Origin of the sequence: Nocardioides alcanivorans (assembly GCF_021555175.1) — a bacterium.
Classification (GTDB): domain Bacteria; phylum Actinomycetota; class Actinomycetes; order Propionibacteriales; family Nocardioidaceae; genus Nocardioides; species Nocardioides alcanivorans.
In genome coordinates, this window is the sequence record NZ_JAKGRW010000006.1 from 281,344 (window position 1) to 324,615 (window position 43,272).

General features: G+C 69.0%; 42 protein-coding genes, 5 pseudogenes and 1 riboswitch (1 of these 48 only partly in view). Of the genes and pseudogenes, 39 read left to right on the forward strand and 8 right to left on the reverse strand.

Annotated elements, in window-relative coordinates; all coding sequences use genetic code 11:
- A pseudogene (locus L1066_RS04275) lies at positions 1–1,182 on the forward strand (IS3 family transposase); it begins 73 nt to the left of the window's first position.
- Positions 1,183–1,201: 19 nt separating this feature from the next.
- On the opposite strand, the gene L1066_RS04280 reads toward L1066_RS04275, so the two are convergent.
- Together L1066_RS04280 and L1066_RS04285 are read right to left on the reverse strand one after the other, a co-directional pair.
- Complete coding sequence (locus tag L1066_RS04280; RefSeq protein WP_235735125.1) at positions 1,202–1,588, reverse strand: hypothetical protein; 387 nt, start codon at positions 1,586–1,588, stop codon at positions 1,202–1,204.
- Between the two features lie 408 nt (positions 1,589–1,996).
- A complete protein-coding gene (locus L1066_RS04285) occupies positions 1,997–2,188 on the reverse strand; it encodes a hypothetical protein (RefSeq protein ID WP_235735126.1) in 192 nt (63 codons plus the stop codon).
- A 667-nt stretch (positions 2,189–2,855) separates the two neighbouring features.
- On the opposite strand from L1066_RS04285, the gene pyrR reads away from it, so the two are divergent.
- The 3 genes and pseudogenes from pyrR (at position 2,856) to L1066_RS04300 (ending at position 5,630) form a co-directional block, all read left to right on the forward strand.
- On the forward strand, positions 2,856–3,437 hold the full coding sequence (pyrR, locus tag L1066_RS04290; RefSeq protein ID WP_235735127.1) for a bifunctional pyr operon transcriptional regulator/uracil phosphoribosyltransferase PyrR: 582 nt from the start codon (positions 2,856–2,858) through the stop codon (positions 3,435–3,437).
- Positions 3,434–4,362 (forward strand): annotated as a pseudogene (locus L1066_RS04295) (aspartate carbamoyltransferase catalytic subunit). Before pyrR ends, L1066_RS04295 begins: the two are co-directional and overlap by 4 nt.
- Complete coding sequence (locus L1066_RS04300; RefSeq protein WP_235735128.1) at positions 4,362–5,630, forward strand: dihydroorotase; 1,269 nt, start codon at positions 4,362–4,364, stop codon at positions 5,628–5,630. The pseudogene L1066_RS04295 and the gene L1066_RS04300 overlap by 1 nt, the downstream one beginning before the upstream one ends.
- Here L1066_RS04300 and L1066_RS27500 read toward each other — a convergent pair.
- Positions 5,621–6,271, reverse strand: a complete 651-nt coding sequence (locus L1066_RS27500; RefSeq protein ID WP_235735129.1) for a DUF3060 domain-containing protein — start codon at positions 6,269–6,271, stop codon at positions 5,621–5,623. The two genes, L1066_RS04300 and L1066_RS27500, sit on opposite strands and share 10 nt — an antisense overlap.
- A 203-nt stretch (positions 6,272–6,474) precedes the next feature.
- Here L1066_RS27500 and carA point away from each other — a divergent pair, with 203 nt between their 5' ends.
- The 31 genes and pseudogenes from carA to L1066_RS04450 all read left to right on the forward strand — a co-directional run bounded on the left by carA (position 6,475) and on the right by L1066_RS04450 (position 32,882).
- Positions 6,475–7,626: a glutamine-hydrolyzing carbamoyl-phosphate synthase small subunit gene (gene carA / locus L1066_RS04310; RefSeq protein ID WP_235735130.1), complete on the forward strand. Its 1,152-nt coding sequence runs from the start codon at positions 6,475–6,477 to the stop codon at positions 7,624–7,626.
- A gap of 1 nt (position 7,627) precedes the next feature.
- Positions 7,628–11,016 (forward strand): annotated as a pseudogene (gene carB, locus L1066_RS04315) (carbamoyl-phosphate synthase large subunit).
- A complete protein-coding gene (locus L1066_RS04320; protein ID WP_235735131.1) occupies positions 11,013–12,176 on the forward strand; it encodes a quinone-dependent dihydroorotate dehydrogenase in 1,164 nt (387 codons plus the stop codon). Before carB ends, L1066_RS04320 begins: the two are co-directional and overlap by 4 nt.
- On the forward strand, positions 12,130–12,915 hold the full coding sequence (locus L1066_RS04325) for an iron-sulfur cluster-binding protein (RefSeq protein WP_235735132.1): 786 nt from the start codon (positions 12,130–12,132) through the stop codon (positions 12,913–12,915). Before L1066_RS04320 ends, L1066_RS04325 begins: the two co-directional genes overlap by 47 nt.
- Positions 12,912–13,721, forward strand: a complete 810-nt coding sequence (locus L1066_RS04330) for a nitronate monooxygenase (protein ID WP_235735133.1) — start codon at positions 12,912–12,914, stop codon at positions 13,719–13,721. Before L1066_RS04325 ends, L1066_RS04330 begins: the two co-directional genes overlap by 4 nt.
- Positions 13,718–14,707 carry an orotidine-5'-phosphate decarboxylase gene (gene pyrF, locus L1066_RS04335; protein WP_446499890.1) on the forward strand — a complete coding sequence of 330 codons (990 nt, stop codon included), beginning with the start codon at positions 13,718–13,720 and terminating at the stop codon, positions 14,705–14,707. The genes L1066_RS04330 and pyrF overlap by 4 nt, the downstream gene beginning before the upstream one ends.
- Positions 14,691–15,014, forward strand: a complete 324-nt coding sequence (locus L1066_RS04340) for a hypothetical protein (protein WP_446499891.1) — start codon at positions 14,691–14,693, stop codon at positions 15,012–15,014. Before pyrF ends, L1066_RS04340 begins: the two co-directional genes overlap by 17 nt.
- Before the next feature lie 98 nt (positions 15,015–15,112).
- Positions 15,113–15,433 (forward strand): integration host factor, actinobacterial type, encoded by a 321-nt coding sequence (gene mihF, locus L1066_RS04345; RefSeq protein WP_235735135.1) that lies wholly within the window; start codon positions 15,113–15,115, stop codon positions 15,431–15,433.
- Positions 15,434–15,440: 7 nt separating this feature from the next.
- A pseudogene (gene gmk / locus L1066_RS04350) lies at positions 15,441–16,018 on the forward strand (guanylate kinase).
- 62 nt (positions 16,019–16,080) lie between these two features.
- Complete coding sequence (gene rpoZ / locus L1066_RS04355; protein WP_235735136.1) at positions 16,081–16,401, forward strand: DNA-directed RNA polymerase subunit omega; 321 nt, start codon at positions 16,081–16,083, stop codon at positions 16,399–16,401.
- A 69-nt stretch (positions 16,402–16,470) separates the two neighbouring features.
- Positions 16,471–17,622: a bifunctional phosphopantothenoylcysteine decarboxylase/phosphopantothenate--cysteine ligase CoaBC gene (coaBC, locus tag L1066_RS04360; RefSeq protein ID WP_235735137.1), complete on the forward strand. Its 1,152-nt coding sequence runs from the start codon at positions 16,471–16,473 to the stop codon at positions 17,620–17,622.
- Between the two features lie 120 nt (positions 17,623–17,742).
- The gene (metK, locus tag L1066_RS04365; protein WP_235735170.1) at positions 17,743–18,945 is read left to right on the forward strand and encodes a methionine adenosyltransferase; all 1,203 of its coding nucleotides are present in this window, start codon (positions 17,743–17,745) and stop codon (positions 18,943–18,945) included.
- A 116-nt stretch (positions 18,946–19,061) separates the two neighbouring features.
- The gene (locus L1066_RS04370; protein WP_235735138.1) at positions 19,062–20,528 is read left to right on the forward strand and encodes a primosomal protein N' family DNA-binding protein; all 1,467 of its coding nucleotides are present in this window, start codon (positions 19,062–19,064) and stop codon (positions 20,526–20,528) included.
- Positions 20,525–21,091, forward strand: coding sequence for a primosomal protein N' (locus L1066_RS04375; protein WP_235735139.1), 567 nt, complete (start codon positions 20,525–20,527; stop codon positions 21,089–21,091). The genes L1066_RS04370 and L1066_RS04375 overlap by 4 nt, the downstream gene beginning before the upstream one ends.
- Positions 21,092–21,146: 55 nt before the next feature.
- Complete coding sequence (gene def, locus L1066_RS04380) at positions 21,147–21,692, forward strand: peptide deformylase (RefSeq protein ID WP_235735140.1); 546 nt, start codon at positions 21,147–21,149, stop codon at positions 21,690–21,692.
- Positions 21,693–21,705: 13 nt separating this feature from the next.
- Positions 21,706–22,632 carry a methionyl-tRNA formyltransferase gene (gene fmt / locus L1066_RS04385; RefSeq protein WP_235735141.1) on the forward strand — a complete coding sequence of 309 codons (927 nt, stop codon included), beginning with the start codon at positions 21,706–21,708 and terminating at the stop codon, positions 22,630–22,632.
- Between the two features lie 97 nt (positions 22,633–22,729).
- Positions 22,730–23,071, forward strand: a complete 342-nt coding sequence (locus tag L1066_RS04390; RefSeq protein WP_235735142.1) for a hypothetical protein — start codon at positions 22,730–22,732, stop codon at positions 23,069–23,071.
- A 56-nt stretch (positions 23,072–23,127) separates the two neighbouring features.
- The gene (locus L1066_RS26405) at positions 23,128–24,045 is read left to right on the forward strand and encodes a transcription antitermination factor NusB (RefSeq protein ID WP_283095265.1); all 918 of its coding nucleotides are present in this window, start codon (positions 23,128–23,130) and stop codon (positions 24,043–24,045) included.
- Positions 24,042–24,149, forward strand: a complete 108-nt coding sequence (locus tag L1066_RS27505) for a hypothetical protein (protein WP_312006960.1) — start codon at positions 24,042–24,044, stop codon at positions 24,147–24,149. The genes L1066_RS26405 and L1066_RS27505 overlap by 4 nt, the downstream gene beginning before the upstream one ends.
- A gap of 28 nt (positions 24,150–24,177) precedes the next feature.
- Positions 24,178–24,486, forward strand: coding sequence for an RsmB/NOP family class I SAM-dependent RNA methyltransferase (locus L1066_RS26415; RefSeq protein WP_312006962.1), 309 nt, complete (start codon positions 24,178–24,180; stop codon positions 24,484–24,486).
- A 17-nt stretch (positions 24,487–24,503) separates the two neighbouring features.
- The gene (gene ligD, locus L1066_RS04400) at positions 24,504–25,457 is read left to right on the forward strand and encodes a non-homologous end-joining DNA ligase (RefSeq protein WP_235735143.1); all 954 of its coding nucleotides are present in this window, start codon (positions 24,504–24,506) and stop codon (positions 25,455–25,457) included.
- Complete coding sequence (locus tag L1066_RS04405; protein WP_235735144.1) at positions 25,454–25,792, forward strand: cupin domain-containing protein; 339 nt, start codon at positions 25,454–25,456, stop codon at positions 25,790–25,792. The genes ligD and L1066_RS04405 overlap by 4 nt, the downstream gene beginning before the upstream one ends.
- A 78-nt stretch (positions 25,793–25,870) precedes the next feature.
- Positions 25,871–26,537: pseudogene (gene rpe / locus L1066_RS04410) on the forward strand (ribulose-phosphate 3-epimerase).
- Between the two features lie 89 nt (positions 26,538–26,626).
- Positions 26,627–26,757: riboswitch (FMN riboswitch) on the forward strand.
- Between the two features lie 173 nt (positions 26,758–26,930).
- A complete protein-coding gene (gene ribD / locus L1066_RS04415; RefSeq protein WP_235735145.1) occupies positions 26,931–27,872 on the forward strand; it encodes a bifunctional diaminohydroxyphosphoribosylaminopyrimidine deaminase/5-amino-6-(5-phosphoribosylamino)uracil reductase RibD in 942 nt (313 codons plus the stop codon).
- Positions 27,873–27,874: 2 nt separating this feature from the next.
- On the forward strand, positions 27,875–28,516 hold the full coding sequence (locus L1066_RS04420) for a riboflavin synthase (RefSeq protein ID WP_235735146.1): 642 nt from the start codon (positions 27,875–27,877) through the stop codon (positions 28,514–28,516).
- 27 nt (positions 28,517–28,543) lie between these two features.
- Positions 28,544–29,800 (forward strand): bifunctional 3,4-dihydroxy-2-butanone-4-phosphate synthase/GTP cyclohydrolase II, encoded by a 1,257-nt coding sequence (locus tag L1066_RS04425; protein ID WP_235735147.1) that lies wholly within the window; start codon positions 28,544–28,546, stop codon positions 29,798–29,800.
- A gap of 4 nt (positions 29,801–29,804) precedes the next feature.
- A complete protein-coding gene (gene ribH / locus L1066_RS04430) occupies positions 29,805–30,290 on the forward strand; it encodes a 6,7-dimethyl-8-ribityllumazine synthase (RefSeq protein ID WP_235735148.1) in 486 nt (161 codons plus the stop codon).
- Between the two features lie 79 nt (positions 30,291–30,369).
- The gene (locus tag L1066_RS04435; protein ID WP_235735149.1) at positions 30,370–30,633 is read left to right on the forward strand and encodes a phosphoribosyl-ATP diphosphatase; all 264 of its coding nucleotides are present in this window, start codon (positions 30,370–30,372) and stop codon (positions 30,631–30,633) included.
- 10 nt (positions 30,634–30,643) lie between these two features.
- Positions 30,644–31,510: an ATP phosphoribosyltransferase gene (gene hisG, locus L1066_RS04440; protein WP_235735150.1), complete on the forward strand. Its 867-nt coding sequence runs from the start codon at positions 30,644–30,646 to the stop codon at positions 31,508–31,510.
- Positions 31,511–31,591: 81 nt separating this feature from the next.
- Positions 31,592–31,927, forward strand: coding sequence for a PH domain-containing protein (locus tag L1066_RS04445; protein WP_235735151.1), 336 nt, complete (start codon positions 31,592–31,594; stop codon positions 31,925–31,927).
- A 148-nt stretch (positions 31,928–32,075) separates the two neighbouring features.
- Positions 32,076–32,882, forward strand: coding sequence for a phosphotransferase (locus L1066_RS04450; RefSeq protein ID WP_235735152.1), 807 nt, complete (start codon positions 32,076–32,078; stop codon positions 32,880–32,882).
- A 22-nt stretch (positions 32,883–32,904) separates the two neighbouring features.
- Here L1066_RS04450 and ypfJ read toward each other — a convergent pair whose 3' ends face one another.
- Positions 32,905–33,786: a KPN_02809 family neutral zinc metallopeptidase gene (gene ypfJ / locus L1066_RS04455; protein WP_235735153.1), complete on the reverse strand. Its 882-nt coding sequence runs from the start codon at positions 33,784–33,786 to the stop codon at positions 32,905–32,907.
- An 80-nt stretch (positions 33,787–33,866) separates the two neighbouring features.
- On the opposite strand from ypfJ, the gene abc-f reads away from it, so the two are divergent.
- The 3 genes from abc-f (at position 33,867) to L1066_RS04470 (ending at position 38,203) form a co-directional block, all read left to right on the forward strand.
- Positions 33,867–35,465: a ribosomal protection-like ABC-F family protein gene (abc-f, locus tag L1066_RS04460; protein ID WP_235735154.1), complete on the forward strand. Its 1,599-nt coding sequence runs from the start codon at positions 33,867–33,869 to the stop codon at positions 35,463–35,465.
- 102 nt (positions 35,466–35,567) lie between these two features.
- Positions 35,568–37,463 carry an ABC transporter ATP-binding protein gene (locus tag L1066_RS04465; RefSeq protein ID WP_235735155.1) on the forward strand — a complete coding sequence of 632 codons (1,896 nt, stop codon included), beginning with the start codon at positions 35,568–35,570 and terminating at the stop codon, positions 37,461–37,463.
- Entirely contained in the window at positions 37,448–38,203 is a 756-nt protein-coding gene (locus L1066_RS04470) for an SDR family oxidoreductase (protein WP_235735156.1), read from the forward strand. The genes L1066_RS04465 and L1066_RS04470 overlap by 16 nt, the downstream gene beginning before the upstream one ends.
- Here the strand turns inward: L1066_RS04470 and L1066_RS04475 are convergent.
- Positions 38,147–39,052: an SURF1 family cytochrome oxidase biogenesis protein gene (locus L1066_RS04475; RefSeq protein WP_235735157.1), complete on the reverse strand. Its 906-nt coding sequence runs from the start codon at positions 39,050–39,052 to the stop codon at positions 38,147–38,149. The genes L1066_RS04470 and L1066_RS04475 overlap by 57 nt on opposite strands.
- A 100-nt stretch (positions 39,053–39,152) precedes the next feature.
- Between L1066_RS04475 and moaA the strand changes: the two genes are divergently transcribed.
- Entirely contained in the window at positions 39,153–40,145 is a 993-nt protein-coding gene (gene moaA / locus L1066_RS04480) for a GTP 3',8-cyclase MoaA (protein ID WP_235735158.1), read from the forward strand.
- A 730-nt stretch (positions 40,146–40,875) separates the two neighbouring features.
- Here the strand turns inward: moaA and L1066_RS04485 are convergent.
- From L1066_RS04485 to L1066_RS04495, 3 genes are all read right to left on the reverse strand, one after another.
- Positions 40,876–41,481, reverse strand: a complete 606-nt coding sequence (locus L1066_RS04485) for an HNH endonuclease signature motif containing protein (protein ID WP_235735159.1) — start codon at positions 41,479–41,481, stop codon at positions 40,876–40,878.
- Positions 41,454–42,386, reverse strand: a complete 933-nt coding sequence (locus L1066_RS04490; protein WP_235735160.1) for a hypothetical protein — start codon at positions 42,384–42,386, stop codon at positions 41,454–41,456. The genes L1066_RS04485 and L1066_RS04490 overlap by 28 nt, the downstream gene beginning before the upstream one ends.
- Positions 42,387–42,560: 174 nt before the next feature.
- Positions 42,561–43,166, reverse strand: coding sequence for an IS3 family transposase (locus L1066_RS04495; protein ID WP_235735161.1), 606 nt, complete (start codon positions 43,164–43,166; stop codon positions 42,561–42,563).
- Positions 43,167–43,272 lie beyond the last annotated feature (106 nt).

Sequence of the window (43,272 nt, forward strand, 5' to 3'; positions counted from 1 at the left end):
AGCACCCGCACGAGACGGCAGCGTTGCGGCACGTCGCGGGGTTGCTGGGGATGAACGTCGAGACCCTGCGGCTGTGGGTCCACCGTGCTGAGGTCGACGCCGGGAAGCGGCCCGGGACCACGACGGATGAGGCGGAGGAGATCAAGCGCCTCAAGCGTGAGGTAGCCGAGCTCCGCAGGGCGAACGAGATCTTGAAGTCCGCCTCAGTGTTTTTCGCCAAGGAACTCGACCGCCCCACGACGAGATGATCCGCTACATCGACGAGCACAAGGATCAGTTCGGGGTCGAGGCCATCTGCCGGGTGCTGCGTCCGGCAGTTCGTGGGTTCATCACCTCCCGTGGCTACCGGGCCGCGAAGACCAGAGCCCCGTCGGCGCGGTCGTTGAAGGACGAGTTGCTGGTGCCGGAGATCGCCCGGTTGCACGTCGAGAACTACGGCGTCTACGGGGTCCGGAAGATGCACGCCCTGATGCGACGCCAGGGCTGGGAGATCGGTCGCGATCAGACCGCTCGGCTGATGAAACTCGCCGACGTTCGTGGGGTGAAGCGGTCGAAGAAGGTGTTCACCACGAAGCCGGATCCGGCGGCGGTGAAGCCGGCCGACTTGGTCCAACGGCGCTTCCACGCGCCCGCGCCGCGGCGGCTATGGGTTGCCGACATCACCTACGTCGCGACCTGGTCGGGGTTCGCCTACGTGGCGTTCGTGACCGACGTCTACTCACGCCGGATCGTCGGGTGGAACGTCGCCGCGACGTTGAAGGCCGACATCCTCCCTTGCAGGCGCTCGACATGGCCGCGTGGGACGCAAAGCGCGAGGGCGCGGTCGATCTGACCGGGCTGGTCCATCACGCCGACCACGGCTCGAACTACCTCTCGATCGTCTACACCGACCGAATCGGCGAACTCGGCGCGAAGCCCTCCACGGGCACCGTCGGCGACTCCTTCGATAACGCGCTGGCCGAGGCCGTCAACGGGCTCTACAAGACCGAACTCATCAGACGGCGCGGGCCGTGGCGCACGATCGAGCAGGTCGAGCTCGCGACGCTGGAGTACGTGTGGTGGTGGAACAACCAACGCCTTCACGGGGAGCTCGACATGCGCACCCCGCTCGAGGTCGAGGCCGCGTACTACGCTGCCCAAGAATCATCCCGGCCAGCACTCGCTGTCCAAGGGAACGCATAGGAACGAAACCCAGTGCGATTCACATCTCGAGGGCTTCGACCTTGGCCCACAAGTGGGGCAGCCGGTGGACCAGGTCGAGGGCGTCGGCGACCAGCGCGAACCCGGCACTACGCGAGATCCCGGCGGAGGCGGCGAGCTCCTCGACCGCGAACAGGGCGACATCGGGGGTGCCGTCACCGGAGATCTTGTCTTCACAGTCGGTCGGGAACAGGGTTTCGTCACCCACCACTGCCTTCGGGTGCTCCGGAGACGGCGGGTGCATGATCGCCCACTGGTAGGCCAAACGCAGCTTCTTGCGGGCCATCTTCAACTCGATGACCCGGTCTTCGGCCAGGAAGCCGAGCAGGGTCCCGCCATCGAGGTCAGAGACCTCGTAGGGCTGGTGGCGGGCGTCGATTTCGATCATGGAACCAGTCCAACATTTGGCTCCGACACAACCCGACGATCACGAACTCAACCTGTGGACAACCACCACCGGGCTGCCGGAACGAGGTCTCGACAAGCTCGACCAACGGGGGTGGGGTCGGGCGAAGTGGTCTCGACAGGCTCGACCTCCGAACCGGTCTCGACAGGCTCGACCTCCGGTCCGGTCTCGACAGGCTCGACCTCCGGTCCGGTCTCGACAGGCTCGACCTCCGGTCCGGTCTCGACGGGCTCGACCTCCGGGGGTGGGCGAGGTGGTCTCGACGGGCTCGAGCTCCGAACCGGGCTCGACGGGCTCGAGCTCCGATCCGGTCTCGACGGGCTCGACCTCCGGGGTGGGCGGCGGGGTCTCGGCGCGCTCGACCAACGAACGTGGGCGCGGTCGGGGTGGTCAGAAGGGGGTGGGGGCGCCGAGGGTGAAGTTGGTGCGGTCGAGGACCGCGCCCTTGTGGCTGCCGGGGACGAGCCAGGTGGCGAGGGGGCCGTCTGAGGTGACGTCGACGTCGACGCTGGCCAAGCGCATCCTGCCGGAGGCCTTGAGACGGGTGCCGCGTAGCGATCCGTCGGGGAACTGCTGGATCACCCGGGCGCGGCTGAAGACGGGGAGACGAGGCCCTTTCGCGCGGATCGTCGTGTTGACCGACCACGCACGGTCCGTTGCGCACGTCGCCCCGAAGGAGGCGCCGGTCGGCGCGCCGGTGAAGCGCGAGAGGGTCTTGGGGATCGACCAGTTGCCGCGCCCGCCGACGAGGCTGGTGGGGAGTCCACCGACATGAACGGGATCGTGCCGATGAACCTGCGACCCGCGCGCATTCCGATCACGCCGAACACCTCGTCGTAGCGCCCTACCGGAGTGTCGGCGTACCGCACCAGTCCACCGATCACCACTGCTGCCTTCCCGCGCGCTCGCAGCGCGGGCGGGAGCGCGTCGTTCGCTTCGGGGGTGGCCTTGCTCCACCAGACGACGGCCGAAGCGACGACCGCCCAGGGGGCCGGCGCCTCGTTCGGGGGAGAGTGGCCTCGAGGTCGGCGGGCAGGGTGCACTCCGGTACGCCGGGGACGTCGATCAGCGAGAAGGTCATGGCGGACATACTGCCGGTACGTGAGCGCTCTGTCACCAGATGCCGCGAGTTCGACCGACTGGTGAGCCACCCCGCGGCACTGGGCACAGCGAGACCGGCTGATATCTTCGGCCGCGGTCAACATCCTTTAACGAGCCGTCCCGTGAGGCGGAGAAGGAGTCGGCAGTGATGCCAACCAACCCAGAAGGCGACCGCGGACGAGCCGTCCTCGACGCCCAGGACATCAACCGGGCGCTCACCCGCATCGCTCACGAGATCCTCGAGCGCAATCGCGGTGCGGAGGACCTGATCCTGCTCGGGCTCCCGACCCGCGGCGTGCCGCTGGCCCGGCGCATCGCGGAACGCATCGGCGAGGTGGAGGGCCACGTCCCCGATTCGGGTTCGCTCGACGTCACCCTCTACCGCGACGACCTGCGTCAACACCCCACCCGCGGGCCACAGCGCACCGACATCCCGGGCGGCGCGGTCGACGGCAAGACGGTCGTGCTCGTCGACGACGTCCTCTATTCGGGCCGCACCATCAGGGCCGCACTCGATGCCCTGGCCGACCACGGCCGCCCCGCCGCCGTGCGGCTCGCAGTACTTGTGGACCGCGGCCACCGCGAGCTCCCGATCCGCGCCGACCATGTCGGCAAGAACCTGCCCAGTGCGCGTACCGAACGCGTGATGGTGCGCCTCGAGGAGAGCGACGGGTACGACGAGGTGCGCATCGCCGACCAGGTCGTGCCGACGACGGAGGCGCGCGCATGAAGCACCTGCTCAGCATCGACGACGTGACGGCCGACGACGTCAGCACACTCTTCGAGACGGCTGCCGAGATGCACGACGTGCAGAACCGGTCGGTCAAGAAGCTCCCTGCCCTGCGTGGTCGCACGGTGATCAATCTCTTCTTCGAGGACTCGACCCGAACCCGCTCCAGCTTCGAGATCGCCGGCAAGTGGCTCTCCGCCGACGTCATCAACATCTCCGCCAAGGGATCCTCCGCCAGCAAGGGGAGAGCCTGCGCGACACCGTGAAGACCGTGACCGCCATGGGTGTCGACGGCCTCGTGGTCCGCCACTCGGCCAGCGGAGCGGCGCAGCAGATCAGCGAGTGGGTCGACGTGGGCGTGGTCAACGCCGGCGACGGCACTCACGAGCACCCCACTCAGGCCCTGCTCGACGCCTACACGCTCATCCGGCAACTGGGCAGCCTCCAAGGCCGCCACATCGTGCTCGTCGGCGACCTCACCCACAGCCGCGTCTTCCGCTCCAACGTGAAGCTGCTGCCCAAGCTCGGAGCCGAGGTGACCGTCGTCGCCCCACCGACGCTGATGCCGAGCGGCATCGACTCGTGGGCGCGCGACGCGGGCTTCGAGACCAGCTGGGATCTCGACGAGGTGCTGCCCAAGGCCGACGCCGTGATGATGCTCCGGGTCCAGAAGGAGCGGATGCAGGGCGGCTTCTTCCCGACGCCGCGCGAATACACCGTCGGCTACGGGCTCACCCGCGACCGGCTCTCCCTGCTCAAGCCCGATACGCCCATCTGCCACCCCGGCCCGATGAACCGCGGACTCGAGATCGCTGCCGACGCCGCCGACGCTGCTTCGTCGCTGGTGCTCGACCAGGTCTCGTCCGGCGTCGCTGTCCGGATGGCCGTGCTCTACCACCTGCTCGCCGGAGAGGAAACCGCCTGATGAGCACCCCGATCGTCGTCCGTGCCGCCACCTTGCCCACGGGGGACCGTGTCGACCTGTTGATCGCCGACGGCCGGATCGCTGCCGTGGGCAGCGTCGACACCCCGGCGGGCGCCGAGATCGTCGATGCGGACGGTCTCGTCGCGCTGCCTGGCCTCGTCGACCTGCACACCCACCTGCGTGAGCCCGGCCGGGAGGACGCAGAGACCGTCCTGACCGGATCGCGGGCCGCGGCCGCGGGCGGCTACACCGCGGTGCTCGCAATGGCCAACACCAACCCCGTGACCGACACGGCCGAGGCGGCCGAGCGGGTCTTCGACCTCGGGCGGACGGCCGGCCTGGTCGACGTGCAACCCGTCGGTGCCGTCACCCGAGGTCTCGGGGGCAAGGAGCTCGCTGAACTCGGCCTCATGGCGAGATCACGTGCCAACGTGCGGGTCTTCTCCGACGACGGCAAGTGCGTCGCCGATCCGCTGATCATGCGTCGGGCTCTCGAATACGTGAAGACCTTCGGCGGTGTGGTCAGCCAGCATGCCCAAGACCCCGCCCTGGCCGGACCGCAGGCCTGCTGCCACGAGGGTGAGCTCTCCGGTCAGTTGGGTCTCCCCGGATGGCCCGGCGTTGCCGAGGAGATCATCGTCGCCCGCGACGTGATGCTGGCCCGGCACACGGCGTCGCGGGTGCACATTGCCCACGTCTCCACGGCCGGTTCGGTCGAGGTCATCCGCTGGGCCCGTCAGCAGGGCATCCAGGTCACCGCTGAGGTGACCCCGCACCACCTGCTCCTCACCACGGATCTGCTCGTCGGCTACGACCCCACCTTCAAGGTCAACCCGCCGCTGCGGCCCGAGGAGGACACGCTCGCGCTGCGGGAGGCCCTGCGAGACGGCACGATCGATGCTGTCGCCACCGACCACGCGCCGCACGCTCGTCACGACAAGCAGCACGCGTTCGTCGATGCCGCCTTCGGTATGCTCGGGCTCGAGACGGCGCTGGGCGTCGTACGCACGGCGGTGCCGGACCTGGCCTGGGCAGACGTCGCGCGCGTGATGTCGTTCAGTCCCGCCCGCATCGCGGGTCTCGAGGGCCAGGGCCGTCCGATCGCGGAGGGGGAGCCGGCCAACCTGACGCTGGTCGACCCCGACGCACAGGTGACGGTCGACCGCGACGACTCGCTCTCGCTGTCGCGCAACAATCCCTGGCACGGTCGGCAGTTGACCACCGCGGTCGTGGCAACCTTCCTGCGTGGGCGCCGCACCTACGGCTGATCAGCGGGGAGCGCGTTGTGCTTCCCCTTCGCCTTCACGCGCGTCGTGCCCTTGGCGACGCTGACGGTGTTGCGCTTGCCCTTGAGTCTCAACTCCGACAGCGACGTGTGCGCCAGTCGGTTGCGGTTGCCGACCACCTTGGACGACGTGGTGTCGCCCGCGAGCACCTTGTTGCGATTGCCCTTGGTGACCACGCGAAGCACCGAGTCGGCCACCACGAGACTCCTGTTCGCTCTTATCCGGGCCCTCTCGAGCAATCCGTCGACCTCGATGGCGTTGTGCTTGCCGCGTACCTTCACCTTCCGCATGGAACCGGCGTGGACCGTGTTGGCGACGCCGGAGACCACGGTGTCGTAGAGAATCGTGCCCTCGACGACGTTGCGGTCGCCGAGGACCTCGAGCCTTGCCACGTAACGGACGTCGACCGTGGAGCCGTGAGCGGTGATGCGCAGGGTGCTGCACTCGCCGGTCAGTCGGTAGTCGGTGTTGTCCCGGTCGAGCACCACCAATCCGCCCGTCAGGCTCGAGCACGACTTCAGCACCCGGGCGTGGGCCGGTACGTCGCTCCCCACCATCACGAGTGCGGTTGCGGCGAGGGCGCCCGCAGCAAGAACGGCTGCGGACCGGGACGGAGCGGGCACGGTGACCTCCAGTTGCGTACTACCGGTACGTACCAACGGTATGGGCCATCGGGCACATATGCTGCTTCCGCTCGCGTGAGCCTGCCCACACGCCCATCCAGAGGGCGGAGTCAGCGTCGGGTCCGACGCCGGTCGCTGCTAAGGTTCCAGCTGTTTGCCCATCCTTTAACGAGCCGTCCTGTGAGGCGGAGAAGGAGGTCGGCGTGCCGCTGCATGCCACCCGAAAGCCCGCACTGCTGGTGCTGGAAGACGGCCGCGCTTTCCGCGGCCAGGCCTACGGAGCCGAGGGTGAAACCTTCGGCGAAGCCGTGTTCTCCACCGGGATGACCGGTTATCAGGAGACCTTGACCGACCCGTCCTACCACCGTCAGGTGGTCGTGATGACGGCTCCGCACGTCGGCAACACCGGCATGAACGACGAGGACCCCGAGTCCCGTCGCATCTGGGTCGCCGGCTACGTCGTCCGTGACCCCGCTCGGACGCCGTCCAACTGGCGCTCGCGCCGCAGCCTCGACGAGGAGCTGCGCGACCAGGGGGTCGTCGGCATCTCCGGTATCGACACCCGCGCACTCACCCGCCACCTGCGCGAGCGCGGCGCCATGAGGGTGGGCATCTCCACCACGGAGACCGACCCCGAGGCCCTGCTGACTCGGGTCCTGGACAGCGCCGCGATGACCGGCGCCAACCTCTCCGACGCGGTCTCCACCCAAGAGGCGTACGTCGTGCCGGCTGTCGGTGGAGCTCCGCGCTTCCGTGTCGCCGCACTCGACCTCGGCCTCAAGGCCAACACCCCGCGCATGATGAGCGAGCGTGGCATCGAGGTGCACGTGCTGCCCGCGACCGCCACCCTCGACGACGTGCGTGCCGTCGAGCCCGATGGGCTCTTCTTCTCCAACGGTCCGGGCGACCCGTCGGCCACCACCGGCCAGGTTGAGCTGTTGCAGGCCGCGCTCGCCGAGCAGATCCCCTACTTCGGCATCTGCTTCGGCAACCAGCTCTTCGGCCGTGCCCTGGGCTTCGACACCTACAAGCTCAAGTACGGGCACCGTGGCATCAACCAACCGGTGATGGACCGCACCACCGGCAAGGTCGAGGTCACCGCCCACAACCACGGCTTCGCCGTCGACGCGCCGCTCGACGCCGACACCTCCACCGACTACGGGATCGCCCGGGTCAGCCACGTCTGCCTCAACGACGACGTGGTCGAGGGACTCGAGCTCCGCAGTCCCGAAGGGGCCCTCAAGGCCTTCTCGGTGCAGTACCACCCGGAGGCGGCGGCCGGGCCGCACGATGCGGCGTACCTCTTCGACCGCTTCACCCAGCTCATGACCGACGTGAAGGCGGAGGAGGCCTGAGATGCCGAAGCGTGAAGACATCAAGTCGGTCCTGGTGATCGGCTCCGGCCCCATCGTGATCGGGCAGGCCTGCGAGTTCGACTACTCCGGCACGCAGGCGTGCCGGGTGCTCAAGGAGGAGGGCCTGCGGGTCATCCTCGTCAACTCCAACCCGGCCACGATCATGACCGACCCGGAGTTCGCCGACGCCACCTACGTCGAGCCGATCACCCCGGAGTTCGTCGAGAAGGTCATCGCCAAGGAGCGTCCCGACGCGATCCTGCCGACCCTCGGCGGCCAGACCGCCCTCAACACCGCCACCGCACTCCACGAGAACGGCGTGCTGGAGAAGTACGACGTCGAGATGATCGGCGCCAGCTTCGAGGCGATCCACCGCGGTGAGAACCGCGAGCTCTTCAACGAGATCGTGCACAAGGTCGGCGGCGAGGTTGCTCGCTCCTTCGTGTGCCACTCGATGGACGAGGTCGAGACGGCCACCGCTGAGCTCGGCTACCCGGTCGTCGTGCGCCCGTCCTTCACCATGGGCGGCCTCGGTTCGGGCATCGCCTACGACCAGGACGACCTGGCCCGTATCGCCGGCGCCGGCCTCTCCGCCAGCCCGACCACCGAGGTGTTGATCGAGGAGTCGATCATCGGGTGGAAGGAGTACGAGCTGGAGGTGATGCGCGACAAGGCCGACAACGTCGTCATCATCTGCTCGATCGAGAACTTCGACCCGATGGGCGTACACACCGGTGACTCGATCACCGTGGCGCCCGCGATGACCCTGACCGACCGGGAGTACCAGCACCTGCGTGACCTGGCGATCGGCATCATTCGCGAGGTCGGTGTCGACACCGGTGGCTGCAACATCCAGTACGCCGTCAACCCGGCCGACGGCCGCGTCATCGTCATCGAGATGAACCCGCGGGTCTCGCGTTCCTCGGCGCTGGCCTCGAAGGCGACGGGCTTCCCGATCGCCAAGATCGCGGCCAAGGTCGCCGTCGGCTACACCCTCGATGAGATTCCCAACGACATCACCGAAGAGACGCCGGCGAGCTTCGAGCCGACCCTCGACTACGTGGTCGTGAAGGTCCCGCGTTTCGCGTTCGAGAAGTTCCCGACCGCCGATCCCACGTTGACCACCCACATGAAGTCGGTCGGCGAGGCGATGGCCATCGGCCGCAACTTCACCGAGTCGCTCAACAAGGCGCTGCGCAGCCAGGAGAAGAAGGGGGCCCAGTTCGACTTCGGGCCCCTCGCCGATGCCGTGACACTCGACGAGCTCCTCGAGACGATCAAGGTGCCGCACGACGGGCGCATCCAGGAGGTCATGGCGGCGATCCGCCGCGGGGCCACCCAGGAGCAGATCCACGACGCCACCAAGATCGACCCGTGGTTCGTCGACCAGCTCTTCCTCATCAACGAGGTGGCTGACGAGGTTGCCGCCGCGGAGACCCTCGACGCCGACGTGCTCCGTCACGCCAAGCGTCACGGATTCTCCGACCTGCAGATCGCGCAGCTGAGGGTCTCGACAAGCTCGACCAACGGGACGGGCTCGACCAACGGGACGGGCTCGACCAACGGGACGGGCTCGACCAACGTGACCGAGGCCGAGGTCCGTGCGGCCCGCCACGCTGCTGGCGTACGCCCGGTCTACAAGACGGTCGACACCTGCGCCGCCGAGTTCGCTGCGCGCACGCCGTATCACTACTCGTCCTACGACGAGGAGACCGAGGTGCACCCCCGGCCCGAGGGCAAGCAGGCCGTCATCATCCTGGGCTCCGGCCCGAACCGCATCGGTCAGGGCATCGAGTTCGACTACTCGTGCGTGCACGCGTCCCTGGCGCTCGCCGAGGCCGGCTACGAGACCATCATGGTCAACTGCAACCCCGAGACGGTCTCCACCGACTACGACACCTCCGACCGGCTCTACTTCGAGCCGCTCACGTTGGAGGACGTGCTCGAGATCTACGAGGCGGAGAAGGCGGCGGGTCCGATCGCCGGCGTCATCGCCACTCTCGGCGGCCAGACGCCGCTGGGCCTGGCGCAGGGGCTGCAGGACGCCGGGGTCCCGATCGTGGGCACCAGCCCCGAGGCCATCGACCTGGCGGAGGAGCGGGGCGCCTTCGGGCGGGTCCTGGCCGAGGCCGGGCTGGTTGCGCCGAAGCACGGCACGGCTGTCTCCTACGAGGACGCCCGCGAGATCGCGCACACCATCGGCTACCCGGTGCTGGTGCGACCCTCCTACGTGCTCGGCGGTCGTGGCATGCAGATCGTCTACGGCGACGACGCCCTCGAGGCCTACATCGCCCAGGCGACCGAGATCAGCCCCGACCGTCCGGTCCTGGTCGACCGCTTCATCGACGATGCGGTCGAGATCGACGTCGACGCGCTCTACGACGGCAACGAGCTCTACCTGGGCGGCGTGATGGAGCACATCGAGGAGGCTGGCATCCACTCCGGCGACTCCTCCTGCGCGCTGCCGCCGATCACGTTGGGCGATGCCGAGATCTCGCGGATCCGCGAGGCCACCGAGGGCATCGCGCGCGGGGTCGGGGTGAAGGGCCTCATCAACATCCAGTTCGCGCTGGGCTCCGACGTGCTCTACGTGCTCGAGGCCAACCCGCGTGCGTCACGCACCGTGCCGTTCGTGTCCAAGGCGACCGGGACCCAGCTGGCCAAGGCGGCTGCTCGGCTGATGCTCGGTGAATCGATCGCCGAGCTGCGCGCGGCCGGTGTGCTGCCCGCCGAGGGCGACGGTGGCACGCTGCCCGCCGACTCCCCGATCGCGGTCAAGGAGGCGGTGCTGCCGTTCAATCGGTTCCGCACGAAGGAGGGTCACTTCGTCGACACCGTGCTCGGCCCGGAGATGAAGTCGACCGGCGAGGTGATGGGCTTCGACTCCGACTTCGGGACGGCGTTCAGCAAGTCGCAGGCCGCTGCCTACGGTCCGCTGCCGACCACCGGCAAGGTCTTCATCTCGATCGCCAACCGCGACAAGCGCACGATGATCTTCCCGGCGCGGGTGCTGGCCGACTACGGCTTCGAGATCCTCGCCACCCAGGGCACCGCCGAGGTGCTCCGCCGCAACGGCATCAACTCCACCGTGGTGCGCAAGCACTTCGAGGGGAGGGGCCGCAGGGTGAGAAGACCACCGTCCAGATGATCCTCGACGGCGAGGTCGACCTGATCGTCAACACCCCGCACGGCGCCACTGGCGGTGGTGACTCACGCGTCGACGGCTATGAGATCCGCTCGGCCGCGGTGCTCACGGGGACGCCGTGCATCACCACGGTGCAGGGACTTGCTGCCGCGGTGCAGGGGATCGCCGCGGTCCGTGACGGCAACATCGGCGTCCGCAGTCTCCAGGACTGGGCCAAGCTGCTCGGCCACGGGAGCGCCCGGTGAGGAGTCCCTACCGGGTCTTCTTCGACAAGGTGCTCACCCGCACCGATGCCGAGCGTGCCCACCAGATGGCCTTCCGGGCCATCCGGTCGGCGCGCCCGGTGCTGGCGAGTCAGGTCGGCACGAAGCTGCGCGAGGCCGGCCGCGACATCACGCCCGAACCCGTGGTGGCCTTCGGCCTGACCTTCCCCAACCGGGTCGGACTGGCCGCCGGCTTCGACAAGAACGCCGTGGGCATCGACGCGCTCGGCGCCCTCGGCTTCGGGCACGTGGAGATCGGCACCGTCACCGGCCAGGCGCAGCCGGGCAACCCGAAGCCACGGCTCTTCCGGCTGCCCGACGACCGGGCCGTCGTCAACCGGATGGGCTTCAACAACCACGGAGCCGAGGTCGTCGCCCATCGGTTGGCCGAGCGGGCGCAGATGCGGGTCCACGGCATCGCCAACGGCCCGGTGCTCGGCGTCAACATCGGCAAGACCAAGGTCGTCCCCGACGACGACCTCGGTGCGGTGATCGCCGACTACGAGTTCTCGGCGAGACACCTGGCACCCCATGCCGACTACCTCGTCGTCAACGTCAGCTCGCCCAACACCCCGGGCCTGCGCAACCTGCAGGCCGTGGAGAAGCTCGAGCCGATCCTGACCGCCGTCCGTCGCACCGCTGACCAGGTCAGCACCCGCCGGGTGCCCTTGCTGGTCAAGATCGCGCCCGACCTGGCCGACGACGACGTCGACGCGGTGGCCGATCTCGCCACCGCGATCGAGCTCGACGGCATGATCGCCACCAACACGACGGTCTCCCGTGAAGGGCTGCGCACCGACCCGAGCAAGGTCGACTCCCTGGGCGCTGGTGGCATCTCGGGCGCCCCCGTGCGCGACCGCGCGCTGGAGGTACTGCGAAGGCTCCGCGCGCGTGCCGACGACAAGGTGGAGCTGATCGGTGTCGGCGGCATCTCGACTCCCGAAGATGCGGCCGCCCGCATCGATGCGGGGGCGGTGCTGGTCCAGGGATACACCGGGTTCATCTACGACGGGCCGTTCTGGCCGACCCGCATCCTGGCGGGGCTGGGGGCTGATGGTCACCGGCCCGCTCTCGACCACGGCCGAGGTGTTGGCCGTGCGACCGCTGGGTGCCTTCGTGGCGCTCACGCTGGGAGTGGGTGAGGTCGCCGAACGGTGTCGACCGGGGCAGTTCCTCAGTCTTGCCGACCCGGACCCGACCCGGTTGCTGCGCCGTTCCGTACCGGTCCACCGGGCCGCGGGGATCGGCGTACGGCCGGGCAGCATCGAGATCGTCCTCGACCCGAGCGACGCCGCCGAGTCCGTCATCGCCGAGCTCGCCGTGGGCGCCCGCGTCCACGCCCTGGGCCCGCTCGGACGTCCCTTCGCGCTGCCCAAGGAAGCCGTTCCGTGCGTCGTCACGGGGGTCGGGCACCACGCAGCCGCACTCTTCGGTCTCGCCGACCGGCTGGCGGAGCGCGGATGCGCCGTCCACCTGCTGCTCGGAGCGTCGAGCGGCGCACACCTGCTGCCCACCCACGACCTGCGACGGACGGTCCGCTCGGTCACGGTCGTCACCCACGACGGCTCGGTGGGACAGCGAGCACGCGTCGATGACGTCCTGGGCGAGCTGCTGGTGCGCACCACCGCAGCCGTCGTGTACGCCGGAGCCCCCGTCGCGACGCTGCATGCGGTGGCCGCCGTGGCCGAGGCCGCCGGAGCGTGGAGCCAGATGGCCGTGCCGGGAGACCACCCCTGCGGTACCGGCCTGTGCTCGGGGTGCCCCGTCCCTGTCGTCGGGGAGGACGGCGTCGGCCGCACCGTCCGCGGCTGCGCAGAGGGCCCTGTCTTCCGGGGCGACCGGGTGCGGTGGGACGACCTGATCGCTGAGGCGGTCGGATGAATCCGCTCGCGTTCACCTCGCCGGTGGTGGTGGCCTCCGGCTGCGGCGGCACCGGACGCGACCTCGCTCCGTTCGACGGCCTGGCCGGCATCGGCGCGTTCATCACTCGTTCACTCACGCTCAACGCACGAACCGGCTGGCCCGCTCCACGGGTGAGCGCCTCCGACTCCGGCATCGTCCACGCCACCGGACTGCCCAACCCCGGACCGGAGCAGTTCCTGGCATTGGAACTGCCCCGACTCGTCGCCGACGGCATCGCCCCGATCGCCTCCTTGGCTGCCGGAACGGCGGCGGAGTGGGCAGAGCTGGCACACCTGCTGTCCCATGCACCGGGTCTGCGCGGGCTCGAGCTCAACCTCGCTGCCGACGCGGGGCTGCTCACCGACACGAGTCCGCAGCACCTGCAGCAGGTCGTCGCCGCGGTGCGGGCCCGGGTGCCGACCGGGCTCCCCGTGATCGCCAAGCTGGGCTTCGACACCGACGGACTCGTGGCGAGCGCTCGGGCCGTCGTCGACGGTGGCGCCGACGCGGTCACCGTGGGTGGCGGCCTCCCCGCCCTCATGCCCGACGGCCGCCTCGGCAGCCTGGTCGGACCCGCGATCCAGCCCGTGGCACTGCGCGCCGTCGCGTCGGTCCACACAGCCCTTCCTGATGTTCCGGTGCTGGGCGCCGGAGGGATTCGCAGCGCCGCCGGGGCCCGGGCCTTCCTGTCCGCCGGTGCCAGCGCCGTCCAGATCGGCAGCGCCCTGCTCGCCGACCCCACCGCCGCCGCGCACATCGCGGCTGACCTCGAGGGAGACCGATGACCAGCTTCGGCAGTCGGCTGCACGCCGCCGTCCGTACCCGGGGACCGTTGTGCGTGGGGATCGACCCGCACGCCTCACTGCTGTCCGCGTGGGGGATCGCCCACGATGTGGCCGGGCTCGAGCGGTTCTCGCTGACGGTGGTCGAGGCCCTCGCTGACCGGGTGTCGGTGCTCAAGCCGCAGAGCGCCTTCTACGAGCGCTTCGGCAGCCGGGGCGTCGCCGTGCTGGAACGCACCATCGCCGAGGCGCGGTCGGCCGGGGCGCTCGTGCTGCTCGACATCAAGCGCGGCGACATCGGGTCGACCTCGCAGGCCTACGCCGACGCCTATCTCGACGCCACGTCGCCGCTCTTCTCCGATGCGGTCACGGTGAGTCCCTATCTCGGGTTCGGCTCCGTGCAACCGATGCTCGACACCGCCCGGGCCAACGACGCGGGTGTGTTCGTGCTCGCGCTCACCTCCAACCCCGAGGGCCCGCAGTTCCAACACGCCACCACCGCCACCGGTCGCTCCGTGGGAGGCACCGTGCTCGACTCGCTCGCCGAGCTCAACGCGGGTGCCGAACCGCTGGGATCCTTCGGCGCCGTGGTCGGTGCCACCATCGGTGAGGTGGGGAGAGCTTCGACTTCAACGGTCCGATCCTCGCTCCCGGCGTGGGAGCGCAGGGTGGCACACCCGACGACGTACGCCGCGTGTTCGGCGCCGCTGCTGCCCACGTGCTGCCCTCGTCCTCGCGTGAGGTGCTGGGGGCCGGACCCACCGTTGCCGCACTGCGTGAGGCGGCCGCTCGGGGCAACGAACAGTTCGCCAGCCTGGTGCGATGAGCCCGATGGACGTCTCCGCACGGCGCCGGGTCGGGGGAGCCGTGGTCCTGGCTGTCCTGGCGGGCTCGGCCCTCACCGGATGCCAACAGAGCGAGCAGGAACGCCGGGCCGACTACTGCAAGGCGATCGCCGACGCCTCGGCGACCTTGACGCGCACTGCTGATGAAGGAGGCGCAGGAGCCTTCCTCGACGCCCTGCCGATCCTCGAGGAGCTGGCCCAGGGGTCACCGAGCGACCTCAAGGACGAGTGGCAGACCTATCTCACGTCGCTGCGCAACCTCCGCGACGTGCTCGCCGAGATCGCGGTCGACCCCGAGGAGCTCGCTGACGGCGTACCCACGAGGTTGTCGAAGGCAGAGCGCCAGCGGGTCCGTGGCGCGGTGCGCAACGTGCGCAGCGTGGAGACCCGGCAGGCGGCCCAGGGCATCACCCAACAGGCGCTCGACGTCTGCGACGTCCAGATCCTGTGACCCGTCTGACGGGAGCCGCCCCGGCGTTGCCCCGTTTCGTCGGCTGTGACTAGGGTGAGCGACACCCCACCCGCGCGCGAACGACGAGGAAACCACCCGTGGCACTGCCCCAGCTGACTCCCGAGCAACGCCAGGCGGCGTTGGACAAGGCCGCCGCCTCCCGACGGGAGCGGGCTGAGGTGAAGAACCGACTCAAGCACGCCGGCGCCTCGATCATCGACGTGATCCGCGAGGGCCAGGAGAACGAGGTCGTCGGCAAGATGCGCGTCATCGACCTCCTGCAGGCGATGCCGGGCCTGGGCAAGGTGCGGGCGAGCCAGCTCATGGAGCGACTCAACATCGCTGAGAGCCGTCGGGTCCGGGGGCTGGGCGTCAAGCAGGTTGCGGCCCTCGAGGCCGAGTTCGCTGCGCGCGACTGAGGGATCGATGACTCAGCAGCCGGGACAGCCGTCCCGTAGTCGGCTCGTGGTGCTGGCCGGACCCACTGCCGTGGGCAAGGGCACCGTGGCCAGCGTGATCCGTGACGAACATCCTGACGTGTGGATCTCGGTCTCCGTGACCACGCGTGCCCCGCGCCCCGGGGAGGTGGACGGCGTCCACTACTGGTTCGTCTCCGACCAGCGCTTCGACGAGATGGTGGCGCAGGGGAGTTGCTGGAGTGGGCCGTGGTGCACTCCGCGGCCCGTTATGGCACGCCCCGCGGCCCCGTCGACGATGCGCTGGCGGCCGGACGCCCCGCGCTGCTGGAGATCGATCTCCAGGGCGCGCGCCAGGTGAAGGAGACGATGCCCGAGGCACTCTTCGTCTTCCTCAAGCCGCCGTCGTGGGAGGAACTGGTGCGCCGGCTGGTCGGCCGCGGCACCGAGACCGAGGAGGAACGCGAGCGTCGACTGGCCACGGCGCGGGTCGAACTGGCCTCCGAGAGCGAGTTCGACGTGGCCATCGTCAACCACGAAGTTCGTGAAGCCGCGGGTGAGTTGCTAACCTTGATGCGGACCGTCTGACCAGCTCGGTCATTTCGCGGTCCCGGCTCCAACCCATCTCTTTGAACGTGAGGCCTCTTTACGTGTCTGCCCCCAACGGTGAGGGTGTCACCCACCCGTCGATCGACGAACTGCTGACCAAGACGGACTCGAAGTACAAGCTCGTCCTCTACAGCTCCAAGCGCGCCCGGCAGATCAATGCCTACTACTCCCAGCTCGGCGAAGGCCTGCTGGAGTACGTCGGGCCCCTGGTCGACACCCACGTGCAGGAGAAGCCGCTGTCGATCGCGCTCCGCGAGATCAACGCCGACCTGCTGACCTGTGAAGACGTCGACCCGGCCGAGCTCGCCGCCGAGGAAGCTGCCGCCAAGGCCGCTGCCGAGGCTGCCTTCCCGACCGAGTGACCCTGCGGGTCCTCCGATGAAGGTCGTCCTCGGCGTTGCCGGGGGATCGCCGCCTACAAGGCGTGCGAAGTGTTGCGCCGACTCAAGGAGTCGGGTCACGACGTGACGGTGGTGCCGACCGCGTCAGCCCTGGAGTTCGTCGGCGCGCCGACCTGGGCGGCACTGTCGGGCAAGGCCGTGGCCAGCGACGTCTGGTCCAGCGTGCACGAGGTGCCCCACGTCCGGATCGGCCAGGAGGCCGATCTCGTCCTGGTCGCCCCCGCCACGGCAGACCTGATGGCCAAGGCGGCGCACGGACTGGCCGACGACCTCCTCACCAACACCTTGCTCACGGCGCGGTGTCCGGTGGTCTTCGTGCCGGCGATGCACACCGAGATGTGGGAGCACCCCGCCACCCAGGCCAATGTCGCGGTGCTCCGCACCCGCGGCGCCCTCGTCATGGAGCCTGCCGAGGGCCGGCTGACCGGCAAGGACACCGGCAAGGGACGGTTGCCCGAGCCACTGGAGATCTTCGAGCTGGCGCAGGACGTCCTGTCGCGCGGCACGGTCAGCAGTGACCTGGCGGGCCGCCACGTCGTCGTCTCCGCCGGGGGCACCCGGGAGTTCCTCGACCCGGTCCGCTTCCTGGGCAACCGCTCGTCCGGCCGCCAGGGCATCGCGCTGGCACAGGCCGCGTTGGCCCGAGGCGCCGAGGTGACCCTCGTCGCCGCCAACGTCGCACTGCCGCAGCCGGCCGGTGCGCACGTCGTCGAGGTGACCACCACCGAGGAGCTGCGGGTCGCCGTACTCAAGGCAGCCGCAGGTGCCGATGCCGTGGTGATGGCCGCTGCGCCCGCCGACTTCCGGCCGGTGCACAGTGAGACCGCCAAGATCAAGAAGGCCCCCGACGGCTCCGCGCCCGCCATCGAGCTGGTGCAGAACCCCGACATCCTGAAGCAGCTCGCCGCCGAGCGCCTCCAGCCGGGACAGGTCGTCGTCGGATTCGCCGCCGAGACCGGTGACACGACGGGTTCGGTGCTCGACCTGGCGCGAGCCAAGCTGGCCCGCAAGGGCTGCGACCTGCTGGTGGTCAACGACGTGAGTGGCGGTGCCGTCTTCGGCAGCACCGACAACGAGGCCGTGATCCTCGGCGCCGACGGCAGCGAGACACCGGTGCCGCGCGGGGCCAAGTCGCAGATCGCCCATGCCATCTGGGACCAGGTGGTTCCCCGTCTCGCCTGATCGGGCCAGACTGTCCATGTCGATGGTTGGACGCCCGGTTCGTAACCGGCGCCCACCGCTATCGTTGCAACACGCAGTATCGACGTGTTTTCCACACATTCGTTGGGAGTGAGCACCACCGTGGCAGGACGCCTCTTCACCTCAGAGTCCGTGACCGAAGGTCACCCGGACAAGATCGCTGACCAGATCAGCGACACCGTTCTCGACTACCTGCTGGAAAACGACACGGACCCCGCCAACCTCCGGGTTGCGGTGGAGACCCTGCTGACCACCGGCCTGGTCGTCGTGGCCGGCGAGGTCCGCACCAACGCCTACGCGCCGGTCGCCGAACTCGTCCGCAAGCGGATCCTCGAGATCGGCTACGACCACTCCGACAAGGGATTCGACGGCACCACCTGCGGCGTGCAGGTGGCCATCGGTGGACAGTCGGCCGACATCGCTGCCGGTGTCGACGACGGCCACGAGTCGCGGGTCGGCTCGTCCGAGGACGATCTCGACAAGCGCGGCGCCGGCGACCAGGGCCTCATGTTCGGCTACGCCTGTGACGACACGCCGGAGCTCTTCCCGCTGCCGATCAAGATCGCGCAGAGCCTGGCCGAGCGTCTCTCCTCGGTACGCAAGGACGGCACGCTGCCCTACCTGCGCCCCGACGGCAAGACCCAGGTCACGATCGAGTACGACGCCGACAACCGTCCGGTGCGTATCGACACCGTCGTGCTCTCCACGCAGCATGCCGAGGAGATCGAGCACGCCACGCTCGAGGGCGACATCAAGAAGCACGTGATCGACGCCGTTCTCGAGACCTTCGACATCCCCTCCGAGGGCTACCGCCTGTTGGTCAACCCCACCGGCAAGTTCGTCGTGGGCGGTCCGATGGGCGACGCCGGTCTGACCGGCCGCAAGATCATCGTCGACACCTACGGCGGCATGGCTCGTCACGGCGGCGGCGCGTTCTCCGGCAAGGACCCCTCGAAGGTCGACCGGTCCGCGGCCTACGCCATGCGCTGGGTGGCCAAGAACATCGTTGCCGCCGGGTTGGCGCGCCGGGCTGAGGTGCAGGTCGCCTATGCCATCGGCAAGGCGTCGCCCGTGGGTGTCTTCGTCGAGACCTTCGGTACCGGCACCGTGCCCGACGAGATCATCCAGCAGGCCGTGCTCCAGGTCTTCGACCTGCGCCCGGCCGCGATCATCCGTGATCTCGACCTGCTCCGACCGATCTACTCGAAGACCGCCGCCTACGGCCACTTCGGCCGGGAGCTCCCCGAGTTCACTTGGGAGCGGACCGACCGCGTCGACCAGCTGAAGGCTGCCGTCGCCGGCTGATGCTCGTCGTGACGCTGCCCCGGATCGCAGGGTCCGGGGCAGCTCTGATTTCGGAGCAGTCCGGGGACATGGGTCCGAGTCGATCCGTGTCGGTGCCGACTGGTAGGAATTCGCACATGAGCGAGGAGCGGGTGCAGCCCGAGTTGCTGCCGGGCATGGTGCGTGCCGGGCTGCGCCGCGCGCCCGCCCGCAAGGGCGCCGATCCGGTCGCCGAGGTCGACCCGGTGGCGCAGGTGCTCGTCGACCTGCCGCTGGCTCATCTCGACCGTGCCTTCGACTACCTGGTGCCCGAGAAGCTGGCCGACCAGGCGGTGCCAGGTGCTCGTGTGAAGGTGCGGTTCGCCGGTCACGACGTCGACGGGTTCGTGGTCGGCCGGTCCGCGGTGAGCGACCATGAGGGGCGGCTGCAGCCGTTGCGCCGGGTGGTGAGTCCCGAGCCGGTGCTCAGCCCTGCGATCGCGGCCCTCAGCAGCTCGGTGGCGGAGCGTTATGCAGGCACCCGCGCCGACGTGCTCAGGCTGGCGGTCCCGCCCCGCCACGCCACCACCGAACGAGCAACTGCAACCGGTGCCGCCCCACCGACCCGGCCGGAGCTCTCGGCCGCGCTGCGTGCCCACTGGGAGCGACTCGACCACGGCTTCGACTACCTCGGCGCACTCACCGCCGGTGGCGCTCCGCGCGCCGTCCTCGCGGTGCCCCCGGCCACCGAGTGGCCCCAGGTGCTCAGCGGTGCCGTCGTGACGGCGTACGCCGCAGGGCTGGGTTCCATCGTCTGCGTGCCGGATGCCCGCGACGTGGACCGGCTCGACCGTGCCCTCACCGAGGCGCTGGGCCCCGATCACCACGTGGTGCTCACGGCCGACCAGGGGCCGGCCGCGCGTTACCGCGCATTCCTTGCCGTCTCCCGCGGTGAGCGACGCATCGTGATCGGCAATCGGGCCGCGGCGTTCGCGCCCGTCCACGACCTCGGCCTGGTCGCGATCTGGGACGACGGCGACGACCTGCATGCCGAGCAACGAGCGCCCTACCCGCACGTGCGGGAAGTGCTTCTCCTGCGGGCGCACCAAGAGAGCACCGCTGCCCTCGTGGCCGGTCATGCCCGCACCGTCGAGGGCGAATACCTCGTCCGCACCGGATGGGCCCACCCACTGCAGGCACCACGTGAGGCGATCCGTGGAGCGGTGCGCGCGGCCGTCACCGGCGCCACTGACTGGAGCCGTGAACGTGACCCGCTGCATGCGGCCTCCCGGATCCCCGACGAGGCACACCAGCTCATCCGTGCTGCCCTGCGGGAGGGCCCCGTACTCGTGCAGACCCCCGCTCGGGCTACGCCGCGCGTCTTGCCTGCGAGCGGTGTCGCACACCGGCGCGTTGCGTGCCGTGCCAAGGTCCTCTCACCCAGTCCCGACCCGAGCAGCCACCCGTCTGCCAGTGGTGCGGCACCGAGCACGCGGACTGGTCCTGCACCGAGTGCGGCCACCGGGGCCTGCGGGCGCCCGTGCGAGGAGCCGACCGCACGGCCGAGGAGCTGGGGCGGTCGTTCCCCGGCACCATGGTGCGAAGCTCCTCCGGAGACCGGGTGATCGACCGGGTCGGCGCCGACCCGTGCCTCGTGGTGGCCACCCCAGGAGCAGAACCCGTGGCCGACGGCGGCTATCGCGCGGTGCTCCTGCTCGACACGTGGCTGATGCTGGGACGCGACGACCTCCGTGCGGAGGAGGAGGCGCTGCGTCGCTGGTTCAACGCGGCGGCGTTGTCAGCAGTGGGAGGGCGGGTGCTGGCAGTGGGCGACCCTGAACTCCCCACGCTGCAGGCCCTGGTGCGTTGGGACCCGGCAGGCGCCGCGGCCCGGGAACTGGACGAACGGCTCTCCGCCCGACTCACGCCGACCAGCCGGATGGCCACGGTCCAGGGGAGCCCCGGCGCCCTCTCCGATGCGCTGGTGCTGCTCGACCTCCCCGAGGGTGCTGACGTGCTGGGGCCGGTCCCGGTGACCGGCAAGGAGCCCGAGCAGGAGCGGGTCGTGCTACGGGTGCCACGCCATCTGGGCGCGGCACTCAGTCGTTCGCTGGTCGACCTCCAGAAGCAGCGGTCGGCCCGCAAGCTCGACCCGGTGCGGGTGCAGGTCGATCCGATCAGCCTCTGATGATCTGACCCTCCCGCCCAACTAGACTGTGCCGCGCATCGACCCGAGGAGCAGCGTGGCCATCCAGCCCATCCGTTTGTTCGGCGACCCCGTCCTGCGCAGCCGCGCGATCGAGGTCACCACCTTCGACAAGGAGTTGCGCACCTTGGTGCACGACCTCACCGACACCATGCTCGAGGCGCCCGGTGCCGGACTGGCTGCACCTCAGATCGGCGTCGGGCTGCGGGTCTTCACCTGGAACGTCGACGGCGAGGTCGGGCACCTGGTGAATCCCTCGCTCGACCTCTCCGAGGAGGAGCAGGACGGCCCGGAGGGGTGCCTTTCGCTGCCCGAGCTCACCTATGACTGCAAGCGCGCCCGTTTCGTCGTCGCCAAGGGGTTCAACATGCACGGCGAGCCGGTGACGATCGAGGGCAGCGACTATCTGGCCCGCGCCCTGCAGCACGAGACCGACCATCTCGACGGCGTACTCTTCATCGATCGGCTCGACGCCGCGGCCCGCAAGGCAGCCATGCGGGAGATTCGGGAGTCCGAGTGGTTCGGTCTCGAGAAGCCCGCCGTCAAGTTCTCTCCCCACCCCACCAACGGTTTCGGAATCTGAGGTAGATCAACCCATGCGTGTCGTCTTCGCCGGTACCCCCGACGTCGCCCTGCCTTCCCTGCGTGCCATCGCCGACTCCGAGCACGAGCTCGTCGGTGTGGTGACGCGTCCTGACGCCCCCGCCGGTCGAGGCCGCAAGCTCGTGGCCTCCCCGGTCGCCCAGGCAGCTGACGAACTCGGTGTGCCGGTGCTCAAGCCCGAGCACCCTCGTGACCCCGAGTTCCAGGAGCAGTTGCGGGCGCTGGCACCCGACGCCTGCCCGGTCGTCGCCTACGGCGCCCTGCTCCCGCAGTCGGCTCTCGACATCCCCGAGCACGGGTGGATCAACCTCCACTTCTCGTGCCTGCCGGCGTGGCGTGGCGCCGCCCCGGTGCAGCACGCGATCTGGGCCGGCGACGAGGTCACCGGTGCGACGACCTTCCGCATCGTCAAGGCGTTGGACGCCGGGCCGACCTTCGGGGTCATGACCGAGGCGATCAAACCGACCGACACCTCTGGCGACCTGTTGGGTCGGCTGGCCGAGGGCGGGGCCGAGCTGTTGGTCCGCACCCTCGACGGCATCGGTGACGGCACGCTCGTTGCCGTGGAGCAGCCGAGCGACGGGATCACCATCGCGCCGAAGATCCTCACCGAGGACGCCGAGGTCCAGTGGTCGGAGCCCGCCGTTGCGGTCGACCGCCGGATCCGGGCCTGTTCACCCTTCCCCGGTGCCTGGACGACCTTCGGCGGGGAACGCTTCAAGCTCGGTGCGGTGACGCTGGTCCCTGACGTCTCGCTGCCCGCTGGGGAACTCTCGGTGCTCAAGAACGAGGTGCTCGTCGGCACCGGCACCCACGCCGTACGGCTGGGTGAGGTCGAGGCCTTCGGCAAGAAGCTCATGGGCGCCGCAGACTGGGCGCGTGGAGCTCGGGTGGAGTCCGGCGTCCGGTTCGGGGCCTGACGGTGGGCCCGGCAGCCGATCGCCCGGCGACTCCCGACGACGTCGACGAGATCTGTGGCTCGCTGCCGCACACCCACTTCGGCACCAGCTGGGGAGCGTGCCCACCTGGCTGGTCTCCGATCCGGCGACGAAGGCCAAGCCCAAGGGCTTCCTGCTCTACCGCGAACCACACAGCACCGCCCTGGACGCCGAGACCGGGCAGCCCTATGACGACCTCATCGTGCTGTGGGCTCCCGACCAAGGAGTCAAGGCGGCGCTCGTGGAAGGTGACGGCCCGTTCTTCACCATCTCGCACTTCGATGGCCACGACGGCTACCTCGTGCAGCAGTCCCGGCTCGGTGAGATCACCGTTGCCGAGTTGCGAGAGGTGATCACCGATTCGTGGCTCCGACTCGCGCCGGCCAAGTTGCGGCGCGCCTTCCTGACAGGTGATGCATGACCGACCGTCGACGTGGCCCCCGGACCGGGAGGCGCCCGCGGGTGGATGGGCCGCGGTTGGCTGCTCACGAGGTGCTCAGCGCGGTCCGTGACGCCGACGCCTACACCAACCTGGTGTTGCCCTCGGTGCTTGCTCGCCGTCAGCTCTCCGGACGCGACGCCGCATTCGTCACCGAGCTGGCATCCGGCACGATCCGGTGGCAGGGCACCTACGACGCGATCCTGGCGGCATGCATCGACCGCCCCTTGGCGAAGGTCGAGGCAGCGGTCCACGATGTGCTGCGGCTCGGAGCGCATCAGTTGCTGGCGATGCGGGTGCCTGACCACGCGGCGATCAGCTCGTCGGTCGAGCTCACCCGGGCCCGGATCGGTCAGGGACCGTCGGGCTTCGTCAACGCGGTGCTCCGCAAGGTCGCACGGCGTTCCCTCGACGAATGGTTGGCGGAGGTCGCGCCCGGCGATGGCCACGACCAGCTTGCCCTGCGTACGTCGCACCCCACGTGGGTGGTCGACCTCCTGGCTCAGGCATGGACTGGTTGTGGTGGCTCCGAGGAGCAGGTGGAGGAGATGCTCTCCGCAGACAACGTCGCGCCCGCAGTGACACTGGTGGCGCGTCCCGGTCTCTGCGAAGTCGACGAGCTGGAGGGCGCCGACGCGACCCGCCTGTCCTGGTCCCCGTGGGCCGTGAGCCTGGCCGGTGGCAACCCGGGGGAGATCCCTGCCGTCGCCGAAGGGCGGGCCGCGGTCCAGGACGAGGGCTCGCAACTGGTGGCGGCTGCGCTCGCCGGCGCCCGTCTCGGTGGCCGTGACGCCGAGTGGCTCGACCTGTGCGCGGGGCCCGGCGGCAAGGCCGGGCTGCTGGCTGCCCTCGCCGCACAGCGGGGCGCCCGGGTGCTCGCAGTGGAGCGGCAACCGCACCGGGCCGCTCTGGTCAGCAACGCCGTACGCGCAGTGCCGGGGGTGTGCGAGGTGTGATCACCGCCGACGGCACCCGACCGGCCTGGCCTGCCGGAAGTTTCGACCGGGTGCTGGTCGACGCACCGTGCTCGGGACTGGGCGCGCTCGCGACGCCGTCCTGAGTCTCGTTGGCGTCGACGTCCCGAGGACGTGACGGAGTTGGTGGCACTCCAGACCTCGCTCCTGGAGAGCGGATTGGACTCGCTGCGCTCCGGCGGCCTGCTGCTCTACGCAACCTGCTCTCCGGTGCTCGCGGAGACCGTCGGTGTGGTCGATGCTGTGGTGGCTGAACGCACGGACGTGGTGCTGGAGGACCTGCGTGCCCATCCTGCGCTGGGCGCCCTGCACGCCGAGGATGCGCCGCCGAGTGCCGGCTCGCTTGAGGGCACGGTGCAGCTGTGGCCGCACCTGCACGGCACCGATGCGATGTTCCTGGCGTTGCTGCGTCGCGTCGACTGACCGCTAGGCTCGGGCCCATGGAGCGTGTCGAGGTGGAGGTCGACAACCGGGTCGTGCGGGTGAGCAACCCCGACCGGGTCTACTTCCCGGAGATCGACGCGACCAAGATGGACCTGGTCGACTACTACCTCGCGGTGGGCGACGGCATCGTCAACGCCCTCTTCGAGCGGCCCTGCATGCTGCACCGCTACCCCAAGGGGCTGACGGGTCCGAAGGTCCACCAGAAGCGGTTGCCGGCCGGCGCTCCTGACTGGGTCGAGACCGTTGAGCTCCACTTCCCCCGGTGGAACCGGACGGCTGACGAGCTCTGCGTGACCGAGCTGGCCAGCGTGATCTGGGCGGTCCAGATGTCGACCGTCGAGTTCCACCCGTGGAACAGCCGACGCGCAGCCACCGAGAAGCCTGACGAGTGGCGCATCGACCTCGATCCGGGCCCGGAGTCCGACTGGGCGCAGGTGCGTCGCGTCGCGAAGGTGACCCATGAGGTGCTCGATGAGCTGGGCGTGCGTGGATTCCCCAAGACCAGCGGCGGATCGGGCCTGCACGTCTATGTGCGTATCGAACCCGAGCATGACCACAAGCAGGTGCGCCGCGCGGCGCTTGCCTTCGCGCGTGAGGTGGAGCGTCGTGCGCCCAGTGACGTGACCACGGCCTGGTGGCGCAAGGACCGCGACCCGCACCAGCTCTTCGTGGACTACAACCAGAACGCTCGCGATCACACCATTGCGGCGGCGTACTCCGTGCGGGGCGTGCCACGGGCCCTGGTCTCGGCGCCCGTGGCGTGGGAGGAGATCGACGATGTCGAGCCCGACGACTTCACGATCCTGACCATGCCCGAGCGCTTCGGGCGGGTCGGCGACCTGCATGCCGACATCGATCAACACGTGTTCGACATCGCTCCGCTGCTCGCCTGGGCGGAGCGCGACGAGGCAGCTGGCACCGCGGATCCCGAGGAGGGTGAGGAAACATGACGAACGACGATCAGATCGACCTGTCCGCACTGATCGAGGAACTGATGACCGACCTCGACGACCACACGTCGGGCCGGACTGCCCGCACGGTGGTGCACGGCGACCGTCTCCGCGGTGTCGTGATGGCGCTCGACACCGGTCGGGAGCTCTCGGATCACACGGCGCCCGGTCCAGCCGTGCTCCAGGTGCTTCGGGGCGACCTCGAGTTCCGGTGGGAGGGACGAGCGGCTCGACTCAGCACCGGGACCCTCTTCCCGATCCCGGACGCGGTCCACTCCGTGCACGCCCTCACCCCTTGCGCCTTCATGCTCACCATCGCCCTTCCCACGAAGTAGCACCACCTGCCCTGCTCCTTCGCGCGACAACAGGTGCGACTTCGCGGGGGCGGGTGAAGCGGCATAGGGTGGCTGACCGTGGGCATCCAGATCACGCCGTCCGTGTTGAACGCAGACCTCTCGAACCTGGCAGGGGAGGTGGGGCGGATCGGCAGCGCGGACTGGGTGCACGTCGATGTGATGGACAACCATTTCGTGCCCAACCTGACGCTCGGGATCCCGGTGGTCGAGTCGCTGGCCAGGTCGACCGACCTGCCCATGGACGCGCACCTCATGATCGCGGACCCCGACCGGTGGGCCCCGGCCTACGTGGAGGCAGGCTGCGGCTCCGTCACCTTCCACGTCGAGGCGGCAGCGGCGCCGGTCCGACTGGCCCGCGAGATCCGCGCCAAGGGCGCCCGAGCCTCCATGGCGTTGAAGCCGGCCACGCCGATCGAGGCCCTACGAAGACCTGCTGCCCGAGCTCGACATGCTCCTCATCATGACCGTCGAGCCCGGATTCGGTGGCCAGAAGTTCCTCGACCTCTGCCTGCCCAAGATCCGCCGCGCTCGCGCCATGATGGACAAGCACGGCGTGGAGACCTGGCTCCAGGTGGACGGTGGGGTGTCGGTGGAGACAATCGAACGGTGCGCCGAGGCAGGTGCCGACGTCTTCGTCGCTGGCTCGGCGGTCTACTCCGCGGCGGATCCCGACAAGATGGTCAACGAGCTTCGGGCACTGGCGGAGGTCGCCTCCACCCGCTGAAACAGGCGGGCGCGTCCCGACACTCGGGACACTGGTGGCGATGTGTTTCGTGGCCTGTGGCAGGATCGTGACAGACGAGTTTTCCAAACTCGCGTGCTCTGGGGTCGGTGCAATTCCGAGCCGGCGGTTACAGTCCGCGACCCGGTCACAGCCAGTGACCGGTTGACCAGGTGAGATTCCTGGACCGACGGTCAAAGTCCGGATGGGAAGAGACACGCAGTCCGACCGTGCCGAGCACGGTCGGATCAAGCAGATCAGCCCCGGAGTCCGCGAGCGGACACCGAAAGGGGCGATGGTCGTGGCGAGCACCGATGAGCTGCGCGCACTTCGACGCGCCATCGAGATCGCGGCGAGTCCCGGCGTACCTCTCGGGCCCAACCCCGGGTCGGCTGCGTGCTGCTGTCGCCCGACGGCGCGGTCGTCGCCGAGGGCTTCCACCGAGGTGCTGGTACGCCGCACGCCGAGGCTGCCGCGCTCGCGGCTGCCGGTCCCGCCGCCCGGGGCACCACGGCACTCGTCTCCCTGGAACCGTGCAACCACACGGGGCGCACCGGCCCCTGCGCGGAAGCGCTGATCGACGCCGGTGTGGCCCGCGTCGTCTACGCCCAGCCAGATCCGAACCCGACGGCGGCCGGTGGTGCCGAGCGTCTCCGCGCAGCAGGCATCGACGTCGAGGGCGGCGTGCTGGAGACCGAGGCGCGGGAGGTGAACCGGGTCTGGAGCCGCTCGATGGAGATGGGCAGGCCCTTCGTCACCTGGAAGTTCGCCGCCACTCTCGACGGCCGTAGCGCTGCGGACGACGGCACGAGTCGCTGGATCTCCTCGCCGGAGTCCCGACGCGACACCCACCGGCTGCGGGCCCTGTGCGACGCGATCCTGGTCGGCACCGGCACGGTCATCGACGACGATCCGGCACTCACCGTCAGGGACGCCGACGATCGCCTCCTCGAGCACCAGCTGCTCCGCGTGGTGATGGGGGAGCGTGACCTCCCCGCCGGTGCACGCGTGCTCGACGACGAAGCGGAGACGCTCCACGTCCGCAGTCGTGACCCCCACGAGGTGCTTGCCACCTTGTGGGCGCGCGACAGCCGCCACCTCTTCCTCGAGGGTGGTCCCACCGTCGCGGCAGCCTTCCTGAGGGCCGGCCTCGTCGACGAGGTGGTCACCTACGTCGCTCCCATGCTCCTCGGCTCCGGCCGCTCGGCGGTTGCCGATCTCGGCATCCGCACGATCACCGACGCCCAGCACTTCGACGTCACGGACGTCGCCGTGCTCACTGCGCCGGACAGCACGTGCAATGTCAGGTTCACCCTCAGCCCCGTGAAGGAGCGTTGACCATGTTCACCGGCATCGTCGAGGAGCTCGGCACCATCGCCGACATCCGACCTCAGGGTGACGCCCTCCAACTGACCATCCGTGCGGAGACCGTGCTGGACGACGTCCACCTCGGTGACTCGATCGCGGTCAACGGCTGCTGCCTGACGGTGGTGACCACCGGATCGACCTCCGGTGGCGCGGTCGACCTGTGGACCTGCGACGTCATGCAGGAGACGCTCGACAAGACCTCCCTGCTCGGCGCCGTCCCGGGCGACCGGGTCAACCTCGAGAGAGCGGTGACCGCCGACAAGCGGCTCGGGGGCCACATCGTGCAGGGCCACGTCGACGGCGTTGGGGAGATCTTGCGCCGTGAGCCCAGCGAGCACTGGGAGGTCGTCGAGATCTCGTTGCCCGACCACCTGGCTCGCTACCTCGTCGACAAGGGCTCCATCACGGTCGACGGCATCTCCTTGACCGTGGTCGAGGCAGGCGCCAGTTCCTTCACCATCAGCCTCATCCCCGAAACGCTCGCCCGCACCACCCTCGGTTTCCGCGCCGTCGGCGATCGGGTGAACCTGGAGGTCGACGTGATCGCCAAGCACGTCGAACGGCTCCTTCGCCCCGAGTACGTCGACGCGCTGCGTCCCACCGAGCGTCCCTGACCCAACCCACCACCTGGAGATCCACCGATGACCGAATCCACCCGCGTTCGTCTCGACCCCGTCGAGGAGGCAATCGCAGACATTGCGGCCGGTAGGGCCGTGGTGGTCGTCGACGACGAGGACCGGGAGAACGAAGGCGACATCATCTTCGCCGCGGCCAAGGCCACGCCTGAGCTGATGGCGTTCACGATCCGCCACTCCAGCGGAGTGATCTGTGTGCCGATGCCGGGGGAGATGCTCGACCGTCTCGAGATCCCCCTGATGACGCCGCACAACCGTGACAAGCTCCGCACCGCCTACACGTTGTCGGTCGACGCACGCGACGGGGTCTCCACGGGCATCTCTGCCGCGGATCGGGCCCACACCGCTCGGGTGCTCGCTGACTCCGCGACCGAGCCGTGGGAGCTCACCCGGCCGGGCCACGTCTTCCCGCTGCGCTACCGCGAGGGTGGCGTGCTGGTCCGTCGTGGCCACACCGAGGCTGCGGTCGACCTGGCCCGCCTCGCCGGGCTCACCCCGGCCGGCGTGCTGGTCGAGATCGTCAATGACGACGGCACGATGAAGCGCGCTCCCGAGCTCCGGGCCTTCGCCGACGAGCACGGTCTGAGGATGATCTCGATCGAGGACCTCGTCCGCTATCGCCGCCGGACGGAGCTGCTGGCCGAACGGGTTGCCGAGACCAGGCTGCCGACCCGTTCGGGCGACTTCACTGCCTTCGGCTACAAGATCAGCGTCGACGGCAGCGAGCACATGGCGCTCGTGCGTGGAGACATCTCCGGTGACGAGCCGGTCCTGGTCAGGGTGCACTCGGAGTGCCTCACCGGAGACGTCTTCGGTTCCTTCCGCTGCGACTGCGGTCCACAGCTCGACGAGGCGCTCGAGCGCATCGATGAGGAGGGCCGTGGCGTCGTCGTCTACCTGCGCGGACACGAGGGCCGCGGGATCGGGCTGGTCGCCAAGCTGCAGGCCTATCAGCTGCAGGACGGCGGTCGTGACACCGTCGACGCCAACCTCGACCTGGGTCTGCCGGCCGATGGCCGCCACTACGGTGCCGCAACCCAGATCCTGCGGGACCTCGGTGTCTCCTCGGTCCGGTTGCTCACCAACAACCCCGACAAGGTCTCCAACCTCGAGGACTACGGTGTGCGCGTGGCCGAACGGGTGCCGCTCACGCCGCATCCCAACGACCACAACATCGCCTACCTGATGACCAAGCGCGACCGGATGGGCCACCAGCTGCCCGATCTCGACAGCGCATCCGTCCAGACCGACGACAAGGAGTGACCCGATGAGCGGAGCCGGAGCCCCCGACGAGAAGCCGATCGACTGCCACGACCTGCGGGTCGCCGTGGTGGCCGCAAGTTGGCACGAACCAGTCATGAACGGACTGCTGGCCGGAGCCGAGCGCTGCCTGAAGGCCTACCAGGTCGAGGCGCCGTCCATCGTGCGGGTGCCGGGGGCCTTCGAACTCCCGGTCGTCGCCAATGCCCTTGCTGCCAACTATGACGCAGTGATCGCGCTCGGCGTGGTCATCCGGGGCGGCACGCCGCACTTCGACTACGTCTGCAACGCCGCCACCGACGGACTCAACCGCGTGGCTCTCGACACCGGCGTGCCGATCGGGTTCGGCCTGCTGACCTGTGACGACGAGGCCCAGGCACTGGATCGAGCCGGCCTGCCTGACTCGAACGAGGACAAGGGGTGGGAGGCGACCTCGGCAGCACTGGTCACCGCGAACACCCTGCGGCAGATCCGCCGAGGCTTCCTCGAGTGACCTCTGGGTCGCCGGGGCCGTCCCACCCGGCAGGGACCGGTTCCCCGGTCGGTGCCGCGACGCCGTAGGGTTGGCAGACGTGAAGACGTTCGAGGAACTCTGGACCGAACTCAACGAGAAGGCCCAGTCCCGCCCTGAGGGATCCGGCACCGTGCGACAGCTCGATGCCGGGGTCCATGCCATCGGCAAGAAGCTGGTGGAAGAGGCGGCCGAGTCCTGGATGGCCGCCGAGCACGAGGGCAAGGAAGCTGCCGCGGAGGAGATCTCCCAGCTGCTCTACCACGCCCAAGTGCTCATGATCGCCACCGGCATCACCCTCGACGACGTCTACGCACACCTGTGAAGAGAGTTCGATGACTGACACCCCGACCGCTCCGCTGCGGATCGCCGTACCCAACAAGGGCGCACTGTCGCAGGCCGCTGCGGAGATGCTGCGTGAGGCCGGCTACCGCCAGCGCAGCGACAACAAGGAACTTGCGCTCATCGACGCCGAGAACAACGTCGAGTTCTTCTACCTGCGTCCGCGAGACATCGCGCTCTACGTCGGTGAGGGCACCTTGGACATCGGCATCACCGGCCGTGACCTGCTGCTCGACTCCGGGGCCGACGCCAATGAGCTGCGCGGGCTCGGCTTCGGCAAGTCCCGGTTCTTCTTCGCCGGGCCTGCGGGGCGCTACGACGACCTCTCGGATCTCGAAGGGCTACGCATCGCCACGTCCTATCCGGGCATCGTGAGGGCCTTCCTCGCCGAACGCGGCATCAGCGCGTCGGTGACCCGTCTCGACGGTGCGGTCGAGACCAGCATCCAGCTCGGTGTCGCCGACGTGATCGCCGACGTGGTGGAGACCGGCAGCACGTTGCGGGCGGCCGGCCTGACCACCTTCGGTGAGTGCGTGCTCAACTCCGAGTCGGTGCTCATCAACCGAGCGGGTGCCGAGCAGAACCCCGGCCACGAGATCTTCCTGCGGCGGTTGGAGGGCGTGCTGGTCGCCCGCTCCTACGTGATGATGGACTACGACATCCAGAGCGCCCGCGTCGCCGATGCGGTCGCGCTCACGCCCGGCATCGAGTCGCCGACGGTCTCACCGTTGCATCGCGAAGGATGGGTCGCCGTTCGTGCCATGGTGCCCAGCGACGGGGCTCAGCGCCTGATGGACGAGCTCTTCGCCCTGGGCGCTCGCGGCATTCTGCTGACGGACATCCGTGCCTGCCGTCTCTGACGCGGAGCTGCCCCGCACGCTCCGCCCCTCGGGGTCCGCATCGTCGGGACCGTCGGTGGTCTGCTGCTGCTGGTCTGCTTCGTGGCGCTGTGGGTGCTCCTCCCGGAATCGGTGCAGGAGGACTTCGACCTCTTCCAGAAGGGCACCGCGATCCTGATGGGCATCGGCATCGCGGCCGTCTTCTACGCGCTGATCAGGTCTCGTGTCGACGTCACGGAGCGTGGCCTCACCGTGATCAACGGCTACAAGCGCCGCGACTTCGAATGGGCCCAGGTCATCAGCATCAAGCTGCCCCGCGGGGCGCCCTGGGCGACGCTGGACCTGGCGGACGGCAGTACGTGCTCGGTGATGGCATTGCAGGGCTCCGACGGACCGCGGGCCATGGAGGGCGTGCGGTTCATCCGCAAGCGACTCTGACTCGTCGAGCAGCAAATGTCCCCAACCGGTGCCTTGCGCGTGCGATCATGCGGCCATGTGGCAGCCGCAGCCCGGATGGCACGCGCTCCCCGGAGGTCGGGGGCCGTGCACCCTGGGGGTATGGCGTGCTGTGCTGGGGGAGCAGCCGATGGTGGTCAAACGCCTCGCGGCACCAGCACCCGGTGATCCAGCTGAATTGACCGATCCGCACTCGTTCGCGTGGTGGCGCCGTGACGCCGACGTACAGGCCGCCGGCCTGCTCGACAGCACTCGCGGCCTGCGGGGCCCGGGTCCTTCCGCGGTGGACGAGGACGCCGACGGCATCACGATCTTCCAGCCGTGGGTCGAGGATGCTGCCAACAACGGGTTGGTGATCGCACGCTGCCTGGGCACGTTCGCCACCGAGCCCGTCGAGCACCTGCACCTCGCCCGCAACCAGCTGCGCGACCGGATGCGCCGGGTGGCCCACAACGGTGGCTGGCCGACGTTGGCGCGGACGACGGTCGCCGACGTCGCCGACCGCCTCTGGCAGCGACGTGGTGACCTCCTCGACCAGCTCGACACCCTGCCCCAGGTGTTGCAACACGGCGACCCGACCCCGGCCAACATGCTGGGGCGCTCGGGCGACGACGTCGTGGCGATCGACTGGGGCACGCTCGGCACCGGCCCCGTGGGTGCCGATCTCGGCTACTTCTCCCTCAGCGCCCGCGAGGCGCTGGCTCCGCTCGTCGATGCGCACCTGCTGGGTCTGGCCAGGGGTACGGCGACCCGCGAGCAGGTGGAGACCGGTGCGCGGGTGACCGCTGTCTTCACCGCATTCAACTGCGCCGAGTGGGCCTTGGCCCGAGCCGCAGCGGGAGAAGGGGCGCTGGCCGCGAAGTTCCGCCATCCCGCGGTGGCGCCCTACCTGCGCTCGCTCCAGCGGCTCTTTCCGGAGATCGAGAAGCTGCTCTGACCCGCGCGGGCCAGGCTCTCGCTCAGCTCCAGATGTCGCAGCCCTGGCCTCGGTAGCCGCGCTGGAACCACTCCATGCGCTGTGCGGAGGAGCCGTGGGTCCACTCATCGGCGTTGACACGTCCGCCGGAGACCTTCTGGATGTGGTCGTCGCCCACGGTGTAGGCCGCGTCGAGCGCTTCTTGGATGTCGGCCTCGTCGATGTCGGAGAAGATCTGCACGCCGGACTCGTCGGTGGTGCCCTCCGCGGCGCGGGTCCACGCCCCGGCATAGCAGTCGGCCTGCAGCTCAAGCTTCACGGCGTCGCTGTTCGCACCCTTCTGCGTCTTCACGTTGCGCATCTGGCCGGTGATGTTCTGGACGTGGTGGCCGTACTCGTGACCGAGCACGTAGGGCTCCACGAAGTCGCCGCCCTTGCCCCGGAGCTGTCCCGCGAGGACGTCGTCGAAGAAGGACGGGTCGAGGAAGATCGTGCGGTCGCCGGGACAGTAGAACGGGCCCACCGCTGAGGTGGCGTTGCCGCACGCGGTGTTGACCGAACCGCTGAACGTCATGATCGGAGCCGGTTCGAAACCGCTGATTCCCTGCGCTGCCCAGAAGTTCTCCAACGAGAGCGCCACGGCCTTGCGTGCGCACAGCTCACTCTCGTTGGCGTCCTCACCCGTCCGGCACTCGGCGTAGGCGTTGGGATCGCCGGCGACGGAGTTGCCGGAGCCGCCGTTGCCGTCGCCACCCATGACCTGGGAGACCACGAGGACGATGATCACGATGACCAGGCCGATGCCTCCGCCGCCAGCCATCTTGCCGGTGGGGATGGGCAGCCTGCCGGCGCCGCCGCCCCCACCGCCGCTGCCCGCGTCGCTGACCCGCCCGGCTCCGATGTTGGCCTTGGGGTTGAACTTCATCTGTGTGCCTTCCGATGGGCCGGACAGTGAGCTGACCGGGTGCGAAGGTCCGGAGTGCCACCCGTAGAGTAGATGCTCTGATGATCACTGCCCAGCAACTCGAAGTTCGGGCCGGTGCGCGACTCCTGATGGAGAACGTCAGCTTCCGGGTTGCCGCTGGCGACAAGGTGGGGCTGGTCGGGCGCAACGGTGCCGGCAAGACGACACTCACCAAGATCCTCGCCGGCGAAGCACTGCCCGCGGGCGGGCAGGTGACCCGCAGCGGTGAGATCGGCTACCTGCCGCAGGACCCTCGGGTGGGCGACCCGGAGGTCCTCGCACGCGACCGGATTCTGTCCGCACGCGGCCTCGACGAGGTCGTCCGCCGCCTCCGCGAGGCCGAGCGCGACATGGGGTCGACCGACCCGGCCGTGGCCGAGCGGGCGATGAAGCGCTATGCCCGCGCCGACAACGAGCTGCACGCCGGAGGCGGTTACGCCGCCGAGTCCGAGGCTGCGACCATCGCCAGCAGCCTCGGGATCGAGGACCGGATCCTCACCCAGCCCCTGAGGACGTTGTCCGGCGGCCAACGTCGCCGCGTCGAGCTGGCTCGGATCCTCTTCTCCGACGCCGAGACGATGCTGCTGGACGAGCCCACCAACCACCTCGATGTCGACTCGATCGTCTGGCTGCGCGGTTTCCTGCAGAACTACAAGGGCGGGCTGATCGTGATCAGCCACGACAACGAGCTGCTCGAGGCGACGGTCAACAAGGTGCTCCATCTCGACGCCAATCGCGCAGAGATCGACACCTACAACATGGGATGGAAGGCCTATCTCTCCCAGCGCGAGACCGACGAACGCCGACGCAAGCGCGAACGCGCCAACGCGGAGTCGAAGGCCAAGACCCTCACCGATCAGGCGAACCGGATGCGGGCGAAGGCCAGCAAGGCGTCGGCCGCACAGTCGATGCTGAAGCGCGCCGAGAAGATGATGTCGGGCCTTGAGGGCGAGCGCCAGTCGGACAAGGTCGCGCGGATCAAGTTCCCGTCCCCGGCTTCCTGTGGCAAGACGCCGCTCACGGCAAGGGAGCTGTCGAAGTCCTACGGTTCGCTGGAGGTCTTCATGGACGTCGACCTTGCCATCGACCGAGGGAGCCGCGTGGTCATCCTCGGGTTCAACGGCGCCGGCAAGACCACCATGTTGCGGATCCTGGCCGGTATCGACGAGCCCGACACCGGTGAGGTCGTGCCCGGACACGGTCTCAAGATCGGTTACTACGCCCAGGAGCACGAGACGCTCGACGTGAAGCGCACGGTGCTGGAGAACATGCAGAGCGCGGCGCCACAGCTGACCGACACCGAGGCCCGGAGCGTGCTCGGATCGTTCCTCTTCTCCGGCGACGACGTGCACAAGCCGGCCGGCGTCCTCTCCGGCGGTGAGAAGACCCGCTTGGCACTCGCCAGCCTCGTCGTCTCGAGCGCCAACGTGCTGTTGCTCGACGAACCGACCAACAACCTCGACCCGGCGTCGCGCGAAGAGGTGCTGGCAGCCATCCGCACCTATGAGGGCGCGATCATCCTGGTGACGCACGACGAGGGTGCCGTGCGCGCCCTTGAGCCCGACCGGGTGCTGCTTCTCCCCGACGGTGACGAGGACCTCTGGTCCGACGACTACGCCGACATCGTCTCGCTGGCCTGATCAACAGGCTGGTCTCGCTCGACGAGCTCCCGTCCGGAACAAAACCGGCCCTCCTCGGCGTTGAGTCGGCGCAGCAACTGCACTCGATCGAGGAGGTGAACCATGTCGGGAATGGGCGGCGCGGGCGCCACGTGGCGCAACCTTCGCTCTGACCGCACGGTGGTCAACTCGAGGATCGAACGCAAGACGCTCCGCCGGATCCTCGGTTTCGCGAAGCCACATCGGCGACTCATCGCCTGGTTCCTCGGTTTCACCGTGCTCGACGCGAGCCTGGTCGTGGTCACCCCGCTGCTGGTGCAGCGGGTTGTTGACGACGGCATCCTCAAGGGTGACACCGGCCTCGTGGTCATGTTGGCCGGCATCATGGCGGTTGCGGCGGTGATCAGCGGGCTGCTGACCGTCGTGGCCGGTTGGCTCTCCTCGCGCATCGGGGAGGGACTCATCTTCGACCTGCGTACGCGGGTCTTCGGGCACGTCCAGCGCCAGCCGATCGCCTTCTTCACGCGTACCCAGACCGGTGCGTTGGTGTCGCGGCTGAACAACGACGTGGTCGGCGCCCAACGGGCCTTCACGACCACGCTCGCCAGCACCGTGTCCAACAGCATCTCGGTGGTTGTCGTCGGAGCGGCGATGTTGGTGCTGAGTTGGCAGGTCACGCTCGCCTGCCTGGTGATGTTCCCGCTGCTGCTCATCGTCTCGCGATGGGTCGGCCAGCGACTCGCCAACCTGACACGGGACCAGATGGACGGCAACGCCGACCTGGGCAACCAGATGACCGAGCGGTTCAACGTGGGTGGCGCCCTGCTGCTCAAGCTCTTCGGACGGCGCGACCACGAGGATCGGCTCTTCGCCACCAAGGCCGCCAGGGTGAGGGACCTCGGCGTACGCATCGCGTTGCTCACCCGGATCTTCGCCGGTGCGATGGGCACCGTGCCTGCCGTCGCGACGGCAGTTGCCTACGGCGTCGGTGGAGTGCTCGCCATCCGGGGTGAGCTGTCGGTCGGCACCGTGCTCGCTCTTGCCACGCTGCTCCTGAGGTTGCTGGGCCCGTTGCAGGGGCTCTCCAACGTGCGCGTCGACGTGATGACCGCGCTGGTGAGCTTCGAGCGTGTCTTCGAGGTGCTCGACCTGCCCTCGAGCATCACGGAGCCGGCGGAGCCCAAGCACCTGCCGCGCGGGCCGCTCCGGGTCGAGTTCGACCACGTCGGGTTCCGCTACCCGCGTGCCGACGAGATCTCGCTCGCCTCGCTGGAGAAGGTTGCCCGCGAAGACCACCACCAGTCCGGACAGGTCCTGGAGGAGATCACCTTCACCGCGCAGCCGGGGCAGATGATCGCGCTGGTCGGACCGTCCGGTGCGGGAAAGTCGACCATCACCAATCTCGTCGCTCGCTTGTACGACGTGACCCAGGGCTCCGTGCGTGTCGGTGACGTCGACGTACGCGACCTTGCCCTGGACGAGCTGGAGGACGCGGTGGGATACGTGACGCAGGATGCGCACATGTTCCACGACACGATCGCTGCCAACCTGCGCTACGCCCGACCGGACGCCACCGAGGCGGAACTGTGGCAGGCGCTGCAATCGGCGCGCGTGGCCGAGTTGGTGCGCAGTCTTCCCGGCGGTCTCGACACTGTCGTCGGGGACCGTGGCCACCGGCTGTCGGGCGGAGAACGGCAGCGCATGGCCATCGCCCGGTTGCTGCTCAAGGCTCCCGCCGTCGTCGTGCTCGACGAGGCCACCGCCCATCTCGACTCCGAATCGGAAGTGGCCGTCCAGCAGGCGCTCGATGCGGCGTTGGCCGGGCGTACTTCGCTGGTGATCGCCCACCGGCTCTCCACGGTGCGGCACGCGCATGTCATCCTCGTGGTCGACGAAGGTCGTGTCGTGGAGCGTGGCACCCATGAGGAGTTGCTGGCCGAGGGTGGGCTCTATGCCGACCTGCACCGTACCCAGTTCCGCAACGACCCACATGAGGAACCCGCATGGACCTCCAACTGAACGATCGCGTCTACCTGATCACCGGGGGTGGTCGGGGGCTGGGGCGAGCGACGGCAGAGCAACTCCTGGCCGACGGCGCCCGGGTGGTGATCTCTGGCCGTTCCGAGGCTTCGATGCAGGAGCTGTTGGCTGCGCACCCGGAACACGTGGCCGCAGTGGTGGCCGACAACGCAGACCCAGCCACTCCGGAGCGACTGCTGACGGCTTGCGTGGAGCGCTTCGGACGGTTGGACGGAGTGATCATCTCCGTCGGTGGTCCGCCGGCGGGCACCGTCACCGGCACCACGGACCAGCAGTGGCGCCAGGGGTTCGAGAGTGTGTTCCTCGGTGCCGTCCGGCTGGCTCGCGCCGCGGCCGAGAAGCTCGGCGGGGATGGCTCCATCACCTTCGTGCTCTCGACGTCGGTGAAGGAGCCGCTGGCCGGTCTCGCGGTCTCCAACGGGCTGCGACCAGGACTGGCCATGGTCGCCAAGGACCTCGCTCGTGAGCTGGGCCCCCGAGGCATCCGGGTCAACGGCGTGATGCCGGGCCGGATCGACACCGACCGGGTCCGTGAGCTCGACGAGGGCGCCGGCGACGCTGCAGCGGCGCGCGCGGCGCACGAGGCCGCCATCCCGCTGGGACGCTACGGCGAACCGGAGGAGTTCGGCCGCGTCACGGCCTTCCTGGCGTCGCCGGGCGCCTCATTCGTGACGGGCGCGATCGTCCCCGTCGACGGCGGAATCCTTCGCTCGCTGTGATGTGGCGGCAGCCTCCGCCTCCATCGCGGCTCGCTTGGCGATGACAGCCTGTCGGGCGGCGGCGTTGGACCGCTGACGTTGACGTTGGCGCTGCCTGCGCAGCTCGCGGTCTGGTCGCTTGCCCGTCTTGCCTCGGTACTCGTCGACGGCCATCCAGATGAAGCCCACGATGGCGAGCAGCCCGAAGAACCACCACTGGAGTCCGTAGAAGAAGTGCGGCCCGTTGGTGCGATCCGGTGCCTGGACGTGTTCGAGCGAGGTCTCCGGTCCGGGATCCTCGGAAGTGACGTCCACGAACCCGCGATACGTCGTGAGCCCGGTCGCTTCAGCGATGGCAGTGCTGCTGATCGCGCGGGTCGAGTGGCCGTCGACCTTGGTCGAGTCACCGGTGGCGTCCTGCCGTGCCCAGCCGACGATGGTCACGGTGCCTTCGGGCGGGGCCGGGACGTCCTCGGGGCGGGTACCGGAGTTGTCGGTGGCCATCCAGCCGCGATCCACGACCAGGGCCGTGCCGTCCTTCGTGATGAAGGGCACCACGACATCGATCCCGGAAGCACTGTCTCGGGTGCGGTAGCGCACCACGATGGTGTTGTCGACGTCGTACTCGCCAGTGGCGGTCACCTGACGCCACCTCTGGGAGGAGGGGAGACCCGCATCCGTACTGAAGACCTCGTCCACCGGGACCGGCGCGGCGTCGATGTTGCGGTCGACGACGGAGTTCTGCTCCTTGCGGTCCTCGAGCCGGTGGAACTGCCACTCACCGAGCCACCAGGCGCCCCAAGAGAGCACGACGACGGCAATCAGGAAGAGAATCCACCGCCGCGAGGCGAGGAATGACAGCTTGCGCACCTTCCGAGGTTATCGAGCCGACCGCAATGGGCGGCAGCCGGCCGGGGCGCGCGAGCGGTGGTTGTGCTCACGCTCACGATGCACGGCCTAGACTTGCGCCATGTTGCCCCTGCGAGACACCCACGGCCGCACGGCCACGGACCTGCGCGTCTCGTTGACCGATCGGTGCAACCTGCGCTGCAACTACTGCATGCCGGCAGAGGGTCTTGACTGGCTGCCCACCGAGCAGGTGCTCACCGACGACGAGGTCGTGCGCCTCATCGGCATAGCCACCGAACGGCTGGGGGTGGAGGAGGTCCGCTTCACGGGCGGTGAGCCCCTCGTTCGACGTGGCCTTGTCGACATCGTCGCGCGTACGGCGGCACTGGAGCACCGTCCCGAGATCTCGTTGACCACCAATGCGCTCGGACTTGCCCACACTGCGGCGGCCCTGGCCGAGGCGGGCCTCGACCGGGTGAACGCCAGCCTGGACACGATCGATCGTGACACTTTCGCGACGATCACACGACGCGACCGGCTCGGCGACGTGCTGGCCGGTCTGGCGGCTGCCCGCGACGTCGGGCTGGGGCCGATCAAGGTCAACGCCGTGCTGCTGAGGGGCGTCAACGACGATCAAGCCGCAGATCTGCTGGGTTGGTGCGTGCAGGAGGGCTACCACCTGCGGTTCATCGAGCAAATGCCTCTGGACGCGCAGCACGCGTGGCACCGTGACGAGATGATCACCGCGGAGGAGATCTTCCGGATCCTCGAGAAGGAGTTCGTACTCACCCCACACGGTGAGCCGCGGGGGAGCGCACCGGCCGAGCTCTTCGACGTCGACGGCGGCCCTGCCACCGTCGGAGTGATCGCCTCGGTCACCCGCCCCTTCTGCGGTGACTGTGACAGGGTCCGGCTGACAGCCGACGGACAGATCCGCAACTGCCTCTTCGCCCGCCAGGAGTCAGACCTTCGTACGCCGATGCGTGCCGGCGCCAGTGACGACGAGCTCGCGGAGCTGTGGGTCCGCGCGATGGCTCCCAAGCTCCCCGGCCACGGCATCGATGACGTGAGCTTCCTCCAGCCCGCTCGCCCCATGTCCGCGATCGGCGGCTGACCCACCCACCGCACCCCTCCGGTCGAGCCCCTACGTCGTTGGTCGAGCCTGTATCCCGCTGGTCGAGCTTGTCGAGGCCCTGCACGTGGGTGTCGTGACCCCGACCCGGGCCGTGCCCGTGCCCCGTTGGTCGAGCTTGTCGAGACCTTGCACGTGGGTGTCGAGACCACGGCCCCGGGCCGTGCCGTCCGGGGCAGCCTCCCTCGCTGGGGCGGCGCGTCGTGCGCGCGGCTCTTTGGGTGGGTTGCGTTGGGTGGGCGCCCGCCGCGGCCAAGCCCCTTGACGCTCCGTCGGCAACCCCGGACGTCCCACCCCGGCCCCGCGTCCCCGTTGCTCGAGCCCGTACGCCGCTGCTCGAGACTCTACGCTCCGGTGGTCGAGCTTGTCGAGACCAGCTCTGACCCCGCGGGGCAAGGTCTCGACAGGCTCGACCACCGGGATCCTGTTCTCGAGCCCATGGCATCCCCGCCGGTCGAGCTTGTCGAGACCATTGCCGCACCCGTTGCTCGAGCCCGTACGCCGTTGCCCGAGTCCCTACGTCGGTGGTCGAGCCCGTACGCCGTTGGTCGAGCTTGTCGAGACCCCGCCCCTCTGGTCGGTGTGGTGGGCGTGCCTGTGCCCCGGGAGAGCGTGTGTTCTCCCGGGGTGGGCGGGTGGTGCTTGTTCGGCAGGCGCTGCTTGTGACCCGGTGGTGCTCGGCCGGTGGCTCAGCGTGGTGCTCAGCTGATGCTCAGCTGGTGTCGGTGGTGTCGTGGGTGCCTTGGGGTGTGACCAGCCAGGTCCTGCCGTGCTGGCTGGTCCAGATATAGGTTCCGTCCCTGGTCCGTCGGTAGCGCCAGCGGCCGTGGGTTTTCATGAGGTGGTGACGTCGGCACAACGGCGCCAGGTTCTCCGGGCGGGTTTGTCCGGGTGGGCCACCCTCACCAAGTGGAAGGTAGGGGTCGATGTGGTCGAGGTCGGCGTCCCAGCTGGAGCGTTCACAGTTGGGGTAGACACAGTGTGGGTCACGGAGTCGGACGAGGGTGTCCATCCATTCGGGTGGATCGTGACGATCCACTGCATCGGTGCGGTTCAGGTCGACGACTGGGGTGATGGTTGCGAGGGAACCGTGGCGGGTGATCCAGTCTCGTAGTTGGGTGGTGAGGATCTGTCCGAGCCGGTCGGTGGAGGCGATGCCGTCGCCGTCCAACCCCAACTCGTGGGGGTCGAGGCCCAACGCGAACAGGTCGGCGAGGTTGACGTGGGCCATCACCCGCAGTCCACGCCGGCGTCCGAACGGGCCCGGTGTCGTCGCCAACCGACCCGGCTTCACCCCGATCCCCGGGTTGCCCAGCACCGGCTCGCCACCCGCTGCCGCAGCGCCGTCAGCGCTGCTGCTCGGTGCCGCTGCTGCTGTCGCCGGCGCTGGTGGCGTCTGCCGGTGTAGGTCGAGGGTGGGTTGTTCGGTGTCGTCGGTGAGCCGTCCGATCGCTTTGGCACGGCGTTGGTCGATGGTGTCGGTGTCTCCGAGGTTCCGCATGGCTTCGGCCTCGGAGTTGAGGACAGGTCCAGGAATCGGGTCAGGTCCAAGGAGTCACCGACGGCTTGGAGCTCGGAGGTGCCAGCGATCCCGCCGGCTCCTTCTTCTTGTCCGGCTTGGGGGTGGTGCAGCCACACTCCCCAATCAGCCTTCCCCTTCGCCGCGCTTGGGTCCTTCACCAGCTCGGGGTGGAACTTCGCGATCGCCATCGCCAACCACTTCTCGATCGTCGGCCACCCGGTGAGGCCGGTCGCGGCGAGGTGGTCGTCGAACCACCGTGCAGCGGCGTACGACAGTTTCCTCGTGAGCAGGGCGACACGGCGGGCGTTCCACCCCGGAACCTCCAGGGCCTCGACCTTCGCCCACAGCTGCGGCAACCGGTGGACCAGGTCCAGGGCGTCGGCGACCAACGCGAACCCGGCACTACGTGAGATCCCGGCCGAGGCGGCGAGTTCCTCGACCGCGAACAACGCGACATCGGGGGTGCCGTCACCCGAGATCGGCTGTTCACAGTCGGTGGGAAACAGGGTCTCGTCACCCACCACCGCCTTCGGGTGCTCCGGAGACGGCGGGTGCATGATCGCCCACTGGTAAGCCAACCGCAGCTTCTTACGGATCACCTTCAACTCGACGACCCGGTCTTCTGCCAGGAAGCCGAGCAGGGTCCCGCCATCGAGGTCAGAGACCTCGTACGGCTGGTGGCGGGCGTCGATTTCGATCATGGAACCAGTCCAACATTTGGCTCCGACACAACCCGGGGATCACGAACTCACCCTGTGGACAACCACCACCGGGGCGTCAGGACGAGGTCTCGACAAGCTCGACCAACGGAGTACAGGCTCGACCAACGGAGTACTGACCTGTAATCGGTTTCCCGGACGGTTTTGGTGTGGTGATCATGCCGCTGGTTGGGCGGCGGTGTGAAGGCGTTCGAACTCGACGGGTGACCTGTAGCCGAGTCCGGAGTGGCGTCGGACGGGGTTGTAGAAGGCCTCGATCCACTCGAACATCGCGTTCGCGAGCTCGGCTCGTGTGGTCCAGTAGCGGCGGTCCAACAGTTCGATCTGCATCGATCCCCAGAACGACTCCATGAGTGCGTTGTCGTAGGCGCAGGCGACCTTGCCCATCGACCCCAGCAGACCGGCCTCGCGCAAGCGGTGGCCGAAGAGCCAAGAGGTGTACTGGGTGCCGCGGTCCGAGTGCAGGATCGTACCGACCGGCTTGCGCCGCAGCCTGGCCATCTCGAGGGCGTCCACGACCAGTTCGGTGCGCAGGTGGTCGGCGATCGACCAGCCCACGACCCGGCGGGAGTACACGTCGAGGACTGCGGCGCAGTAGACCCAGCCCTCACTGGTGCGGTGCTGGGTGATGTCGGTGACCCACAACCGGTCCGGATGCTCAGCGGTGAACTGACGTTGCACGTGGTCGGGCCACGTCGCCTCAGACCGCTGCTGGTGGCGCCAGCGGCGGCGGTGGACACCGGACAGGCCGTGGCAGCGCATCAGCTGGCGATGCGGCGCACGAAAAAACGACGGGTCGGTTCCCTGAAGTCACGGTAGTTTTGCGAACGTTAAACAATCTGATCTGAGGGGCTGAAACGTTTGGCTA

Bases quoted from the DNA above. Each gene is read 5' to 3' on its own strand.
- L1066_RS04425 (WP_235735147.1), top strand. From the start codon at position 28,544: ATGACCGAATCCACCCGCGTTCGTCTCGACCCCGTCGAGGAGGCAATC.
- pyrR (WP_235735127.1), top strand. From the start codon at position 2,856: ATGCCAACCAACCCAGAAGGCGACCGCGGACGAGCCGTCCTCGACGCC.
- abc-f (WP_235735154.1), top strand. From the start codon at position 33,867: ATGATCACTGCCCAGCAACTCGAAGTTCGGGCCGGTGCGCGACTCCTG.
- L1066_RS04300 (WP_235735128.1), top strand. From the start codon at position 4,362: ATGAGCACCCCGATCGTCGTCCGTGCCGCCACCTTGCCCACGGGGGAC.
- L1066_RS04450 (WP_235735152.1), top strand. From the start codon at position 32,076: ATGGTGGTCAAACGCCTCGCGGCACCAGCACCCGGTGATCCAGCTGAA.
- hisG (WP_235735150.1), top strand. From the start codon at position 30,644: ATGACTGACACCCCGACCGCTCCGCTGCGGATCGCCGTACCCAACAAG.
- ligD (WP_235735143.1), top strand. From the start codon at position 24,504: ATGGAGCGTGTCGAGGTGGAGGTCGACAACCGGGTCGTGCGGGTGAGC.
- L1066_RS04470 (WP_235735156.1), top strand. From the start codon at position 37,448: ATGGACCTCCAACTGAACGATCGCGTCTACCTGATCACCGGGGGTGGT.
- pyrF (WP_446499890.1), top strand. From the start codon at position 13,718: ATGACCAGCTTCGGCAGTCGGCTGCACGCCGCCGTCCGTACCCGGGGA.
- ribH (WP_235735148.1), top strand. From the start codon at position 29,805: ATGAGCGGAGCCGGAGCCCCCGACGAGAAGCCGATCGACTGCCACGAC.
- L1066_RS04330 (WP_235735133.1), top strand. From the start codon at position 12,912: ATGAATCCGCTCGCGTTCACCTCGCCGGTGGTGGTGGCCTCCGGCTGC.
- L1066_RS04370 (WP_235735138.1), top strand. From the start codon at position 19,062: ATGAGCGAGGAGCGGGTGCAGCCCGAGTTGCTGCCGGGCATGGTGCGT.
- L1066_RS04420 (WP_235735146.1), top strand. From the start codon at position 27,875: ATGTTCACCGGCATCGTCGAGGAGCTCGGCACCATCGCCGACATCCGA.
- ypfJ (WP_235735153.1), bottom strand. From the start codon at position 33,786: ATGAAGTTCAACCCCAAGGCCAACATCGGAGCCGGGCGGGTCAGCGAC.
- L1066_RS04490 (WP_235735160.1), bottom strand. From the start codon at position 42,386: ATGATCGAAATCGACGCCCGCCACCAGCCGTACGAGGTCTCTGACCTC.
- L1066_RS04280 (WP_235735125.1), bottom strand. From the start codon at position 1,588: ATGATCGAAATCGACGCCCGCCACCAGCCCTACGAGGTCTCTGACCTC.
- L1066_RS04465 (WP_235735155.1), top strand. From the start codon at position 35,568: ATGTCGGGAATGGGCGGCGCGGGCGCCACGTGGCGCAACCTTCGCTCT.
- moaA (WP_235735158.1), top strand. From the start codon at position 39,153: ATGTTGCCCCTGCGAGACACCCACGGCCGCACGGCCACGGACCTGCGC.
- fmt (WP_235735141.1), top strand. From the start codon at position 21,706: ATGCGTGTCGTCTTCGCCGGTACCCCCGACGTCGCCCTGCCTTCCCTG.
- L1066_RS04405 (WP_235735144.1), top strand. From the start codon at position 25,454: ATGACGAACGACGATCAGATCGACCTGTCCGCACTGATCGAGGAACTG.
- L1066_RS04495 (WP_235735161.1), bottom strand. From the start codon at position 43,166: ATGCGCTGCCACGGCCTGTCCGGTGTCCACCGCCGCCGCTGGCGCCAC.